Raw genomic sequence first — 57,671 nt, 5'->3', positions numbered from 1 at the left:
AATTTCCCTATTTAGATTGACAATAATCACTTATAACCAAATCCCACTTAAGAAGTTATAACAGAAAACGAAGGACAGTCCAGACTGCAACTTTTGAAAACAGTGAAAAAGGGCGGAAAAAAGAACCGCTATCAGAATTTAATAAAGCTCTTTTAAAAGCTAAAACTTTTAAGAAGTAAAAACAGGTATTTATACGTATTCTATAAGCGTAGTGATTTTACATATATTTGAACAATTGTAACATTCCCTATATGAAACATTTCTACGCTTATAGAATTTTTCTAAACCAAATACCAAATAAACAAGTCCTAATTGAATTTAGATCTAAAAAAGAGTCATTCATTGATTTTTTTATACGAATTCAAGACCAGCAAACGATTAAGTTTAATGATTATGGCGAGCATGTTATAATTTTCGAGAAAAAATTAGGAGAAGATATTTATTTATTGAAACTAGCAAAAAAGCAGCAATTTGATAAACCTACACTAGAGGATGGTAAAATTGAAGATGTAAAAGATGTTAGGTATCCAAACATATATTTTTTAGTACACCTTAACAAACAAATTATACTAATAGAGAAAAACACTACGGTATTTCAAACAATGGATGCTGTAAAAGATAAGTTGGTTAAAGTGCTTACAGAGGAAATGCTACAAGACAGGGTTTACTGTAACTTATCTGAAATTACAGATCATCGCGATTTTTGGGAGCAGATAAATGATCTTGACTCTGTTCAAAAAGTAGAGCTTGAATATGAGCCACCAAACTTTTTTGGCGGAAAAAATGTAGCAGATAAGCTTGTAAAAGATGTCCACGAAGAAACTAACTTTGATAAGTTTAAAATTATTCTTAGAAATAAAAAAGAAGGGTTACGATTTCAATATGAAGACTTTAAGGAACACATTCAAAGAATTTCACAAGGTGCGGGCAATTATATTATTGAGGGACTAAAAGATGGGGCTGATTTTGTTTTTACGAAAAAAACAAAATCTCATATCAAAATAGACGTTCCTGATATTGAAGAAGAGACAGAAGAGTCTTTAGAAACTAGATTTAAAGAAATTGAAGACATAAATGACGATGAAAACATTTAAATTGATCTTTATAATATTGATTACTTTATCGCTTAGCTATTACATAGTCTTAAGTGATGTTGTTTCATATCATTACTTTATCGAAACAAATTTTTTGTTTACATTTTTGGGAGTATTTATTGGATTTGCACTTACTTTATATACTTACCTAACTTCTATGTTTGAAAATATGAAAAAGATCATAAAAACTAAACATGCACAAGACATTTCTATAAGAGATGAAAAGTTAGATTTATTACCTCTATTACACATCGAAATCAAAGAAAATATTATTTTTCTTATATATGCATTAGTATTTGTTGTATTAGCGGCAGTCTTGAACAAACCGATTATGAATATTGATCTTTGCAGATTTAATATTGAGATATTAGACGTAACAAATGCTCTGATGTTAACTGTATTTTTTCTATCAATCCTTGCCTTAATTGATTTAGTTCGAACATCGTTTACAATCTCAGATTTTGTAATTAAAAACTAAGTAATTAGAAATATAAAAATGAAAGTTCCTTTAATCGGGAGCTTTTTTATTACTTATACTTTACAAAGTCAACGACAGTTCTAAAAGCAAGCATTTTTCTACTTAAATTTGAAAGAACTTTAAAATGAACAATTATGATACATATAAAAGCACTTACCTACAGACAGTTTGAAAATAATATGGAAGACACTCAAAATTTTTATGTAAATGATCTACCAAAAAATATAGCAGAGATACTAGATAGCTATTTTCCGATAAATGTGACTGAAATGATAGAGTTTGTACAAGAAATTATTGAATTGAACCTGAATAGAGTAAAAGTACTTCAAATTAAAACTCCACAAAGGAATTTAATTCTTGTTAAGAAAATAAAACAATTAAACCCTGCACAAATAGCACGGCTTCTGTAATAATAGCCCGCAAAAAACTAGAAACAAAATCTAGTGTAAAGTGGGTATACTTACTATAATTATAATAGATGTTTTCGAATTAATGTTTAAATACCATACCTGTACTACCTTCCACCCCAACCCGAAATAAAAAAACATAGCAACGGGCTTTTAAAATAAAAAAAAGATCATTAAAAGAAAGAATACTTCCTTATTCACTCCATCCTAAAAACAAAAAACTGCGCAGATCCTAAAATCCGCGCAGTTTCCTTATAGCTTTATACGTTATGCCCTTTCAGGCAAACAATACATCACTTATAACATCTTATTTTCTCACCACCCTGGCCATTAGGGTCCTGCCCTGTATGCGGACACTTAAAAAATAGATACCGGCCGGCAGCTGTTTCACCTCTATGGTTTCAGCGGCTGCCCTGATGTTATCGTTTTTCCATATCATTTTATTGTACAGATCATAAAGGGCCAATTGCCCTCCAAGAAATTCTTTTGGTATGGTAACGGTTATATTATCCTCAGACGGATTAGGATAGACCAAAAGGCCTGCCCCGTTTTCCCTGGAGCCCGATTCGTCGATGGATAACGAATCATTAAAAGACTGACTATCGTCAGCCACGATGCCATTCAGGAGCTCTTGCTTATGTAAAAGATTTGCCGTTGCCTCTTTATTTACCCCGCTGCCTATAACGACTTCATAACAGCTGCTCAGCGGCGACACCGGACTGGCTTCACAGCCTTTTGTCCGTATCATATAGGAGGTTGTACCAACGGGCAGGTTGCCCAGCGCGAGACTCGTCTCATACGTATTGCCGATCATCTGGAGCGTGGCACAGTTAAATATCTGGTATACGTAATTTCCATACGGATAAACATGCGGCCATCTTAAGGTAACATTTCCTGCCTCTACTGTGGCGTAGATGGCATTTTCGGGGAATTCGTTACTGACACACTTCACAAGGTGCACATAACTGCAGGCGGAGGTTTTTGACAGGTAGGTTGCCCCGCCGCTGCAATAATCCACCGCCACAACTTTGATGCTGTACGACTCGCCAGGCTTTAATTGCTTAGGAGTAAAAATAAATTCGGTCGCTGTTGTTTCGCCCAGTAACTGATTGGTTTCACATCGGTATACCCTGTAGAAATTTGCCTGGGTCACGGGATGCCATTTGTAGGTCACCACACCCGAAAGCTGAGAGTAGCTGTACACCTCAGGGGTTACGCTGGTGATCGCCGAGTTGCAGTCACTCAGCGTTGTGGCATATTTACAGGCTGAAAAAGCGGAAGATACCGTGCTGTTCCTGGCCCTGATTTTATAGCCGTAGCTGGTTGCGGAGCTTAATCCTGAAACAAGGTAAGTGGTTCCGCTCACGATCCCTATTTGCTGGTTACTGCAGGTCTGTATCTCATAACCCGTTGCATTGGCTACGGCATTCCAGGTCAACGACACACCGGAGGCACCGGCTGCAGTAGCGGTGAGTGTTGGTGTTGCGGGCACTACCGGAACCGGCGCGGTGCCCTCATAGGTGATGTGCACCTTTGCGGAGTGTATCTGAACCCCGCCCACCAAAGGGTGGAAGGAAAAGGTAAAGGAATCGCTTCCCGGGGTGAAATAGTTGATGGTCTGGCCGATAAAACCGGTGGCGTTCTTATCGTAGATGGACAGGAAAAAGGTGGTTGCCGAGGTGTTGCCCGTCCCAATACCGTTCTGGAATATGGAAGTCCCGTTCTGGTTGCAGCTGTAAAGGGTCTGCTGGTTTATGAAGCCGCTCCACGCAAGGCTGCTGTTGCAGGAACTGTTGGGCATTTTGATGGACATCCCCGCGTCCACTGCCGTACTTTGGAAGATCTTGCTGATGCTGATCTCCAGGATTATCTTTCTGATTTTGTCGTTGTTAAACCCCGGGTGTTCAAACAGGTACCGGGCGTTTTTGGTATCGGACTGCCCTCCGGTACCGTCACTATAGGAGATTTCATCCCCGAAACTTTCAAAATAGTTGCACGAGCTCAGGCTGCAGTCCTTAAAGGCACCCTGTTTTTTGGAAGCCGTCACCACCACGGTATTGAGCACCTGGCCGTAAAAGGGAAAAACAATAAATAAGAAGAATAAAGTAAAGTTTTTAATCATAATGTCGTTTTGGTTAAAGGTTTATAACAGATGCACCGACACAGTGTATATGTCAGATAATTCGGTAAATATATACTTTTAATTTTGAAATAAAAATTTTACATTTTTGAATATTTTCTGCTATATCCTGCAGCAGATTTTTTAGTAAAAGAGCAGGTTATATCATTTTTTTTTCCTCTTTGCTATTGAATTTTTTTACATATCAATGCATGAAAAACTGGCTGGTAACCAAAGAAGTACACCGAAAACCATAAGGCTTCAGTACTTTCGTGCAACAAATCGCAGAACAACAATTTGCAAAAAAAAAAACAACCCGAAGGCTGTTTTAGCTGGCATGCGATAGTATTCTAAATCGCAGTCTGTCTGTGCATGTCAGGTGGCTCACTAAGCATCAGACCCCCTATTACTGTCACGCCTATATTAATGCCGTACGGCTTTCACTTCTCTATTTCTATTTTTTAAAAAATTACAAATCTTCAATACCAGCATCTTATGTGGTAATGAAATTATATAAATCCATCGCAGAATTCTGTAATCCAAAACGCTGCCGCAGGATTTACTTTTGAACAAGAACAAATATTCAAAAACCCGTATTATGAAATCATCCCAACACGCCGCCTTTCCAACGCTTTGCGTTAACCCGTTCCCTATCACATCCAACACTAATTTCCAACATACAGAAACCCAAATAATTGATTTGGCGGACCTGTATAACAGAAATGCTGATGAACCTGACTTTGACTGCGAATTTTTAGGTGATGCTGTTCTGGAGTAAAAGGCCCGGATGTTTTTCACCTTTGCATGTTTGTTACTTTCCATCATACCCGATGGTCCGGTTCAGGCTGTCTAACTGCTGCATGGTAATACCGTATTTTTTACTGTAACTATTTTTTTTGAATATCATTTTCCAGCCGTATTTTTGCACGCTGTCTTTTTGAATAATAAACAATCTTGCCTTCCTGTCTTCCAGCCTGTTGAAATAGTGCTCCCAATATCTTGGCCTGTCGTGATTAGCAGCAGTTTCGCCCTTTCTGATCTCCTGAAAAATAAAAGGTGTATCGTAATCGCCTTTTTTGTTTTCATCAAAGCCCTGCTGGTACTCATAATAGAAGCCTGAATGATTCATACTGTCATTTTCAGAGAGGATGCTGTATATCGTTTTATCAGAATTGTTTTTGACCCGCAATTCACGATCATCCAGTTTATCACAGGAATAAAAAGTAATTAAAAGAAAAAGAGATAGAAAGATTTTAACTTGTAGCATAGTTTAAATTTTAGATGCTCGTATAATTATATTTACTCCTGCGAACGGCGGTTAGTATATCGGATACTCATTTTTAATTTATTGAAAACCGAAGGATAATCGAAGCAGTACTACTCCCATTGCATTTGCCGTAACCAAAGACCAGTCCGGAACCAGCCTCTTACTATCGCTTTGACTTAAAGCCTGTATGCGGTCAGGTTCTGATCCATATAATATTTGGTCTCCCGTTTTTTATCATACATTAGAAAATAGAGCCTAAGGTCTCTGCTGTCTTTTTTGATGTTTTCAATTTTCCGGTCTGAAGCATAATTAATCTCAATCACATCGCTTTCTGCCGTGGATTTGACAATCCATTTCATATGCTCCAGGTCCAGCACCCCTACTGCCCCCTGATCCGAATACAGTATCTCATACCCGTTGTAGGCAAATTCCTGGGAGGCATTGGCACAATAAATACTGGTGGACGTTTTAGGACTGTAAGTCGTTTTGAATTCGTTGACGAATTTCATCTCCCCGTTGAGGTTAATAAAACCCGAAGTACCATCCTCTTTTAAGAATTTAAACCAGCATTCCGGTGCCGGACTGTACCTATTGAATTCCAGCCTGTCATAAGTAAAGTCAAATCCGGTTAAGGGTTTTCCGTCTTCACCCACAATGCCATATTTTTGCTCCCTGACGGCAATTCCGTAATACCTGCCCTGAAAAAGGAAAGGCTCTTCTGAAAAGGAGGAATACTGCATGTCGTAATTTTTTATTTTTTTATCTTCGGTAAGACTGAACCCGCTGATCTGTGCGGCTTTGTTTTTCCTGTCTGCCTGTGTGTTCCCGCTATCCTGTTCGGGCTGGCTTTCACTATCGAGATGTATATCGGCTTTCTTTGTGGCAGGATTGTACTGAAAGAGGTAAATACCGTTGTAATTCCCTTTTAACTCCGGCTTAAAAAAATCCAGGTCAAAATATTTGGCCTTCACCACTATTTTGCGTGTCTGGGCATCCATTAATCCGGCACGATTATTTTTGTCGTTATAGGGCACCAGCCTTGCCAGCAGATTTTGCGGAATTGCCGAAAAATCTTTTTCCACTATTCTTCGAACATCCGATTCACTCACTTCCTGTGCCTGTAAGAAAGAGGCCGCCAGAATAAAAACAAGTATTAATTTCTTTTTCATTTTGTATGTTTTACTAGTACTTTCAAGCTGCTTATGGTGGTATTCCATCAGTGATCTGCAGACCGGAAACCACAATTCGGCCGCGTGAAAATACAAAATTAAACCGACTATACGTTGCCGTTTCCTGCAGGAACCTACAAAGCGTGCAGCTGCTTGTTCGTACTAATTATCAAAGCGCTTTAAACAGCCGATAAGCTGCTATTTCCGGATCACCAGATGACCCGATGCCGGATCTGCCAGCAGCCGTTCCATTTCGCTTTGGATGATGTCCTGCACGTCCTGTTTGATCTGCAGGTAGTTCCGTTGTATCATCGCATCGTCGAGCTTCCTGACCGGCGGTATGTCCACATAACTTTCCTGTTCGCGCTGCAGCGTCTGATGGTCGTTCACAATCCGGCAGTGGAAGGTCTTGAGCTCCACCGGACAGTCGGGATCATCGGCCACCATCCCAACAAATTCCCCCGAACTCAGTGCGGAAATCCTTGACGGGGGCACTGCAGCCTCGAGCTGCCTGGAGCGGCTGACCGAGGTGTCGCTGCTGTTAATGGACAGGCTTTCGCGGTCCTGCTGAATTTTCCCGAAGCGTTCGGAGAGCTGTTTGGCCGTATCCCCTGTAACCTGTCCGGCGATGATATTGCCGGTGATGTTCATGATCACCTCGGCCTGTTCCCTTCCGTAATCCTTGCGCAATTGGCTGAAGTCCTGGATCCCCAGGCAGGTTGCCACCTTATTGCTCCTGGCCGTGGCAATCAGGCTGTCCATATTGTTAAGGTAAATCGTGGGAAATTCATCAAAGATAAGGCTGGACTTCAGCTTGCCTTTTTTATTGACCAGCTTCACCAGCCGGTTCACATACAGCGACAGAACCGCCCCGTACACCTGGATTTTCTGCGGGTTATTGCCCATGCAGACAATCTTGGGCTCCCGGGGATTGTTGATATCAAGGGTAAAATCATTGCCCGACAGCACATAATACAGCTGTGGGGAGGACAGGCGGGCCATGGCGATCTTGGCCGAGGCAATCTGCCCTTCGAGCTGTTCCATGGCATCATGGAGATAGGCATTGATAAAGGGATTGATCAGTACCTCGATCTGTTTGTCGGTGCGCAGCAGGGTAAAAAGGCTGTCGTAGTCCGCCTGCATCAGTTCAATGACATGCGGCAGGGTACAGAACTCCCCGTCCTTGTATCTTCTCAGGTACCAGATTACGGCCGAGAGGAAGTTGATGGGCGACTCCACGAAAAAATCCCCCTGCCGTTTGATCCACTCCCGGTTGAGTCCCAGCAGGATGGTGCGCGCCGATTCCGAGGCGTCGGTAATGTCTTCCATACCCTGGGGATCCAGTGGATTGCAGCGGTGCATGATGGTATCGAAATTGATGAAATAACATTTGGGCGGCACGGCATACACGTGCTTGTACTTCTCAAAGGTATTGTAGACAATTTTGGACAGGTCATCGTATTTGAAATCATAGACAAACATGCTGAAGCCTTTGGCAATATGCTGGGTGATGACATGGCGGATCACAAAATAGGATTTCCCCGATCCGGGTGTTCCCAGCACGAGCAGCCCGCGGAAGGGATTGATGATATTGATCCAGCTTTTGCGTACCTTGTCCTTAAGATAATAACGCGCCGGAAGGTTGACCGAATAGGCATTCTCCAGCAGCATTTCCTGTTGCGGAAAAGTCTCGTTCTCGCGGTTGAAAATATCTTTGGCCGAGAGCCTGCTGCGAATAATGCGCGAGAGCAGCGTACCCCCGGATAGCACCAGAAGGAAACCACTACAGGCCAGCATTATGTACATCCCGGCACGGTAGCAGAAAGGCATTTGCAAAGACCACGCCGCCCCGCTTAAAAAATAAACCAGCAGACCGGATACCAGATACCCCAAAGCGGTTTTGTACCGCATTTTTTCATCCTTCCTGCCTTTTGCCCCCAAAAGGGAAATTAGTAAAAAACCAAGGGAGAGAAGCTTGGAAATATAAAAATTTCCGAACAGCCCTGTCCCGTACAGCCCCTGCAGTATCCTATCGCCCAGCGCTGCGGTAAACCCCGAAACCTTAAAGGCCCCGTACGTGTAATAATAAAAATGGATCCCCAGCAGCACCAGGCTGACCAGCCTTGTCATATCGAGTATCCTGTGAAGCGCCTGTTCATTCTCCCCTGTCTGCATGCCTTTAAATTTTAAATTCCTTACTGATTTCCTCCCTGTCCTTTTCCTCTTTTTTTCCTGCGTTTCCCTTTCAGTTCCCGTGGCAGATAATCCGGCTGCCATAGGGGCGTGGAAAGCATCTCCCAGACCCCTGCACTACCCGGGCCGAAAACCGCTGCAGTATTTCCCCGGGCATCGGGATCCGGCGTGTTTTGGCAGGCCGTGTGAAAAACGGTCTGCTGTGCCGGGTTAGCAGTTTCCCCGCAGCGTTCCAGGATTCCTTTTGCGCTGTACTTTTTCCCGAGCTCACTGCCGTTAAAGACACAGCGGCTGTTATGGTCCACATAGGTGATGCCGTAAAGGACCTGCTGATCCCCTTTTCTCAGCACCACGTCTATCCCCTGCTTTTTTAGCTGCACAACAAGCCCTGCCGGCGAAGGGCAGCCTTTGATAAAAACCAGGTCCACGGCATTGCGTATTCTCTTTTTTTCAGACAGCTGTGCCGCCGTATGGACGGCAAATCTTTTCTCCAGAAAGGCAAGTGTGGGTTTCCCGGCCACATCACTCGCCTTGACGGGAACCCCGACAGGACGGCCCGAGCGGTCCAGTATACGGTATACCAGTCCCCCGGACTGGAAAATCCTGGAGTTTTCACTGCCCCTGTCCGCCCTGATGTTGTAGAGTCCCAGCACCGCATTGAGCTGCGCCAGGCTGGTATAGGCATACGAATAAACCACAAAGCGCAGCACACCGGCTATGGCTTTTTTGGATTCCGTTTTCCCGTACTCCGCCCGCCCGGCAGTCACCGGCCGGGGAACGGGACGCAAAGCTTCCTTGCTGTCCTGCGCCCTGACCAGTCCGAACTCCTGCTCGATCGCTTTGCGGGCCTTCTCCGACTCCCCGCGCCCGATGTTCTGCATGTCGATCCGCGAGCCGTCTGCGCGTACCTTAACGCTCACCAAATGGATATGGGGATGCCCGGCATCATGGTGCTCGTACACCAGGTACGGCTGCTGTCCGAATCCTATCTTTTCCATATACGTGCGGGCGATTGCCATAAGCTTTTCCACAGGGTAGTGCTCGCAGGGATGAAAGTTCAGCGAGATGTGCACGCTGTTTCTTTTCACATTTGCATTGAGCGCGTTCTGGCGCACCAGACGGTTGAGTTTCATATTGAAATTCATGCTGCCCGCCTCCATAGGGTAATTCCCTTCCCCGATGCACCTTGCGCACCCTTCGCTGACCTTGTTTTCATTGTAAAGCAGGATACGCCGCACTGAATGCCCGGTGCTGATCACCGCAACCATTCCGCGGCTATTTTTTCGATGCACTGCCGTATCTCGGTGGTCTTTTCCAGCAGGTTTTCCCGCTGCGCTTCCGAGCTTATGATCCAGTGCCGCAACTCGGGTACCTCGCGCAGCATATGGAGTTTCCGCACTGCCTGGTTGAAATTCTGGCCCAGGGCATTGAGCTCGGTTCTCAGACTGATCATTTCCAGCATGCATTCATCCAGCGAGGCGTTCCTGTACTGTACTGCAATGGCCTTTGAGAGTACCATGTTACGGACATACTCGCTGAGCTTCCTGCAGTCGGTCCCTTTTAACCTGTTCTCCATTGCGGCATACTCACCGGCAGTGAACCTCACCCCGACGATACGCGTTCTTTTTGTTTTTTGCCTTCCCATCTTCCCTTTCCTTTAGTGGTCCGTTTTCCTTTTCTGTTTTACAAAACACTGCCGCGAGTTCCGAGCACCCGGCAGCCGGATTCGTTTGTTTAACAAACGGACATCTGGCCGACTGCAGGAACGTCGCAGTCTCTCAGCGTCTAATATCCTTTACAGCTCCCTGAGAGGTATTGCTCCCTTAAAATTTCACAGCGCTTTTGCTTTAGCATACGAAAGTAACAAAGACTGTGACAGGCTCCTATCCCCGCTATATTATGCAGCTAAAACAGGACCCGGGGCCCATATCTTTACATTCAAATTAGGTGCTGCCGGAAATTCCTTATACCGGATTACATCATCCTAAGACCGGATTGGCTGATTCCAAGTATAGCAAACAACAGCTGGACAAGTAAAATAACTGATTCACAGCTGTTGCTGCACAACTAAAAGATTTAGTATATTATTATTGTTATATTCGCTTAAAAAAAACGTACTAACCTGCCTAAAGCCAACTAAAAAAGCCCTATTGCCGCCATTTTATGGCTGATATAATTAGTGGACAGATAATAAAAAAAACGAAATGAAAAAAATGAAACTAATAACCATTATACTGTTATTGCACTGCTGTTTAATGAACGCTCAGCTTAGCTTTGAAGACCGAATAGCTATATTTTTTAAGGCCCGGAGCGAAAAAATAAATAAAGAAAATTTAGGTGCTGTTTATGATGCTATTTATGATATGACCCTGGAATTTAAGTCCATAAACAAGGCAAAATATGTAACCGAATCCTTAAAAGGAAATAAGATTTATAATAAAACTTTGCTCTCTACGGCACTAAATGAAAAAGGTCTACTATCTTTTAAGCAAAATGCAACTTTGGAACTTGAAACAGATTCCCTGCAAAATTTTATTGTTTTAAAATCAAGTCTGCCACTCTACAGGGAAGAAGCAGATGCAGTGAATAGCGTGTCCATATCGATTAAAGAGAATAAACTTTTAGAAAAAAACAAAGGTAAGGTTAACATCAATAAAAATCATACCGCCAATTTCGGAACCTTCAGGGATTACACCAAAGTAAATGAAGTTGAAAAAGAACAAACCTATAAAACGATCGAAATCAAAAACAGCATAGGCAGTACAACAGGTCCTTTAACCGGAAGCGTGGTTTACGAGGTAAAAATCTTAACGGCGTATCCAAGTATAAAACTTGGCAAAAGCGATTTCGGAAAATCTTTCTTATTAAATAATAAAAAGATTACATTAATAAATGCGACGAACAATATTATAATTGTTGATGGGATTCAGATGGATGAAAATATTGACATTACAGCCATAAATCTGGATAAAAAAGAAAACGTCATAAAAAGCCCATCCACTGGAAGATATCCAATTTATAAAGACCTGTATGATATCTATACTAAAAATCCAAACCTAACAAAAGAGCAGTTAAAAAAAGAATTACCGTTAGAGAAATTACAAAAAATGAAAGTGAACGGCTGTTATTATGCCATTGTCAATGATTTCCCGTTTAAAAACAATTTTATTTTATTTTCCCGGGTTTACGGAATTTCAAAAGATATTGAAGTAAAAATGTAAACATCCGCCAACAGTGGCGCCAAGCATATGAAAACAGAACGACACCTAAAACTCGCACGACAAACAGCACTCCTTTCATTCCTGCTTGGGACAGCTATTTTTGGATTTTACTTCTTTACTTCCTCCTTTGAAGTACTTTCTATCGTCTATGGTTTTATCACACTGGCAGCTTTAATAAATAGTGTAGTTTTAATTTCAATTTTAGTGAAAGCCAAAAGGGACAAAGAGAACAGAACTACATTATTTAGAACTTGCGCACTTATGCTGCTTAATATTCCTGTACTGTTTTTTTACTGCTGGGCAGCTATAATTTTGCTTGATACAATGAGGATTACTTTCACAAACCCGACGCAAACAACTTTGACAAACATAAATATCGTTGGCTGTGGCGGCGCGTACATTGACCAATTAGAAAGTGGTGAAAGTGAAACGGTTTGGGTTGCCATCACCGGTGATTGTTCAATAAGCATTGACTATTTATCGGGCGGACAAAAGAAAGAAGAAAATGTTGTCAGCTATGTAACAACCACTATGGGACAGAAAATGAAACATACTATTGGCGGACGAAACGAACAACAATTTTGATCACAACATGGTAATCCGAAGAATGGATTTAATGTAATCCAAACCTGCTGTAGTACCAGAACGTTACAAGAAAACCGAAGACAAGCCCGATATAGGAAGAAAGTCATTTTAAACTTACTGCTTCTTACCTCTTTAACACTGACTGCTCAAAACACAAACTGTACAAACAAACGTATTAAGCCGGTTTCGGAACATTCAGCATTAAGCTTAATTAACCGATTGTTCTTTTTTTTATAAATTTAATTCATCCAAAATAAATTTTTAATGAATAATAAAAACAAAAACTGTTACTTTAAAACAAAAATAAAAACTATTAACTCTACTGTTCCAGCGCAATAGTAACTGTAATATTCTATGCTCTTCATTTAGATTTATCCAGCCCAATCATTAATCCAGTTACTCACGGTCTGACACCATTCATCATCATCATTCAAACATGGAATTGCAAGAAATTGTTCTCCTCCCTTAGCTTCAAAATCTTCTTTGGCTCGCATGGCAATTTCTTCCAGTGTTTCCAAACAATCTGAAACGAACGCTGGTGTTACAACTGCTAATTTCCTGATTCCTTTAGCTGGCATTTTATCGATTTCGATGTCTGTATAAGGCTCTAACCATTTATCACCCGCCAAACGCGATTGAAAAGTCAGGCTGTATTTATCTTGAGGAAGTCCCAATAATTTTACAACTTGTCTTGTAGTTTCATAACATTGGTGACGGTAGCAAAAGTCATGCGCCGGCGAAGTTGTGTTACAACAAGATCCGTCGATTTTACAATGCGACTTTGTTACATCTGTTTTGCGGATGTGACGCTCGGGAATTCCATGATATGAAAATAACAAATGATCATAATCAAACCCAACTAAGTGCTTTTGAATTGAATCTGCCAGATTCTTGATGTAATCCGGTTTATTATAAAACGCAGGAACATCGGTAAAAGTCATATTCGGAAATTTCTTTTTACGAATTTCTTCAGCTTTTACTAAAATAGTCAAGGTCGAGGCCATTGCGTATTGTGGATACAAAGGAAAAAGCAGTACTTCTGTAACTCCTTTGTCGTGTAATTCCTGAAGTCCTTTTTCGATAGTCATGCTTCCGTAGCGCATTGCCAGCGACACCGGCACATTTACCAACGGCTGTACTTTTTTCTGCATTCTTTCTGAAAGTACCACAAGTGGTGAACCTTCTTCCCACCAAATTTTTGCGTAAGCGTGCGCTGATTCTTCTGGTCTTTTTCTTAAAATAATACCTCGGACTAATAAAGCTCGCAATAAATACGGGACGTCTATCACGTATTTATCCATTAAAAATTCATCTAAATAAGGTTTCACATCTTTTGGTGTTGGACTATCCGGAGATCCTAAGTTTACTAATAATACGCCTTTCATTATTTTTTTGCTTTGTTTTATTGAATTGATATTAAAATTATCATGCAGATTATAATTCATGGATTACTTCGCCCGTTCACTATTGTCAGGCTCATGGCGAACAAAAACTAAACATTCGTATTAATCGACATCAAATATTTTTTTGGAGTTGTGGCAAATTTTTTCTTGAATCCTGTAATGAAATGGCTTCCTGTACTGTACCCTATTTTCAATCCTACTTCGTTTACATTATAAGCGCCGCTATCCAGTAGCTTTCTGGCGAAATCCATTTTATAATCAAATAGAAAGCCATATACCGTATCGCCATAAATTTGTTTGAAACCCATTTTTAGTTTCTTCAGATTCAAACCAATTTGGTCTGCCAGTTCCTGTAAACCAGGCGGTTCAGCAATATTGGCGATAATAATTTCTTTGGCTTTTTTAATTTTCAAAACATTATCTTCATCAATCAAAAACGGACAATGATGTGCATTTGGATCTTCGTTCCTGTTAAAACACAAACTAAGTAATTCATACCCTTTTCCTTTACAATATAGATTTTTTATAGAGGGATGAAGGTTATAATGAAACAACTGGCTTAAAACAATTGCCATTGATGGACTTATGTAACCCTCGTTATAATAATTTTTGTCCCTGTTATCAGGACTTAAAAAAGCAATATAATCTGCTTCTGCAGAAAACAATGCATGGAATTTCTTAATTGATATAATAACGGAAATCACCCACGAATTTGGTGAAAGCTCTAAATGAAATGGTAGCTCCTTCTGCGGATTGTATAAAAGAAAGGATTTTTCTTCTTGTAGCGCTACATCATAATTACTGTGATTAAATAAAAATTTAGCGTTACCTTTCAGTACGAAATGAAACTGAATGAAAGCAGTGCTCAGTTTACGATGTGTAAAAAGAGTTTCTGGACGGTCATTCTGAAAACGGATAATTGTAAAGTCGTCTTCAACTTTTATTTCCTGCTCCATTTTTGAAATAGCGAATAATTGGTTTTTCAAAATTAAATCTTTTAATGGTTTAATATACTTCTCTTAAAGTTATAAATCTTTCTTTTTTGATCTGTCATTTCAAAACCGCAACAACTAGAATATTTATTTTATTAGAAACTTTGCTTTTAACAAGACTTGGTATCGCGATATTAAAATCACTGGCATTTACAGCAAAATTAGATACAACACTAATTCCAGATGCCGACATTTTTATTCTTGCTGTGGTTGTTATATCCTTTGATTTGCCATGAAGTTCTAACTTTCCTTTTATAGTAAAATCTTTAGCAGAATTGGTAAGACTATTTAAATCGAAATCTTCTATTTTCCCCTTAAATATAGCTTTAGGATATTGATCACTCTCCATATAATTTTCATTGAAATGCTCTTCCATTAAGGCCACTTTAAACTGAAATCCTTTCATTAGGGCTAAAGCTGCAATTTCACCTGTTTTCGGATTTAAGACAAAAGTGACGTTAGTATTCATTGCCTTTACTTCTTCAAAAGAAGCAACAGATGCTTCAAAAGTTATTTTACCTGCTTTACTGATCATTTTTTGTTGCGCCAGACCAATAGCGCAGGCATAAAGCATGGCAACGAGTATAATTTTTTTCATGGTTTTCTTTTATATTATGTTAGTTTAAAAATCCTTTTAATTTTTTTGCTTATTTTAAAACAGCAATAATTTGAACTTTTACTCTATCATCAAGTTTATACTTGATAAGCGATGGAATTGGAATGCCAAAATCACTGGCATTAACAGCAAAATCTGAAATAATGGTAATTCGGGAACCCGTCTTGGTGATTTTTGCGCTCGCATTTATATCTCTTGATTTCCCATGAAGTTCTAAATTTCCTTTTATTACGTAATCCTTATAATCTTCAGTCAAATTATTCGAATCAAACTTTTCTATTTTTCCTCTAAAAATAGCTTTCGGATATTTATCGGTCTCCATGTAATTTTCATTGAAATGTTCTTCCATCAAAGGCATTTCAAACTGGAATCCTTTTATAAGGGCTAAGGATGCAATTTCACCTGTTGCGGGATTTAAAACAAAAGTCACATTGGTATTGGTTCCCAAAACCGGCTGAAAAGACGGGACCGAAGCTTCAAAAGTGATTGTCGATGATTTAGTTACGATTTTTTCCTGCGAAAAAACAAGGAACGAAGCCAATATCATTGGCATTAGTATGATTTTTTTCATGTTTTTTACTATGGATTATTGCTCTGATAATCCATCTTGTTCCCATTTTTTAATAACATCAATTGTGGTTTGAGGCAATCTTGGCCCTCCCTGTGGCATTAACGAACTATTTCCATTTTCCAAAGAAATACGGTTGAGCAGCCCGCGATTTAAGACCGCATTTTTAACCTGATCATAAGTAACCAGGGACATAGGCGCCCCATTTTTGGGAACAGCTGCATGGCAGACAACACAATTATTATCAATAATGGATTTCACATTCTGGTTGTATGTGGCAACACCGGTGATTGGTGGAGTGTCAATTAAAGTACCAGGATTATCATCTGTACAACTTACCAGTAGTAAAGCAAATGATGGAATAAGTAAACGGGTTTTTAAATTCATGGGATTGGTTTTTAGTTTTAGAAAGGCTGAATGATCTTACTATTTAAAGCATTTTAAAATCATATACGGGGAAATAGATGATACAGATTTAGCAACAGTCATATTTGATGATTTAAATCCAATAGGTATTTTTTAACGTAGATAATCCAAATACCAAAAACCAGCCATGAGAAAAAAAATACTTATTGTTATTCCCCTCTTCCTGATAACCGGGATCTCAATTTACCGCTACAGTTACAGAGGCCACAGGAATATCGCATCAGAAACCGCAGATTATACTGTAACGGTTAAAGGACTCGAAAAAGAGTTTACTTTCAATGACAGCCTTGCTACTGTCAAATACCAGGACAAAACAATTGAAGTAACTGCAATAGTAACAGCTGTTGAACCCGCCGGTAAGGGCATCGTTATTGGCGAAAAGATATTTGCAACCTTCAAAGACAGTTTGCCCAAAGACATTGCAATTGGCAAGATGCTAAAAATTAAAGGGCGTTTTTTAGGATATGATGAGCTCTTACAGGAATTTAAAATAGATCAATCTTCCCTTGTACACCAAAACAAATAACAATTAAAATTAACCACATGAAAAAGCTCATTCTATTACTGTTTTTATTTCCACTACTAACCTTTTCGCAGGACGACCTATTATCGGGAGTTGAAGCGCCAATCACAAAAGAAAAGGTCACATCGGCATTTAAGGCCCTGAAGATTGTCAATCTTGAATCGACCAAACTGGCAGCAAAAGGAGATTTGTATTTTGTCGTTGCACACCGGTTCGGTTCTATAAAAGACGGCTTTGAAGGATTCTATGGACTGGACAACGCCAACACCCAAATAAAATTCATATACGGTTTGACGCCGGGGATTAATATAAGCGCCGCCAGAAGTGAATTTGCTTATGACCTTGCAACGAAATATATGGTATTGCCGCAAATAAAAGACGGATTTCCAGTCACTATTGCAGGATTTAACAGCTTGTCTATCAACAACACGTTAAAGGAAAGTCTATATCCTAAACTTGAATTTAAAAACAGGCTCACCTATGTAGCCCAACTTTTAATTTCCAGAAAATTTTCTGAAAAACTATCTTTAGAAATAGTTCCATCCTTTTTCCATGAAAATTTTGTGCTCGACCCCGAACAGACCAATTCACAATATGCCATTGGCTTTGGTGGCAGATACAAGTTTGCAAAACGCTGGTCATTGAATATGGATTATGCGGCACACTTAAACAGGGCCTCAAATTCTATTTATAAAAATCCATTATCCATTGGTTTTGACCTGGAAACCGGCGGACATGTTTTTCAAATGCATTTTACCAGCTCCCAGGCCATTGACGAGGCCGGATATCTTGGAAGAACTACAGGAGACTGGACTAAGGGAGATGTTTTTTTTGGGTTTAATCTGGCGAGAGTTTTCTAAAAAAACCTGTAATTCAGCGCGTTGTTATTTAAAACAAATCTAAACTACTATTTTACCCGTTTAAATAAAACCAAGCCAAAAAAGGGTTCGTATATGATTTAGAAAACCTAAAATCATTTTAAAAATCAGCTTTATGAAAATTAACAAGTTTATTAAAAAAGGCCTTTGGACGGGATTGATCATTTTGGTACTATTTTTTGCCATTTTTCTATTCCACATTATTACCGCTAAGCCTGCTGTTTATGAAAGCCCTAATCTGCAGGTAAGCCGAATCGATTTTAAAAGCAATATAGATTCCGTGCAGGCCAAACAAATATGTTCCGATTTGAGATCTATCAAAGGATTAACCTCTGATTCTATAATCGTAAAAAGAAATGTGGTTGTTTACTTCCACAACAACAAGATCACTAATTCTAAAAAAGTCTTTGACCAGTTGATAGCGATAGGACATTATGATGCCCAGCGTTATATTTTACCAGAAAATTTGGCTGGCAAAGAAGTTTGTCCAGTGAATCAAAATAGTTTGAGCTACAGATTGTCTCAAAAACTAAACCGTTTTTTTAATTAACCTTTAATATTTTTATTATGAAAATTTATTCCAAAATTACACTTAGTGTATTACTCGCAGCTTCTGCAACCCTGGCTTCGTGCAGCAGCAATGATGATGACGCCCCGGTAACTCCTCCTGTAAAGGCATCTATTTACGAAAGATTAGGCGGAACTAAAATGGTTTCAGATCCGGATAACGCTGGCCAAATGATCGAGCAGGGGCGTTTGAGTTTCCGCAAGGTGGTAAATTCAACTATAGGATTAATTGTTGCCGATGTTCAGTCGAATGCCGCGGGGAACCTACAAGCGCATTTTGCCCCGGTATTAGCCGAAACCGGAAGTACCCAGTCTACAAATATTGCTAAACTATCAGACAATCTGACTGATTTCTTTTCGTTTAACACCGGTGGTACAAGTGCCGTAAATACCTATTCTGGCTTGAATATGGTAGCGGCGCATGATCCTGCAAAAAATCCTCGTATGGGAACAAAATCAAGTACTGCGGATTATACAAAATTTGAAGGCTATGTAGGGGCGGCTGCTAATGCAAATGGTGTGGCTTCAAATACAGAGCTTTACACCGATATTGTTGCGGTTTTAGAATCACTTAGAACTCCAATAGTTCAAAAATAATTTCTCTTAAACGCTACCTGCTTTTCAGGTAGCGTTTTATATTTAAATCCTGCTGGCAACTTATATCCAATTATGTCCGAATCCATTATTCTTTAGGATTAAAGGAAGTTTCATCTTGTTTTACAATAACCAACTACTATTTTTTGAACTTTAAGAAAAAGCATAATATGAAAAAACATAACATGTCCAAGAACACCACTTTTTATGCTTTAGGCCTAAGTTATAAAAAAGCAGATGCAACAATTAGAGGGAAGTTTAGTCTGGATACTAAAGCACAATCTGATCTTTTACTGCAGGCAAAAGCAGAAGGAATAGAATCATTAATTATCACTTCTACTTGTAACAGAACTGAAATATATGGTTTTGCCAATCATCCATTTGAATTAATCAAATTGCTTTGCCAAAACAGCAAGGGCTCCGTAGAAGAATTTCATCAGGTCGCTTATATATATAAGAATCAGCAAGCTGTTAACCATATGTTTCGGGTAGGAACAGGTTTAGACAGTCAGATTTTAGGCGATTTTGAAATCATCAGTCAAATTAAAATCGCTTTTAACAACAGCAAACGCGAGGACTTAATCAATACATTCCTGGATCGTTTAATCAACTCGGTTATACAGGCCAGCAAAAAAGTCAAAACAGATACTGAAATTTCATCCGGTGCCACATCTGTTTCATTTGCATCAGTTCAATATATTATCCGAAATGTGGAAGATATTAGAAATAAAAATATCTTATTATTCGGAACAGGGAAAATTGGCAGGAATACGTGCGAAAATTTAGTAAAACATACAAAGAATAGCCATATCACCCTTATAAACAGAACAAAGAACAAGGCCATAGAATTAGCTGGAAAACTAAACGTTATTGTAAAGGATTTTCTGAATTTACAAGAAGAAATAAAGCAGGCAGATGTGTTGATAGTCGCAACAGGTGCCCAAAATCCAACTATAGACAAAACACTGCTTAACAGAAAGAAACCCTTACTGATTTTGGATTTATCGATTCCACGAAATGTAAATCCTGAAGTAGCGCAAATTCCAGGAATAACTTTAATACATCTCGATTATTTGTCACAGGTTACAGATCATACCCTTGAGAGAAGAAAACAACATATTCCTGCTGCAGAAGCTATTATTGAGGATATGAAATCAGAATTCAATACGTGGATAAATGGTCGAAAATATGCGCCAATTATCCATGCGTTAAAAGCTAAACTAAATGATATTGCGGCGAGCGAATTGGATTTTCAGAGAAAGAAAACAGGCAATTTTGATGTCGCTCAGGTTGATTTAATCAGCGCCAGGATTATTCAAAAAATAACAAACCACTTTGCAAGCCACTTGAAAAATGAAAATACTTGCGTGGATGAAAGTATTGACCTTATTGAAAAAGTATTTCAAATTGGACAGCTTTCACCGACACATGCTTCTTCTCAAATTGAGAAAACCTATAAGATCAATCTTTCATAGACGTTATTATTTTTTCAAACAATTTTCGAACTGTATCAGAAATACCCGGATAAGTTGAAAAGGATAATCCCGTCAACAGGGAATTCGAAATCCGAATCTTGGTCGTGAGAAGCTTCAGGAAGAGGAACGCGCAAGGGACGCGTCGCGTCATGGAGCGCCGGCAATACTAAACCTTCCCAGCGAAAATTTTAATGCATTTAGATTTGGTACAGGTAAAATAACTACGTCAAAGCTATCGCCGCACAACTAAAAGATTTAGTATAATATTGTTATATTAGCCTGAAAAAACTTGCTGACCGCACAAAGCAAAGCAAATAAAGGTCTTACTGGTGCCATTGTAAGACTGGAATAATTGGCTGGCGGTATGGATAACGAAAAAGAAATAAAAAGATGAATTTTGAAAATTGGGAATATGGCGTGATTCCAACTGTTTTTATATGTGTTTTATTACCCCTATTTCTTTATTATTCATACTGGCTGTTTATTTCCGGAATCATCGGGTTGCATCGAATGGAAGAAAGCACGAGATGGAAATATTGCATTGGAGAGGTTAAAAATGCAGAAATAAAATACATGTCATTTTCTGAGGATTACCGCTTTAGGTTAAAAAAGACATATAACTATGTTGTAGACGACGTGGAATATGAATCCAATCAAACCTACGCCAGTGATTATCTGTTTGAAAAAGAGTATAAAAGTCTGGATCAATTTCCAAAAAACGATGAAATCTTTTTAAAAAGCAATCAATTCATTCAGACTGAAAAAGAAAAAGAAATCCAAACAGGAAAAAAAATAACCGTCTATTACGATAAAAACAATCCAAAAAGATCCTGCCTGATCAATAAAATCAACAGTCAGGTTTATTTGCCAATATGTATGGGATTATTTTTTGGACTGGTACTAACGATTTTTGCTTTGAAACTAATCGGTAATTTAACGGAATGAAAAAATAATATAACTGGAACTGAAAGTTGAAAAACGAAATCATTATTTAGGAAAGACATTAATCCGGATGAATTTCCCAGAAACTTAAATGATGAGGAAATTGAACTATTATCTGAGCTGGTAATTAAAAATCCAATATCAGATTTATGTAAACAAATCACCAGCAAAGACTTTTAAAACATAATTTTAACATACAGTCCCTAATAGAAAACAGCCTCTATATTCCTATAGAGGCATAGGATTTATTAGTATAAATTTGGTTTGTTTCGATAACTTATTAATACGGGTCAAATCAGCGAAGTTCCACCGTCGACGATAAGAGTTTGTCCTGTCCCAAAATCCTGCTCCATTAAATATATAAAAGTTTTAGCGACGTCTGCCGCTTCGCCAACTCTTTTCACGAGCAGGGCATTTCCAACATTTGTATACATTGCTTGTCTGTCAATATCAGGCATAGCGCTCCAAAGTGCTGTTTTTACCATACCGGGCGATACAATATTCACCCTAATTGGCGCTAATTCCATTGCCAACGCTCTTGTAAAACCTTCCATTGCCGCACAAATGCTTGCACTTAAAGTCCATCCTTTGTTTGGTCGCTCACTTGCAATACCACTTGTTAACGTAATAGAGCCAGTTGTCCTGATATACGGTATAGCATATTTTACGGCAGTAAATGCACCCCAGTAACGAACGTTAAAAAATTTTTGTGCCGTCTCTAAGCTTGCATCAGCAATATTTTCAAGAATTAGGCCTTCCCCCGCTGTAAAGATCAAATGGTCGAACGAGCCGATTTTTTCAAATAATATTTTCAATTGCGATTCATTAGTTGCATCAACGGCGTAGCCCTTGCTTTCATTTGGGAGTTCTTGTAAAGCATTATCTACACGTTGTTGATTGCTGGAGGCAATAATTATATTTGCTCCTTTTAAAGTCGCCAGTTTAGCGGTTGCCAAACCAATGCCGGAAGTACCTCCAATGATAACTACCTTTTTGTTTTTCAATGTTTCCACTTGTTTTGATTTTAATGTTCAAAAACAAAAGTAAATAGTGAATCTTAGAAAGGATTTACCAAATGTTAAAAACGGATTAACTTCTATTTTTTCTTATTCTGCTTAAGGATTGCTGCGTTATTCCAAGATAAGAAGCTATATCACTTAGTGGAATTCTTACCGCAACGGTGGACTGTTGTGCAAAAAATTTACGGTACCTTGCCGTAGCGTCATCGCCCAAGTAAGAATTACGCATTTGAATATTGTCAAATAATGCTCGTTGACAAATTCTGCCCAATAATTCTTTGAAATAATAAATCGCATCATAAAGAAAGAATAATTGGTCTTTTTTAAAAACGATTATCTCCGCTTCACAGGATGCCTGAATACGGTAATTTGATACGATATTTTCATTAAAACTTTTTAAGTTGCTGCAGAATTGTCCTTCCTCCAAAAAGTAATGTACCGCTTCATTTCCTTTGTCGTTAACATTCGCAAGTTTCAAAACTCCTTTGCATATAAAATAAAGTTCCTTAGCCACCTGCCCCTCTTCCAGCACTATTTCACCTTCTTTTATTTTTCGATATTCAACGTTTTGGCAAATAACCTTTCTCTCTTCTACTGATAGTTTTTGGAAAAGTTCAAGTTCATAAAAGAGACGTTCGCAGCTAATTTTTGACATGTCCATATTTTGGATAAAGATAAAAAAATTACAAGTCTAAAGGGGTAAATTTCTCTATTTGAAAGTAATTCAATCTCATATCAATTTGTATGCTACCTTAAAACAAGAAGTTACCATTAAAAAAATTGAGATTTTGTAATTTGTGACTCATTCGTGGCAAAGCACAAATTGCATTTACACTTTTTTCCCACAAAAAAAGTTAAGGTGAATTTTACGGCTGTTTCAACACATACTTTAGTGACAAAATCGTTGCACATCAACTTTTTAATAATTAAAAACTAAGGAAAATTAAGGCCTGCCAAGGCAAAGAAAAATATGCTATGAGAGCATTAACACAAAACAAAACATTTAAAATCAACGCTTTACGCAAAAAAAACTACACTTCGAAATACTATTGTAAAAAAAGGTGTAGATACAAAATAGATGTTCCGTGTTGCATTTTAAATCAACAGTGTTTATATTTCTAAAAAGAAAATCCTCACACAATAATTATACTAACTTAGTATAACAAGAGTTACATTAGTATAACTTACCAGATATGACTGCAACACGACGAACTTATGATCCGCTTTTCAAAGAAAAAGCTATAAAAGGCTATCATCGAGCCCGAAAAGGGCAATCCCATAAACAAGGAATTCGAAATTGGGCAGCTCGACCGTGAGGAGCCTCAGGAAGATGAACGCGCAAGGGATGAAGCAGCTCATTTCTATCAGGGTCAATAAATACCCCATTAATGAACCTTTTAAAACGACAAAAGCACTGTTTGGAACTAAGGATTTAGCGGATAGCCCGACCCCGCTTTTTTGGCGGGACATGCCATAAAAAATCCGGCTTGAATGAACAAACCGGATGTAATGAATTTATGGAAACGAAATTAAAAAATTACATCATCAGCAATGTTTCCACCTTGCTCCGCTGCAAATTTTTCAGCATATTCTTTTTGTTTTCCCTGTTGGTAATTTGAAAACTCCATAATATCATCAGAATTCCAATTTTGATTCTGCTCAGTTAACCATTGCATGGCAACAGACTGAAAATCGGCAAGATTGATTCCGTAGTTATCTAAAATCCATTGTGCGCCGTCCATTCCGTACTCATAAGCTGCTTGTCTTGCTCCGGCCAGTTCTTCGTAGAAATAACGATCTGTTTTTATTTTTTCAAGATTGGCAGCTCCACCTTCTGATACTGCTGCTTGCAGATTCTCTAATTGTGGAATCACGACATTTTCGGCATAATATTGTCCAAACAAAGTACTTACCGTAAAAGAGGTATCTTCTGCCATACGCTGTGGCCAGATGGTATTTAATTCCTGCCAGATTACAGGTTCGATACCCATAGCTGTGCAAACATCAATATAATCTACTCCCGAGCTCATTTTGATACACATTGCAGTATATTCTTTTAAGGATATGCCATGAACAGGCTCCAAAAACGGATTGTCATCAGTGGTTTTTACAAACCCGGATGTTTGTACCCCGCGGTATTTCATGGAATTGGCATTTTCCCATCGAATCATCTGGTCACTGTCGCAGTCGTTCCATTCTTTATACACTTCTCTTCGGTAATTGAAGTAGGTGTTTTGCACGTCTTTTTCGTCCATTTCCTCTCCACTGTCGCGTTCGTCCTGAATCCAGGCTTCTGATCTTTCTGCTACTTCCGCATCAAAATCGTCTACATCATAATGTGTACCATGCAGTGTTTCAGGATCATATTCTGTTTCCTGATACTCATTTTCAAAATCTTCCTCGTTTGAAAGTTGGTTCTGATTGTTCTGATCCTCTGATTGTTCATTGGTTCCCGAACCAAAAAGGTTTTTAAACATTTGTCTGTTTTTTAATTAATAATTTATTTGATTTTCGTACAATTTTTCATGATGCTCCTTTAAATCCGGTGTGATTTTATTCCATTCGTCGTACATGGCGCGTAAATAAACATGGTATAATTTCGGGGCATTTTTGATGACTTCTTTGCGTCTGTTTTCAAGATCATCCATTTGCGACTGCTTTTGTGCAAGGATCTTTTTGTCTTTTTCATGTATTGTACTTAGACTCAGTTCGTGTCTTTCGTGGTACAGTTCTCTTTCCTTATTGTTTTCCGTATGGTATATTTCGAGTAAGTGCGACACTCTTTGTTCTGCCAGATTTCTGGCAAAATTTTGCAGGTTCCGGGCTTGTGAACTCGGTTCAAAAGTGTTTTGGGTTTGGCAATGGGAACAGGCAATATAGGTATCAATAAAGAATATTTTTTCGATGGTGATGCTGCCTGCGCACTGTTTGCAATTAAAACTATTTTTTATTTCATCGTATTCGGCTACTATTTTCTGGTATTCAATTTCAAGATCACGCTCTTGTGTTTTCTCTAATTGGTTTTGCCAGTACTGATACTTTTCTTCAAATTCCTTATTGTATCTGTCTGAGCATTCGGTTCTGAATTTGGACAACAAATCATAATGCGGATGTAATACCGATACTTCGGATTTTAAATTGTCATACAAATCATTGATTTTCTCATCATAAACATCACGCGCTTTTTCTCTGATATTCGAAAGTTGGCCATTTATACCTGCATAAACCCTGTGAAAAGTCCTTTTGTACATGTCTTCATCATTGGCCAGCAGCTCTTTTAATTCCGGAATTGCCGCATTGCATAATTCTTCCATTTTAGCTTCCAGTTTATCCAAAAATAAAAACAATCTTTCTTTTGACTCTTCAAGAGTTGTGAACCATTCAGGCAACGATTCAAACCCCGGATTTTTGTTAAATAATCCAAACATTTTATTTTCTTTTAAAGTGAATTGTCTTCTTTTTTAATATAAACACCATCAGTAAGTTTTACCCTTATAAATTCAAACCCACAGTAGCCACAACTTGTAATTCCGTCATGTTTGGTACGTCCTGCTCCACAATTCGGACAAGATTTGGCATCCATTTTCGCTTCATTTATTTCAGTTTTTCCACCGTAATTTTCCTGTTGTTGCGCTTTTTCTTTAAGCCGTTCCAAAAAGGAAATGATTTTTTTCTCTTCCATTTATAGTAAATTTAGTAATTCGGCTTTTTTTGCTTTAAATTCCTCTTCGTCTATCAAACCTGTATCAAATAAGGTTTTGACTTTTTGAAGCTTAGAAGTTATGTCTTCTTTTACTTCGGGTTTGTTTTGCTGCATCTGGTTCATCATAATTCCCATAGCCAATGCATTTTGGGTAGCATCGTGAACAGTGGTTCCTTTTTCGCTTATGGCATTAGCAGTGTTGAATTTGGTAAACTTATCCATATCTGTCACCATATTCATGCTGGTAATCTTATCATAATGAGCAGTTACCTCTTCAGGAAGTGTTACGCTTGTGATTACAAATTGTGTCAGTTCAATTCCTAATTGAAGAAAATAAGGCTTTAAGTAAGGCTCTATTTTTCGTCCCAGTTGCGTTATATTACCGGCAACGTCCGTTACCGAAATATTTTCATTGGCCAGTACTTCCCCAAATTTTGGCGCTACAAAATCCCTTAATTGTTGCTGCAGTTCAAAAATGGTAAGCTGCACGTAGGTTCCGGCATACTGACGAAAAAATGTAGCCACGTCCACAATTTTCAAATCAAAACTTCCAAACGCCCTTACTCTTACTTGTCCAAATTGTGGATCGTTAAGCAAAATAGGGGCAGGAGTTCCCCATTTGTTATTGATAAACTGGTGTGTGTTGAAAAAATAAATATCGGCCTTAAACGGACTTTCAAATCCGTATTTCCAGCCCTTTAATCTGCTTAAAACAGGAATGTTTTCAGTAGATAAGGTGTGCATTCCCGGTAAAAAGGTATCTGCAAGCTGACCTTGATTCAAAAAAAGCACATGCTGGCTTTCCCGGACTGTTAATTTGGCCCCATTTTTTATTTCTTTATCCTCATCATGAAATTTCCACATCAGTAAATTAGGGTCAGATGTTGTAGCTTCAATGATTTCTATAAATGGTAATTTCATGTTTATTTGTTTTGGTGTAAAATAAGAAAATTAATACATTAAAAAATTTTTTATATGATTTTTTTGTTTTAAAAGACAATTTCCGGTTCTGTCGCATCTACCATGTAAATCCGTAAGAAATCAAAAACCCTAAAATTATGCAGCCAATTTACAGAATGATTTAAACATACTTGTTCCTGGGTTAAGCACTAAAGATAATAGTTATTAAACAGATGCGACAGAACCACCATTTCTAATGTAACCTGAAAAGTGGATAGTTCCTTCCTAAACCGGTATAATTAGTCTAAAATAAATAAAAAGGCTTTAAGCCTGTAAATCCGTTAAGTATTACATAGGAAATACAAAGGAAAGCATTAGATACCGCACTTATTGAACCAACGAACCGAGTTCGGGATTTAATTTATAATGAGTTTTTTATGTATAAATGAATTGGCTTTACAGCTTCGTGTTATTGATCATCGCCCCATTTTTGCATTATATTTTTGTTCCATAAATTCAGGGCAAATTCTTTAAAAACTTTTGGTCCCTTTTGAAAATTTCCGTCAAATGTATATTCGCCACCTATATATTTTTCTTTTCCTTCAGAGGTCTCTAGCAATACTTTATTTTCACCTCTCATAGCATATTTTTCTTTGCCTTCGTACATAATAACTTTCATTTGCAATGGACTTACATCTCCATGACAAGTAGTTTTGTACATAAGCCATACCTCTGCGATTCCATTTTTATTCAAATCCGTAATATTAAAAGTATTTTTAACAAAATAGGCTGCAATTTCAACAGGGCAATCCGAAATATAATCGTAAACTTTCCATGTTTGATTGGCCTTGTTACCTGAGATTATATAATGATATGCAAACAGTTCAGCATCTGAACTGTCTTCACTTTCATGCTTAAATTTAGGATTGATATAATGACCTGTTTCGGTTGTAATTACAATATTATCACCTGACTTATCTTTCCAGCGAACAGCATTTTTAATAATGCCTTCGTATTTTAGCCCGTCAGGGAAATTTGTAGAATCAATTTTATTTACTTTAAAAGAAAGGTTTTTTGCTGTACTTAAAGCTGTAGTTGCATCATCTGAAGTTTTGCTGATTTCCTGTTTACAGGAATAGAAAACAATAGTAAATAAAATAAAAACGGCAATCTTTTTCATATTAGTTTATGGTTTATTTTAGTCTGCAAACTTACTTATTTCTTTTTAATCAGAATTGCTGACTTCTTGTTTGATTATGGGATATTTATGCATTAACAATAAACAAAACATTTTAAATCAACGCTTTACACAAAAAAAACTATACTTCGAAATACCATCGTAAAAAAAAGGTGTAGATACAAAATAGATGTTCCGTGTTGCATTTCAATCAACAGCAGTACAACGATACTGCCGTCAACCAGGTTCATTATCATTAAATCAAAGATTTAATATTATTCCTATATTCCCTAAAAAGCTTATCATTGCACAAAACCAGCTAAAAAAAGTATCATTGGTGCCATTTGTGGGCCCGATAAACAAGTCAGCGGCAAACTTCAAACCAAAAAGAGATCAAAATGGACCACTCTAAAAATATTTTTGCAATTCAATCTCATATAAAGATTATTTCTGTTAACATAGTACTATTGTGTCTAATTGCACTTGTTATGGTGTATGCTTTGGGAAGAAAAAAAGAAATTAGAGAAAGTCAACTATTTTTGTGGAATGACCTAAGAAGTGAATACTTATACTTTGAAATAAAGCTCAATGATTCTGTCCTGTTTAAAAGCCCCAAGAACAGAAATGAAGATTCTTCGCTTTCTCTTAAATTACCAGATGGAACATATGTTTTACAAACCATTATAAATTCTAAGCCTAAAAAACAAAAATTTACTATCAAGGATAATAATGAAAAATATATTTATATAAGTTTCAATGATAAAATTTCTAAATATGTAGAATACTTTTCGATTTATGAAAATATTTTACTCAAACAAAAAACAGCTTCAAAAAAAATTACTCGCGAGCAATTAAGAAATATAATGATCGACATACGGAATACTATTACAATTGAAAACTTAAAATCTTTAGGTTATAATCCCGAAAATGAAAGGCTTCAAATACATATTTTAGATAGACCCTCTCAAATAGATTAAGTCAGACGCTAACAGCCCTTCGGCGAGATTGGGGTTTAGGCTAAATGGAAAGTTGGTTTTGTATTTGGAAAATTTGTGTTTAACCAAAAAATCCCGCATCTTTAATCCCCAAACAGGGCCAAGGGACAAAACGATGTAGCCAATTACTAAAAAATGAAATCACAAAACAGAAACATATTAATTATTCTGATATATTTTTTGAACCTGTTAAATTCATATGCTCAAAAGGACATCAACAAATTATTCTTTAATCTGCCATTAGAATCAGGCAGGGATAGTATTTACTGCTCAATTAAAAAATATGGCTTCATAGAAGAAAGTACAAATAGAACTGTTTCGCAAAACAATAAAGTTATTAAAACATTTTCCGGTTATTTAGATGTAAAAACATTAGGGAACACTTTGGCTGACAGCATAAAAATTCAATTATCAACTGGAAGCAGCTTTATAGAAAATGATAACTATTACCAGAATTTACTCATTGTCTGGACCTACCATCATTTTTCAAATGTTACAACTGCTAAAGAATTCTATCAGGTTAAAAAAAATGAAATAATAAAAATAGTATCTGAGAAACCGTATCATTTCAGAAATTATTTTGATGATGGTACTATAACTGCCGGATACAGTGATACATTTTATGAAGAGAAAGGGGACAGGGAGGTTTCCATCGAGCTTAAAAGGAAAAAAAAAGAGTATATTATTATCTTAGGGTATCAAAGAAATGAAGGAGAAAAAAAACTAAAGGGAGAATTGATACCCAAGAAAGAATTGATATTTAGGGAAATAGACAGTAAAAATTTATTTCAGTCGAGTAATGTGCAGCAAGTTCCTGTTATAGAAAAATGCTCCACTGAAAATGATAAATCAATGGAATGTTTAAAAAGAAGTATCGCAGGCCATATTTCCAATGATATAGACTTCGAAGCTTTCGGTTTGACTGCTGGTGCGCACCGTGTTTTTTTAAAGTTTGTTATAGATAAAAATGCAGAAATTATTAACATTAAAGTATCCCACAAAAACACCAAACTTTGTGAGGAAATAATGAACAGTATAAATGAACTAAATATAACAGAACCAGCAATTAATAAAGGAATAAAAGTTGATTTTTTAGTTGATATTCCATTAACCATTACAATTGAAAATTAACTTATTACAACAGCTACAACTGATTCGGACAATAGTTTTTAATGGAAAGCTGGTTTGTTTTTGAAAAATCCCGCATCTTATTCCCCAAGCTCGCCAAGAGATAGAACCTTACTAGCAAACACCGACAAAAATCCAGAATTCAAGTTTTTAATCAAAAATATGAAATACGAAAATAAACCATTTCCTTTAATAGAAGATATTTTCGAGATAAGTAGTCCGAATGAAAAATATGTTTTTACACCTCTGGTGTCTATTACTTTTAAAAATCATCCTGTTCTGAACAATAATTCATTTCATTTTATTTCAGTCTGGGATACTGGAAGTTATATCGAAGACTATTTCGATGATAATAGGCCTGACCCCAGAGTTATCCGCTTTAAATATAAAAATAATAAATATTCCTATTTATCAAATTTGAATTTTCCATTTATCAGTGAATTAAAAAGAGCTTACCAAATCATTGAAAGTAATTTTATTGAGAATTTAGATTACTACTTAACACCGAAAAGCAATAAGGAATTTGCAGACACATTATCCAAAGGCTGTGAATTAGTGCACTCTGCCAACAAGAATTTTGACAAAGTGGAATCTGGCTATTATTTCGAAAAAATCACAAAGTATCTTTATACCAAAAAGAAATTCGAAAAATTCAACAATATAAATTCAGACTTTACTTATCCTGAAACATTTATCGGATTGACAACAACAAAAGAAGAAGTTATAAAGAAATTTCATTCCGATGGAAAAGATAAAAGCGAAATTATAAAAAACATATTTGCCAGGCCGAATTGGATCCAGGCACCGGAAAAACTAAATTATGAAAATATGATTTTTATTGGGAGTGTTTCTGAAAGTGATTTTACTAACGGGACAGCCGAATTATATTTGTTTTGGGACAAAGAAAACGATTTTGTATATCAAATTTCACAATGGACATAATCTCCAGCAGGTAAGAGCCATTACAACTGATCTGTGCAATTGTCTTATAGGAAAGTTATTGAATAAAAATAAACTGACAGGCTTTTATACTTTGGATTGCAGCTTGGCAATGAGGAGCTTAAAGAAGATGAAATTACCAGAAATGAAACAGGTAATGGATCCGCGGGCAATACTAAATCTTCCCAGCGAAAATTTTAATGACCGGAATTTTAGACCTGTAAAAGACCGTTATCAATTTAACGCGTCTTTATATAGCATCTTGCGATCAATCTGCCGCATGGTGGAGATTTTTGGGCAAGACAAAGGCACTGTCTTGCTTTGGCTTATGGACTCGTACTACCTTTGCTGCTGAAATAAAACAAAAGCATACAGGTCTTTGATAAAAAGTAAAAGGGAAGCAATTGCGGTACGTATGGGTAACAGTAGTAGGGAAAAAGAAGCATGCATCATCGGGCATGAATTCCAAAAGTTGGCCACCTTAACCAACCATGTATTGTCAAGGACAGGGGCTAAGAATATTTAGTGACAGCTATTGCCGCACAGCTACAAAGGTTTGGTATTATTTCTTATATTCGCTTAAAAATCTTACTAATGGCACAAAGTCAACTACTGAAAGCCATATTGATGCCATTTATGGCTTATATAAATTTAGTTACCAGAATCTATCAAACAAATGAAAAAAACACTACTATTAATTTGCATCTTCTCGACAAGTTTGACATTTAGTCAAAAAAAATTATTTGACACATTAAAAGTGGATTCAAATACTAAAATCATTGGTAGATATCCCCAGTATGATAAAAAAAAGACTTACGAAAAATTCAATTTTGTAATTGAAGACTCAATTTCAATTGAAAATTTCAAAAGGAACATAAGTCTTGGTGATGAAGTTAAAAATTCAATCGAAAATCCTTGTTTTAAACTCACTATTGTTAAGAATTATGATGAAATTGGATCTTGGACAATAAATCCCACTCAAAAAAGTGCAATGACGCATGACGGTCATACATATAAATTTGACATATCTCAAATTGCCATGCTAAACGCAACAAATCCCTTTGATTATGTATACGAAATTAAAGAGTTTAAAAGTAAATTGGAATATCAGGAGTATTTAATTGCACAAAAAAAGAATACCGCATTCTTGTTTGATTATGGACCACAATTTAAATACGAGGGAAGCTTTGAGATAGAATTCAAAAAATCGGAAGAGTTTTCTAGTCCCAAAAAAATCAGTGAATATTTAGAACCATTTATTGAAAAAATTGCAAATAAAAATGAATTCAGTGTTTCTTATGAACTGAATGAAAAAAACATGGGAGATCACAATCAATTCACAATGAAAATTCAAGGTTCTAAAAAAATATTTGAGAAGTTGAAACTAAAGAAATTAAAAAACTTGAATTGGCAACCAACAATAGAAGATGCATATTTCTTTTATAGGAAATAGACTTTTGGTAACAAGTACTACAACGGATTTGGCAATTGGCTTAATGGGATATTGGTTTTGTATTTGGGATGATTTGGCAAATCCGAAGAATGGGCTTAATTTAGTCCCAAACCTGCTGTAGTAGCGAGACGTTACTGGAGACTTGTGCCGAAATTACGCAGATAAAAACAATTAGAAAATATACATTTGTTTCCGCAAGAAGTTAACAAAACAGAAGCGTGAAAATTGAAAAGCAAAGTCAATTTTAAAGAGTTTAAAAAATAAGATGCATAACCGAACTGACAAAAAAATATATAATTGATAGATGAAAGTAATATGAAATTAAAAATAATTGAGAAAGTCTTAACAAGCTTTGGAATTTTAAATCTTATTATTTTTTTACTATTTCTGACTTTTGGAAATAATGGAGGTTGGTTTGTGGTTAATTTACCTTATTTCTTTGGAGAATTAATTTTATTCTATTTACCTATAGTTTTTACAATATTATCAATAATACTTTTTGCTTTCGAGTATTATAAAAATAACCATAAAAATTGGTATTACTTTTTTATAATTACAATTTCATATTTACCTGTTGTTCTTTTTGTAATACTTTCAATTCATAGACCAGCACATTAATGAAGTGTGGAAATATAACAAGTTTTGAATAAATTTAAAAGTTGGAATTCACCAACAGAAGCGTGAAAAATTTACGGTTCAATTGTAATTTCGACAAAACAAGCCTCCAGTAACACATGCTATAAGCAATTTGGGGATTTGGCTTAAAAAAAATTGGTTTGTATTTGGAAGATTTGCTTCGCCTGTTCGCTTCGCTCGAGTGGCAAATCCGAAAATAGAGCTTAATTAATCCCAAACTGCTTTTAGTGCGAGAACGTTAGCAGTAATTATAGAAGAAGAGAATCATAATGAAAAGACAACTATTAAACAGATTATTTATAATCACGATATTATTCTTAAGCTTATTAAATGAGTCTTGTAAAAATGTTGATGAACAGAAAAAATCCGCAAAGTCAACTAAAACTGTAGTCTCAAAAGATGATGCCTGTCTTTGTGTTAAGGATGTGCAACATCCTCCACCATTTGAAAATACAATTTTGTCATCTGCAAAACTCGAAATAAGTGAGGAAAAGAGAAAATATCTTGTTACGGTAAATTTAATTGCTGATAAGTTGGTAGATTTTAAGGGAAAAGACCAACAGCTTTATAAAATTGAAACAACAAACAAAAATAGGACAAGAAAACTTTATTTTGCTCTTCCAATAGATTATAACAAATATTGGAATGAATTAAAAATATTCCCTGATAAAGAAAATAAGATTTTAGAAATCGGTTTTAAACAAAAGGAAATTTCAAAAATATTCTATAAAATTTACGGATATAAATATGACAATGAAGATTTCGGAGATGGTCATATTGAGATAAAATCAAATTTTGAAAAGAATGGATATAGAATAATCGACTAATTTAAATAACTACTGCTTACAGCTACAATGACCTTAGCAAACAAATTACCATAGATGGACATAGAAACAGTATTTAAAAAAATTTCAATAAGAGGCAGGTTTGCTTTTGGCGTAAAATGTATTGAGAGCTATGTTTCAGAAAACAAAATAGAAATCGACAGTATTGACAAACTTTTAACCCTGTTATGGGAATTTACGGAGTCTGAAAGTTTAAACCTTTGGGATGAAAAAATTAGTGATTTAAATCCAACGAACATCCTAGGGGTGGAATACGAAAAATTTCCAAACGATTTCCCAACAATAGATGCTGCAGAATATAAAGAATTAAAAAAAAATCTATCAAAATCTATATAAGGATTTAATTAAACTGATTTCAGAAACAATCGAAATAGGAACTTCTAATTTATATGGCGGTACAGGAGAATATAGCTCTCATAGTTTAAAGCCAACAATTGAAGTTTATAAAATAACGGAAAAATTATTATTAAAAATGCCTGATGTGAATAGTTTTATCCAATTTAGATTTTCTGAATTTAATGGTTGGGGAAATAAAATCGTAAAACATAATATTGAATAAAATACGTTTGTTAACAGGTACAAAAATGGATTTGGAAAATTGGCTTAATGGAAAATTGGTTTGTATTTAGGATGATTTACTCCCTGTATTCGCTAAGCTCGTATGGCAAATCCTAAGAACGGGCCTAATTTAGTCCCAACACGAGGGTAGTCCCAAAACGTTAGTGCCTATTGTGCCCTGAAAAAATGAAAAATGAAAACAAAAAATATATTGGAGATGAAAAAAAAATTTGCCCTACGATATATACCTATCCTTAACAATTCAAATTTCGCATTTTGCCATTTAGTGTTTGGTGGGGAAATAATCGGTGACGAGAATGAAACTTGTTATTTGAGTAGCTGGAAAAATTCACTTAAAAAACTTAAAGACAGAATAGAAAATAATTCAAGCTCCTTATATCACGAAGAATTTAATAATCGAAATGACAGAGAACTATTTGAACTAATATGGAAAGCTAATCAACAAGAAGAACATTATAGTACCGAATATAGTTATTTACCAGTTTTAGATAATGAAATTTGGAGCAATTGTCATATTTCAATTGATGAAACAACAGATGCCTATTTGATTGCAATGACAGAAGATAATGGTGAAATAAAATTTCTTTGGGAAGGCTTAAGAGATCCTTGTCCAGTGGATAAAATTGGCGAAATGTTTTCCATAAATATTGATAAGAACTTCGTTGTTGAGACAATTGAAGACTGTTTAATGGAAATCGAAAACAATACTAAAAAATAAAAACAGCCCATAACTACTACAACGGATTTTTGCAATTAAATTATACCCAGGCAAAATCCACAAAGTATTTCTAAAACAATTTCGATGTATTCAACAAAGATATTTCCCGGTTTATGTTTTTTTATAGGCTTGCTGCTTCTTGCAGTTGGCGTTTATATGAAGTTAAATAATTTTCTGTCCACTGGCCAGTCCTACAAAACCCGTTTAGGAACTGGCATGAACGCCGAATCAATTGACAGAAATGGAGCTTTATTTTTTGGAATACTTATTTTAATTGTATCGCTGGTTAGTAATCGAATTATACTTCCCAAAAGAAAGATAGAGACAAAAGACTCGAAGAAGAAAACACCCTAAATAAAATGGCAGCCAGTAAAAAACGGCTTTACCTTCCTAGCCCCGAGAGAAGTGGAAATCTTTTTGTGCCGGGTTTCGGCGCAAAAGATTGAAGCGAATAGCGGGAAGAGCTCCTAAAAAATATCAAAAAAAGAAAAAGCATTATTTTTCGTGAACAACAAAACAAAGATCCTCCAATAACCAAAACAGCTATGGCCGCATCGATCAGCAGCAGTGCAATTTTACTGCCAGCAACCCGGTCATTAAATCAAAAAGATTTAATATTATTCTTATATTCGCTAAAAGCTTACTAATTGCACAAGCCAGCTGAAAATGCCATATTGGTACCATTTTATGGCTGGTATAAATTGGTTACTGGCAATTAATCCACACCTAGAGAATGACTGACAGAATATTAAAAGACATACGATTTTACGAAAGTGAAAAACAAAATATCGCAGGACAAAGTTTACCTAATGAATTGGGTGAAATTTTTATTCCCACAAAAGACACAAACTATATTGGACAGAGAATTGCTCGAAAATTAAACGAGTTAAAATTTACTTATGGAGAATTTGACCATATTTATATCAACTTAACGACTATCTTGAAAGAAGGCGAAATTATAGTTTCAAATAGAAATATTGATAAGCGAATTAAATATATTGACTTTGGTATTAGCTCTGAAAATTTAAACTCACTTTCTGACAGCGAAAAAAATAATTTCATAAAATCAGTAACCTTTAAAGTACTAAAGCAAATAAGTTCAGGTTCAAATTTGGAAGTAGTAAATCAGACAGAAAAACTAATAGCAGAATTTGACACAGAAATTAAAATTCATTTCAAATCAAAAGAAACCACTTCTTTCAAAATCGACATTTATTATCAAATAGAAACGGTAAGCGGTGGAACAAAAGCTGTAATAGAATACAAGGACAAAAAAAATAACATTTGCAGTTCGGTAAATTACAAACTTCAATTCTATGAAGACATCTATACTTTAATGGACACAATTGGTTTGACAGACAGCACAATTATTTTGAAACCCAAAAAATCTTTTACGGCGGACATTAGTAATGAGAGATATGAAACACCAATAACATTGAAAATAACAGACTTTAAGAAATGTAACTGCCACTAACAGCTACTTCCCTAGCCCCGATTGCTTCGCCAGTTCGCTTCGCTCGTGTGCAGTGGAAATCCTTTTGTGCCGGGGTTCGGCACAAAAGATTGAAACGGATAGCGGGAAAAAGCTCCAAAAAAACAATATCAAACCGAAAAAAATACAACCAAAAATTACCACAAGCACCACCGTAATTCCCAAAACCCGATCAAAGCCCCAAAATGCGCAGCCAAAAACACCCAGCCCCTATGACCCGCAGAACCCTTAAAAGGAACCCCAAAGCGGCCCCAAGACATAACGGGCAAGGACATCCAAAAAGACCTAATAGAGAATGCCCCTTCAAAAGGGCCTCAAACGGATATGGATACCCAAAGAGCAATGAGGATGAAAATGATCCCTTTGCGAACATAGCGCCCGAAAAGGACAATCCGGTAAGGAAGGAATTCGAAATTGGAAAACTTGGCAATGAGCAGCTAAAAGAAGATGAAATAACTAGAAATGAGACAGGTCAGAGTACAATGGCAATAGTAAACCTTCCCAGCGAAAATTTTAATGTTTGGATTCATCCAAGCCTTAAGGGAATTCTGCCCACTTGTAAACCAAAAGAAAAAGGCTTTCTTTTCGCTGTTGCAAAAGAAAGGTTCTCCAATAATAGATATAACTATTGGGCGAATCCCGATGTGAAGATCAATGATACTGCAAGCACCTTTGTAAGACATTAAATCAAAAGATTTAATATTATTCTTATATTCGCTAAGTATACTAAAAGCGCAAGGCAACTAAAAAGCAGTCGTATTGTTGCCATTTTATGGTTGGCATAAATCAGTTGGGCGACATTTTACAAAACCAAAGAGAATTCAAGTAACCAAACATAATTAAAGAAATGCACAAAGTATTTTTATCATTCATTCTATTATTCTTTCTTCCTAACCAATCTCAAAACAATATAGCTGTTGATATTGATGGAAATAAATACAATTTAGTTAAAATTGACAAGTATTTAATCTCAAGTGAAAATTTAAATGTAAGTCGTTTCAAAAATGGTGATGTAATACCCGAGGTAAAAACAATGCAGGAATGGCGAAAGTATGGTAAATTAAAAAAACCAGCGTGGTGCTATCACGAGAATAATCAAAAAAACAAGAAAAAAATTGGAAAAATTTATAATGGATTTGCTGTAAATGATCCAAGGGGAATATGTCCTAAAGGATTCCATATTCCCACATCTAAGGAATGGAAGGAAATAATTATTTCTTTAGGAGGTTACGACAATGCCGGCCAGCATTTAAAATCTAAAGAATGGGATGGAGATAATAGTTCTGGATTTAATGCAATTCCGGGCGGATACAGAAGTACTGTGAATGAAATGGATTTTTATCCATTAGACTATTGTGTTTTCTTTTGGAGTACAAAAGTACAGGCAGGTAAAAACAGTAATGATTTCATTGGTTTAATGACAGAAGATAATTCTGTTACGGGTGAAGTTTCTGCACATACAGCAGAAAATGGAATGTATGTTCGATTTATCAAAAACAATTAATAAAAAAACGTCGCCCAACAGCCTACAACGGATTTGGGCAAATGGCTTAATGAAAAGTTGGTTTTGTATTTGGGATGATTTACTTCGTTTGTTCGCTTCGTTCGCGTGGTAAATTCGAAGAATAGGTTTAATATAATCCCAAACCTGCTAGTACCAGAACGTTATATGCTATTATACAACACTACCTTAGTTAAACACAAGAAAACTTTTAAATTATTGTAATATGAAATCCGAAAACAAAATAAGGCTGAAAAGAATATACGGATTCATAATTATTTATGGGCTAATTTGTGGACTTCTCCTTTCCTTCAATTTATGGTTGATAAACTTTATTGGCTATTTGGCTATATATACAAATCTCATTTTTATATTCCTTATTTTCCTGTTTTTTATAACTACTTACAAATTAGTTTTTGGCATTGACATTAAAGTAATGCCGTCATTAATAATAGGATTTCCAGTTTTTCTTATTGGACTAGCTGTTTTTAAATTCTTTTACGATTTTGGTTCAGCAAATTACTATACAGAATTTGGTAAGCAAGAACTTATTAAAGAGTGGTTTGGATATGCCGCAGTAATGACCGCTTTATTAACTTTTATATTCCTGCCTATTTACAATTGGAAAAAAAGAAAGAAAAATTATTTAATTGAATCCGAGCAACAGCAAAACTAATTACGAATAAGCGTGGAAATTAACAGCATAACATGTACTACAACAGATTTGGGCAATTGGTTTAATGGAAAGTTAGTTTTGTATTGGGATGATTTGCTTCGCCTGTTTGCTGTCATTCGGGTGTCAAATCCGAAGGATGGGCTTACTTTAATCAGTTGATTCCTCGAGGCTCCGTCTCAAGGGTAATTTATTCCCTACCCCACTGTAGTACTAAAACCTTATAAGCAATTTAAAGACATTATCTAATGAAAATCATAAAATACTCAGTAATATTTACTTTAATAACATTGGTTTCGTGTAGTAATTCAGTGAAAATAAATGATGAGTTTAAAATTGAATACTTGGAAATGTATTCTTCAATTTCTTTGCACAATGGACACCAAGGGTTTGTTGGTAATGTTACAGAAGCTTATTGGAACAACGATTCTTTAATAGTTTCAGGCGAAACAGGTTGTTTTCTCATTGAGTTAGGAAAAACAAAATATAATGACGAAATGATTAAGATAGAATGTGGAAATTTAAGGCATAAATTAAAAAAAGGTACTATAAGAAAGTTTATAAAAAATTGATTAATGACAATAAAAAAACTGCTTATAACAGCTACTATGAACGATTTAAATAATAATTAATACTACTTAAATATGAGAAGATATTTAATATCTGCATTGAGCACTGCCTTTTTATCATACTCATTGTACTTTATTTTTGCGGTAATATACCATCAGCCAATTGGTGCTAATACTTTGACAGATGGATATTTTTATGGTTTAATGTTGCATGTACCTGCATGGCTGATGGCATTTCTAATAATTGGAGTTTTAAACCAAAGAATTGCGAACTTAAAATATTTAAACCGCATTATTAAGATGACGATGTTATGTATTATCACTTTACTTCTAATTCCAATTTTTGATACTAATTCAAGAGAAAAATTTGACTTTTTAGTCGTAACTTTTTATATACTTGATTTTTTACTGTGCGCTGCGATTTTTGTGAAACTTATAGATCGAGAAAAATCGAAAGCAAAAAATGTGGGTTAATGCAATTACCTGCCACATATAAGTTTTGCTCCATGGTCAATTTTATCCCGAATAATCGAGTCTGCGGAATGGCGATTTTTCGCTTTATGATGGACGATTTTTCCTTAACAATTTAAACTGCCTCTTGTAAATCTCTTTTATGCTGCTGTAGTTCATTAAATATCGGCATATAATTAGTGCCCCATTTTTCCATGTGCGAAATTAATGGTAATAAAGTTTTACCCAGATCAGTCAGGAAATATTCAACTTTAGGAGGCAGTACCGGGTATATGGTTTTTCGTACCACACCATGATCTTCTAATTCTTTTAGCTGAAGATTCAAAACACGTTTGGTAGCATCAGGATGGCATCTGTGTATTTCACTCGGTCTTCTTACACCTTTAGATATAGAATCGATAAGACAGGGTTTCCACTTCCCTCCTATTACTTCAAGTGTTATACTCATTCCGCAGTCAAAATCTTTTGGAATCTTTTTTTCGTACATAGCAGCTATATTTTTATAGGTACAAAAATAAGCATATAAATCAATACGGGCTCTATAACCTTATATGGATAATATTATCCCCATACGAACCTTTTATCCATTATTGCATCACTACAACGGTCAAGATAACTTTGCCGAATAATTTTTAATAATATAAAAAATGGAACTTTCAAACAGAGAAAAAGCTGCTGCAATTCAAAACAGTATCGAAACCGAAACTTTAGGACAAATAGGCTTAATTAATCCTAAATCATACAAACAGCACAATATTAATGTAGCCGACGGTTTTGATGCAATTATGGCCCTGCACGATTTAATGCCGATGGAAAAAGTTTACACCAATGTGGTAAGGGCTTTTCAGGATGGCGATATCGGATTTGTGCATGTCGATTATTATTTATTTGAACCAACGGTCGCTTTTGATATTCACCGATTCGAAAATGGTGTGAGTGTAGAGCATTGGGATAATTTACAGACGAATCCTAAAAAAGTAAACAAGAGCGGAAGAACAATGACAGATGGTAAAACAAAAGCTATTGATCATCATTTGACAGATGCTAACAAAGAGCTAGCTTCATCTTTTGTTTCAGAAGTTTTGGTAGGGAAAAAATTTAATGAAGCTTCAAAATATTTTCACGGCGACATCCTTATTCAGCATAATCCGGATATGGGAGACGGTGTCTCGGAGTTTTTTAGTGTTTTGAAACAATGGGAAAATAATGGCAAAACACAAGTTTACACTGCTGTACATAAAGTTTTGGGAGAAGGAAACTTTGTTTTGGTTTTAAGTGAAGGTTACGTTGGAAAAACACATTCGGCTTTTTATGATTTGTACCGAATTGAAAATAATAAAATCATAGAGCATTGGGATGTTATTGAAGAAATTCCATCTTTAGAGAATCAGAAGAACATAAACGGAAAATTCTAACCGATTCCTTTTAAAAGTCATGAAGCTTTTTGTTAAATATGTCAATACCCTTTTTGTGGTTACAGCAATGACACTGATAATGGCAGTTTGCGTACTCATTTTAAATAATGGATATGAAAAAGAAGGATGGATTTTTACATTTTTTAAATCCTGGCTCATTATGCTGCCCATTGCTTATGTTAGTGCCCTGATCATTATCCCTTTGGCTAATAAACTGACGCTTTATATTTTTAGAGCGTAATTGGGAATTTCTTTTTCATTTTAAGAGGCTGTCCGAAAAGTGATTTCGGGCAGTTTTTTTGTTTTTCAGATTGTTTTTCTTAAATACTAAAATGATTATGCAGCCAGTTTTTTTCTTTTAGTAAAAATTATATGATGAAACAATCGTTTAGGACCAAGTTGTTCTGTTTACTATATTTGAATGTTCATTTAAAATGAAAGAGATATAATAATGAACAAATAAATATAACTTTAATTTTTTTTATATAATTTGTAGATGCCAATCAAAAATAGCATTAAAAGATAATCTTGCTATTCAGGCTGTCTATTTTCATTCTAATTCAGACACAGAGAAATTCAGCTAGAAAAATTTCTGGATAATTTTGCTCGTTTCGAATTACCAAACGGCCAGAAGGGCTGGATTGATTTAACAGGGGAGAGAATATTTGGACAATTAAAATTAATACAGATGAAAACAAACCTTTTTATTCTACTCCTTTTCTTGTAATTATTTAGCTTCTTAAAATTTTCAATTGTTTTTATAATCCAAAGCCTAATGTCTTGCTTTTTTATTGTACCAAATTTCTCTAGAATAATTTACTGCCTTAAACCAATTCAGTTTTTAAAAGTTCTCATCAATCACCAACAGGATATCCAAACCAAATCACTAAAGCCACTAGAAGACAGATAACTACATATAATCAGCCAAAAGGCGCCAATTGAAGACAATTGGCGCCTTTTTTCAATTACGCAATCAGGCAAGGTAACTTTGGATTTTTTACATTTATTTTCTCCCTGCAAAAAGAGACTTTAAAAACTTAAATAAAACGATTAATTAAACTTAGCTCTAAACTCTAAGGGTGTTTCGTTTGTTTTGTTTTTGAACAATTTACTAAAGCTCTGAAGGTGTTCGAATCCCAGCTCATACGCAATTTCACTAATTGACAAACTAGTAGTAGAAAGTTTTTCTTTGGCTTTTTCGATGAGCTTATTGTGAATATGCTGCTGCGTATTCTGACCAGTATGAAGCTTCAGTAAATTGCTTAAATAATCTGAAGAAACATTCATATTATCAGCAACAGTCTGGACAGAAAGAAGATTTCTTTCGTCACGGTTTTTATCATCAAAATAATTATTCAAAAATTCTTCAACTTTTGATAGTATTTGATGACTGCTGATTTTTCTTGTAAGAAATTGGCGATTGTAATATCTGTCGCAATATTTGAGCAGCAATTCTATCTGCGCAATTATTAAATCCTGCGTAAATCTATCAATGTTGATGTGGTATTCTTCTCTTATATTTTCAAAAATATTTACAATGATATTTTCCTCTTTTTCAGAAAGAAATAGTGCTTCATTAATTGAATAATCAAAAAACGTGTAGTTCTTAATATTTTTTGCCAGTGATGAATTCCATAAAAAATCAGGGTGAATTTGCAATAAATACCCCGCGCCTTTATGTAATGAATCAGGATCCTGCTCCAGTCGCAAAACCTGCCCCGGTGCTATAAATGACATTATACCTTCGTCAAAATCGTAAACCTGCTGACCATAATAGAGTTTGGCTCCAATATCGCGTTTTAAAGCAATAGAATAAAAATCCATCACAATGTTTGTCGTTTTTTCATCATCAGGGAATTTTACCTGTGCATAATCGACCAGACTTATTAAAGGATGTTCCGGCTTAGGAAGCCCTCTAAAGCGATGATACTCTGTGATGCTTTTTATTCTAATTACTTCCATAGATACAAATTTACATTTTTTTGACACTCTCAATTCAGATGAATTCTTTTAAAAGTATATTCAAAAAATTATTATACGAATGCCAATTAGATTTTTTATTCCTGTTTGCTCTGCATCAAAAGACCAAACCAGTCTTCTAAATGCCAGGTATGGGTAAGTTTGCCATTTTGCATATAATGAAATTCATGCAGTGCTATTGTTACTTTCTTATTCGTTGGAGGGATTCCCATAATTTCCTTTACATGCGTAAATTGCATTGAGGCTCTTACAGCTGCACGCTCGTGACTGCCAAATATCTCATGAATTACGATTTCTATATCAGGACATAATTCGAACAAAAATTTCATAATTGCCTGCAGTCCTTTTGGGTTATCTTCTTGATGTGGTGCGAGCGGAATATCTTTCCAGTCGGGCATGCAGACTTCGTCTAATACTTCTGGCTTTTTAAGTTTCCATGCTGCATAAAACCTTTCAATGGTATCTATTTCCTGTTTCGAAAGAGCTTTGACTACTCCTTTATCTTCTTTTTCCATTTTATATTCTTCTAATTGTATGTAACATTCAGCTTATCAACTATGATCAACTATTTTTAAGTCTAATTATAGATTTGAACCTCCTGAAATTTCTATTCGCTGAGCATTAATCCACCCGCCGGCATCACTGCATAAAAAGGCTACCACTCCCCCAATGTCCTCGGGTAGTCCAACTCTTCCAAGAGCAGTTTGCGAAGCCAGGTATTGGTTCATTTCTACATTGTCACGTACCGCACCGCCCATAATATCGGTTTCGATAGCACCCGGAGCAATAACATTTACTCTTATGTTTCTTGCACCGAGTTCTTTTGCCTGATATTTTGTCAATGTCTCCATTGCTCCTTTTAGTGCTGCATAAGCTGCAAATCCCGGCGTGGCAAAACGGGTTAGTCCTGAAGAAACATTTACAATTCCTCCGTAAGCTCTTAGTAATGGCAATAATTTTTGTGTAAGAAAAAATGGACCTCTAAGGTGTACATTTTCCATTTCTGTAAATTGAGCTTCATTGATAGCATCAAAATTTGCATAGTGAATAAACCCCGCATTATTAATCAAAAAATCAATACCATCTGAGTGGAAGTAATTGGTTATTTGGTCTCCAAGATCTTTTCTAAACATATCAAAACTAGAAGAATCTGAGACGTCTAGTCTTATAGCGGCCGCCTTTTGTCCGATATCATGAATTTGTTTTACAACATTTTCTGCTGTTTCTTTTTGAGTGTTATAGGTTAAAACTATATCCAATCCGTTTTTGGCAAGATTGATTGCCATATCTTTTCCAAGACCGCGGCTCCCTCCTGTTACTACTGCAATTTTACTTTGCGATGACATAATGATTATTTTTAGTATTATTATGTTGCAAATTTGCGCAGATACAGAAAAGAAAATTTAGCCAAAACCATAATTTAAGTAGCCAAAACTGGTAAAATGGAATTGCCGACAACTTTAGTGGCAAGAACGACATTCAAATAATGATGGTGAGCTTATTCCTTGAAGCATTCCCAACAACCCAGATAAATTTACAAAATTCAGTTTTTAAAAAATCTCGTCAATCCCCGACAGGACATCCAAACCAAATTTATAAAGCCAATGAAAGACAGCCCTTGCCAGTAATAAGCCAATCTCTTCAAATCTTCCATAAATTTTACTGTAATTTGTCCGGCGAGGTCACAAAAAGCCAACAGGCGCCAATTGAAGACAATTGGCACCTTATTTTACTTAAAAAACTTTTAATCAATACATTAGTAGATTTTTTGTTTTCGTTTCCTTTTTATTAGACAAAAAAACAAGAAAATATTTTACGAAAAAATACTTGTTTTTTTGCACCACCTGTAAATTAGAAATACAACAATTGAATTTAATTTTACATTTCTCCAATTTACATTTCTCCAACGCAAAATAGGCCCTGCAGCCCTAGCCCTGATTGCTTCGCCAGTTCGCTCCGCTCGTGTGCAGTGGAAATCCTTTTGTGCCGGGGTTCGGCACAAAAGATTGGAACGGATAGCGGGAAAAAGCTCCAAAAAAAATATTTAAAAAAAAACAAACAGCCCAACCCGCCCCGCAACACTCTCTTTAAAAAAAAAACAACAGCAATAATCTAATTCAAAAAATAAAACGACAAACTCCCATACAACCAAAAATTACCACAAGCACCACCGTAATTCCCAAAACCCGATCAAAGACCCAAAAACCACAGCCAAAAACACCCAACCCCTATGACCCGCAGAACCCTTAAAAGGAACCCCAAAGCGACCCCAAAGACATAACCGGAAAGGACATCGAAAAGGGCCTTATAGAGAATGACCCTTTAAAGGAGTTTGAAAGGGATATTGAGACTAACAAGGGCGATGAGGCTGAAAACGACGCCTTTGAGAACATAGCGCCCGAAAAGGACATTCCGATAAGGAAAAGAATTCGAAATTGGGCGGCTGGGTAATGAGGAGCTTTAAAAAGGTGAAATAACCAGAAATGAGACAGGTCAGATTACAACAGGCAATACTAAACCTTCCCAGAGAAAATTTTAATGTACCCAGATTATCCCGCAGGAAAGGAAACTGAAAATACTACTTAGCAACCTCTTTTTCAATAAGTAATAATTAACAGCTGTATTTCAAAATCAGCCGGGCATTAAAGGGGTTGCAGCTGTCAAATGAATTTCCTCTACCGGATCGGTTTGATCTTCTGCCTGACGCGATTGGTCATTAAACCAAAAAGATTTAATATTATTCTTATATTCGCTAAAAAGCATATAATTGCACAAAGCCAGCTAAAAAAAATCGTATTGGTGCCATTTTATGGCCGATATAAATTAGTTACCAGCAAGCGCCAAGCAAATTCAGAAATCTAACACAATACTGAAATGTTTAATAGACTATTTAAGAAAAAAACAAAACAACTTTCGAAAGTTGAATTCTGGGGAAAGTATGAGTTTTTTGAACTAATTGCTGACTTGCATCTAGCAGAAAAATTATTATCCGAATTTAAGGGAGGATATTGTAGACAGTTTGACTCAGCCGAAGATTTTCACAAAGCTCTAATAGAAGGAATTTTTGACGTTGAGTTTGATAACGTACCAGATTTTACTCAAATATGGAATTGGTTTGCTCCTACTTGTGAATGGGATAGTTTTGCAGGAATCGAAGGATTTGAATTAGGAAACAGAATTTTTATGAGAACTGATTATTGGAAAAAGAATCACGACTTTATTTCTGGAACAAAGATTTCTGTAAATGGAGAATTTGGAGTGATAGTAAAATCAGAACTTGACAAGCCAAATTTATTTGGAACTATACGTTGGGATACAGCTAAAGAATATGATACTGAAGATTGGAATGGAATGTTTGGAACATTTACAAAGATCGGTGGAAAAATAATTGACCAAAATCATGTATTTAAACACATCAACGATGATGGAACTAAAAAAACAATAACAGACTAAAAAACCAGCTGGTAACAGCCGTTTGACGAGATTGGGGTTTTAGGCTGAAATTAAAGATGGTTTTGTATTTGGAAAATTTGTGTTTACCGAAAAGTCCCGCATCCTTATTCCCCAACCTCGCCAAGCGCCAGAACGTTAGCAGATATTTTGAAAACAATCGCATATCAAAAATGAAAATAATAAAATATCTAATACTCGCTTTATTTATTTCTTTTCTATCATGTAGAGAGAAGAACAATAAGGAATCCGAATATAATAAATATGTAAAATTGCTTTGGAAAAATGCAAAATTTGATTGGATGCCATCTTCCTTAATTTCTAATAACAATCAATTATATTTTGCAGATTTAAATAATAATTTTTATTCTGTAAATATAGAAAATGCAAATGTTGATATAAATTTCAAAACTGATTATAATCCGATTCATAAGCCATTGATATTTAAGCAAAATTTATTTTTGACAGAATATGGAAATGATTTAAATTGTTTTGATAAAGGCGGAAAATTAAAATGGAAAATTAATGGCGAAATAAATTTAAGATATGATCTAGCCGGATATAATCAATCAATTTATGGTTCAGTACAAGGAAATGGATTTAGTAAAATAAATAAAACTAATGGAAAAGTAATATGGTTTCTCCCGAAGGATTCTAACATTACACAGACAAATAAACCAGCATTTTTTAAAGAAACAATTTATATAGGTTTTTCAGCCCTAAGAGTTAAACTCCTGGCAATTAACGATGAGAATGCAAAAATAATTTGGGAAAATAAATATAAAAATTTCGAAACTATAAGGCAATATATAACTGAAAAAGGACTTTTAGTTTTACTTGATAAAAATTTCAAAAACGGAAAAGTTTTAATGTTGAATTATGAGAATGGAAATGAAATCTGGTCTAAATCTTTAAATTGTGATTTATTGTATGAACCTTGTCTTGTAAATAAAAATATAATTTTAAGTACTTATGACAACAAAATCATTTCTTTAAATATTGAAAATGGAAAGACAAATTGGATATTAAACTTAAATAAAGACCAAGCAGATACTAATATTATTAATTATAAAGAAAATGTTTATTTTGGAACAATGAATAGAAATGTATATTCTGTAACTATAAATAAAGGAAAGATTAATTTTATTCAACCTTTTAATTATGGAATCATAACACCTATTGTTGAAAAAAACAGAATATATTTCCCGACTGGTGGAAATGAAATTTGGGTACTAAAATAAAAAACATCTGCTAACAGCGTTACACGAGATTTTGGTATTTGGCTGAATTTAAAGATGGTTTTATACTTGGAAAATTTGTGTTTAACCGAAAAACCTCGCATCTTTAATCCCAAACCTCGTGTAGCGCCAGAACGTTAGAATTCCGCATCTTTATTCCCCCCGGCTAATAAAAAAGAAACAATTGTGGAAATTTTAGAATTACACAGATCAAAACCATCATTAAAATTATGAAACGACTTTCGTTACTAGTGGTTTATGTATTGATTTTCCTCATTTCTTGCCATAAGAATGCATCAAATTTTGAATATGACCCGACAGTTCCCTATCCGCTTTTAAATCCAGGAGACTTTTGGCCTGATACGTTTGATCAAAGAGGATTGCAAAACGCCATTATATATCGTGACAGGATATATTGCAATACAATTGATGTTGGAGGAGATGCTAACTTTCTTTATTGTTTGAATCCCAGGAACGGACTTGTTGTCTGGCGCACGCATGTTGGTGCTTTTGCGAGTCAACCTGCATCTTTCCAGGACAGCAGGGTTATTTATTGTTCCTACTTAGGCGATATCGCTACATTTAACAATGATGGAAAAATGATATGGAAAGCTAAATTCGATTATCCTTACGGCGGGCATTCGGTTGACACAACCAATGCTACATTACTGGTGAAGACCGTTTATTGGCAATATGTGTCCACTTATGATATTGAGTCGGGAAAACTAATTTCAAAAACCAAAAATGACTCTTTACAACAACTTATTTATAACGCAAAAGTAAATCATTGTCATATGAAAAATCATCAGTATCGCTTTATAAGATCTAATAAAACCTACACTGTTAAATGCGAACCATTGAAATCCAGTGAAGTTTGTGAATATGAAATTGAAATAACCAAATAACTACCGCTAATAGCCACTAAAGGAGACGTTAAAAAAATGCTGCATTTACAGGCAATGCGTTTAAAAAATTAGGGAAACATAAAGCCGGAATACCGAAAGCTGGAATTTGCCGGCAGAAACAAAAAATGCACTTTATACTTAAAAATAAATACAAACCAACCTCTTAATGAAAATAAAACTACTCTTACCCGTACTTGCATTTTATTGTATTTCGCTGAATTATTGTTTCTCCCAAACTAACAGAAAAGAATTAGAAACAGAAATTAATATGGAGATTGAAAGTAAAATTAAAGATTTAAAAGAAGAAGTCGAATCACAACAAATGAATCCTTTTACAAAAAACATTTATTCTGAATTTGCAATCGATACTTTTAAAATCCAATACCTTAACAGAAGATTAAACGGGACCCTAAAACTTAATACTACAGAAGCACTAGAACTTATCAAAAACAAAACCCGGGAGTACGAAAAATTAGTAGAGAAATATTATGCCCTTTCAAAAAAGCAATGCAATGCAGCTGAAAGGACAGAACTGGTAATAGCGCAAAGTGCCTGGAAAAATTTTAAAATTAAAGAGTTTAATTGGTTCTCAAAAAGATTTGACGGCAGTCCGCTTGATACTAATTATTACGCTGAATATTGCGAAATAATAAGACAGAGGGTTTTAAATTTATATTTTTACTTTACGGATTTAACAGAGCATTAGAAATAAAACCAGAAGTTAACACTTGCTACAAGGGAACTGGACACCTGGCTTAGTTTAAAAACGGTCTGTAATTGCGGGTTTTGCTTCGCCTGTTCGCTTCGCTTCCCTCGTGTGCAAAAGATTGCAACATATAGCAGGAGCAGCTCCTAAAAAAACAATATTAATACAATTGATGATGCTTATCATCCCGCCCGGATCCGGGTAACAATTCCCATCCCGGTTAATTCAGGCCCTGCAGCTCCGCCCAATGGCAGATCAAAAAGTAAAAAAAAATTATTTTTTGTCCCAGCGATAATTATTTTATTTTCCATAAATTTACTTAAAATCAACAGCCGTTATAGCGCATATCCTTTGGGTTAAATAAAGATGTAGCCATGTCAGAAAAAGCAGAAACCAATACCGACAGATGGAGTATTTTTAAACCCTTTTTTACTCCAATAGAGGTTCCTGCCAGGACCATACTGCTGGAAGAAGGCAGCATTTCAAAAACCATGTTCTTCATTGAAAAAGGGTGTCTGAGAACCTGGATCAATAATAACGGGAAAGACATAACCACACAGTTTTTTTTTGAAGGCGGCGGTGTGTCGTCCATTGAAAGCTTTATGACCGGCAAACCCAGTCTGTACGCTATTGAAAGCATTGAGCCCTGTGTTATACAAACCATCACGCAAAAAGATTTCCAGGATACGCTGCGGAATTCACCGGAACTAAAAGATACTATAGTGGAACATTTGTATATGAGGCTTCTAAAAAACCAGCAGGTTTTCTTTTCCTATCTTAAAAATACTCCTCAGCAGCGTTATGAGCAGCTGCTGGCAGAGCATCCCGAAATTATACAACGTATCCCACAGCATTACATCGCTTCCTATTTAGGAATCACTTCTGTATCGCTGAGCAGGATTCGCAACAGACGATAAAACTTTTTTAACAATTGTTATCGATAGTCTGCCCTATGATTTGCCAATTTTGTGCTTGAATCACCATAGAAATTGCAAGGCATATGATACACGTATTTAAAACATCAGTCAAAAACAAAACACAAATTAAAAAATTAAAGCCTGTTCTTGATTCAAACTTCCAGGACATACAGTGGAATTTTGACCTTGAAGATTGTGATAAAATTTTGCGTATTGAAAGTAAAAAAAACATCGGCAAAAAAGTGATCCGTCTTCTCAGGAGATATCATTTTGATTGTAAGGAGCTGGAGTAATCCAGCTTTAATTCATTCCAAGATGATTCAGACCAACTATATTTCTTAACAATTGTTATCGTCCAAATACCCCTTACTGCTGCATCTTTGCCTTGTAAATAATAAACAATTCAAAAATGAAAGTAGTTATTGTGTTCAACCACCCCTATGAAAAAAGTTACTGTAGCGCCATTTTGGAAGCAGTTATTAAAGGTCTTCAAAAAGGGAAGCACCAGGTAGATCTTATGCATCTGGATACTGATAATTTCAATCCGGTAATGTCTAAAGAAGACCTGAAGGCCTTTGTAGCCCATACGCCGGTTGATCCCCAGGTTATAGATTACAACAATCGTTTGAAAAACGCAGATCATTTGATTTTCATTTTTCCCATTTGGTGGGATCTCATGCCCGCCATGACCAAAGGATTTGTCGACAGGGTTCTCGCGCCCGGTATCGTCTATGACCATCATCCCAGGGGTTTTGGGCTTATACCACTATTGAAAAATTTAAAAGGTGTAACTATTATCACCACAATGAATAAACCCAGGATAATGTACTCTTTGCTCATCGGCAATCTGATTCGAAAAGCAATGCTCAGAAGTGTTTTTAAAACTATGGGATATAAGAATTTAAACTGGATCAGTCATAACATGGTCAAATCAGTTACCCAAAAAAAGAGAGTAAAATGGTTAGATGATTTAGAAAAAAGATTTACTGATTTTAGATAACATTAATGCAATAAAAAATATCCCATTCATCCAGCCGAAAACTAAAGCAAAGAAACTTTTTCTTTTCCCCTATGCTCCAATGGCTTGTCGAATTTCATTTTAATCATCCCTTTAACGGACAGCGGGAAGAGCTTCCAAAAAATAATATTATAAAGATGCTAATTCTGTAATATTATGCCGGCAGGCTGTAACCCCGGGTTAAAAGAAAAGTTCATCTTTGACGGCGTAAAGAATGCCATTCCTAAAACAGTTTCAGTACAAAGCCTTAAAAACAACGCAAAGAGCAACATTCCAGCCCTTAGATAACTTAAGTAAACATAAATGGAAGATTATGTTATGGACACCCCGCCTAGCTCGAGGTGTATCATAAGAATATAGACCGATAGTTCATCCGACATACCTGAAAACATCGCCCTGATGCCGGCCATGCAGTAAATCAGTAAGACCCTGCCCCTGAACCCTCTGACTTTAAAGAAAAAAAATCCCACCTACATTACTGCCCCTCTGATCTTGCAGATAATCCATAGCTTTTTTGGGACTTACAGCATACAGGTTTAACACCATATAGGGCTTAACGCTCTATTTTTAAAATGCCGAGGCAACTGTTTTATAGGATTTTATCCTAATTCTATAAATTTATTTTTAAAGTATTACGTATATTACTGCTATAAATTAATAGAACCCTTATGCGAAATATAATTGTAATCGGCGCCTCGGCAGGCGGCATTCCCGCGATCAAAAGCGTGCTTGGGGGATTGGGGGGCCAGATGGACGCCGCGTTTTTTATCGTGCAGCATCTCTCGCGGGATTCCAGCGCGCAGAACATTATCGAAATTTTTCAACGGCACACTTCCCTTGTCTGTGAAGTTGCTTCTGACGGGATGCCGTTCCAGGCCGGGCACCTCTATCTGGCACCACCCGATCATCATCTTATTCTGGAGGAAGAACATATGAGGGTCACCTCGGGGGCCTATGAAAACAAACACCGTCCCTCAGTCGATGCGCTGTTCCGCTCCGCTGCAGTGGCTTACGGCAACAGGGTAATCGGCATTGTCCTTACCGGAACTCTCGAGGACGGCACCTCGGGCATGTCGGCCATCAAGCGCTGCGGGGGCACCTGTATCGTGCAGGACCCATCCCTGGCGCAATTCTACAGCATGCCCCAAAGCGTCCTTAACAATGTACCGGTGGATTATAAGGCCCCACTGGAAGAAATTCCACTGCGGATCCGTGAGGTTTTAAACGCACCGCTTCCTTTAGAGGTAGCCATTCCCGATGAACTGCGCATTGAAGCGGATATTACCAAAAGAATGATGAGCAATATTGATGAGATGAAAAGCATCGCGGAGCGCAGCGATTTTGTCTGTCCGGACTGCGGAGGGGGGCTCTGGGCGGTAAAGAATGACCCGGCCCATCGCTACCGCTGTCACACAGGCCATACCTATACCGCAAAACTATTGGAGAAATTGCAGCGCGAAAAACTCGAAGAGTCGCTCTGGGTCTCCATCAGGATGCTGGAGGAAAGAAGCAATCTCTATAAGGTAATGGCAGGGAGATATTCAAATGCAGGCCATTCAAGCGGCCATCTGCAGCGTATTGAAGACACAGAGCATCATATTAATCGGCTTAAAAAGCTTTTGCAGGACCTCGGCTCGCAGGGCCTGTAGGTCCTGCAAAAGCAACTTACACCAAGCCGGCCAGCTGTGGGATTCTACTGCCGGGGTTAGCTCGTTTTTCGCTGTAATTGTTAAGTACAGTAGATAGGTCCGGCGGATTGCCCCCATACTGCAAAGACCGCTATTTGCCGTTCATTATTCCCAGCAGGAAAAAGGCACTTCCAAGGCTTTAATTTTATAATGAAGGCCCTGAATGTTATAAGAGATATATTTCAGTGTTTTTGGATATTTGTAAGCTAAAGAACTGACACTATGAAAACATTTATACGAAACAACGGGCTCTCAGTTTGTTTTTTTCTTTTATTTCTGGGTGCTATGGCGGGGCAGCTTTTTTTTGGTTTTGAAGAACACAACAAAGAACTTCTGCAAGAAAATGCCAGAGGGATTACCCTGGGGGCCTATTTAAGCTCCGGGCATTTCCTGCAGGCTACTTTTGAGAATTGGGAAAGCGAATTTCTTCAAATGGCACTGCTTGTTATCTGCACCATATTCCTTCAGCAAAAAGGCTCATCAGAATCTAAGGATTTTGATAAAGACGAAGAAGTGGACAGGGAACCTTCATCCAGAAGAAAGAATGCTCCATGGCCCGTGAAAAAAGGAGGATGGATCCTTACTCTTTACAAACATTCACTTACTATTTCTTTACTGCTGCTTTTTATCGTTTCGTTTGTTCTTCATTTTTATGGCAGCCTTAAAGATGAAAACGAGCAGCTTAAAGTGAAAGGTCTTCCTTTGGAGAGCGCTTTTGATTATATCGGGGATTCGGGATTTTGGTTCGAATCGTTCCAAAACTGGCAAAGCGAGTTTCTTTCTGTATTTGCCATTGTCATACTGTCCATTTACCTGCGTCAAATTGGATCTCCGCAATCCAAGCCTGTTGGTGCCCCAAATAGGCAAACCGGAGCATAAAATATATGTTGAATAAAATTAATTGTTATGCCATCAGAGATTATAATACAATGCAGTGAAGCTATAGCGGCAAAGGGCTGGAATATCGCCTTTGCTGAAAGCGCATCAGCGGGAAAGCTAAGCGCTGAATTTTCCCTGACGCCTTTATCGGGAAAAGTTTTACGCGGCGGTATCGTTTGTTACGAAGTTTTTGTCAAGGAACAGATACTTCATGTTCCCCACACTCTTATTGAGCAGTATACGCCCGAATCTGAAGAAGTTACAGAGGTGCTTGCCGAACGGACCGCCTTTATATTCCATTCTGATATAACGGTTGCCCTTACAGGCCTTACCACAGAAGGTGGCAGTGAGACGGCAGAGAAACCGGTTGGAACGATTTTTCTGCATATCCTTACACCAGTGGGAACAATAAAACACAGGGAAGTATTTACAGGTACTCCGGAGGAAATTGTATCGCAGGCAGCAGATAAAACTGCGATGCTTATTATCGAAAAAATAGAATAATATACCAAATCATATAATTATGAATTGTACATTTCAAAAAGGACAAGAAGTTAAACAGGAGTTTGGCGGCCCGGTTATGAAGACAATAGGTTTTGAACCTGAACTCATTGAAAATGTTAGTTCTTACATAAAAATACAAAACGCTATAAGACAGCACCTTACACGATAACACATCGGATCTTACAGCATTCAAACAATTATAATATCTGGAAGTTTTATGCTGTCACCAAAAGCATATCGGGTGCAGCGCAGCTTCTGCCAAAATAAATACCGCCGATTACCTGGCTGCATATTGTCCGTTTAAAATGCAGTTATTTCCTGAAGTCTTACAACAGAGGTTCCCTGGGGCAATTTCCAGGGTGCCTTTGCCAGCTTCATTGCCAGCACCTCTGTTGGCAGGGGTTTGTATTTATTGAGCAGTCCGATGCCATTAAAAAAACCAAGGACTTTCAACATTATCTTCTCGCCGGTTCTGTCTGTTCCCTGGCGCAAAAGAGGCCCGGGCCTGAATATGATATACTGTCCGAAATCAAGTTCGGCAATGGCAGTTTCCAATTCGCCTTTCATTCTGGAATAGAAAATCCTGCTGTTTGGAGAGGCGCCATCTGAGGAGACCAAGACTACTGAGCTCACCCTGTTCTGCCTGGCAATTTTGGCAAAATTGGCGGGAATCTCAAAATCAATCTCCCACTGTTTTTGCTGCGATCCTGCATCTTTTAGCGTTGTGCCCAGACAGGAAAAAAGGACGTCTCCGGTAATAAGCCCACTCAACTCATTGAGATTGGCAAAGTCAATAACATGTTCGGTCAGCTTGGGGTGCGATCTTCCTGTCGACCGTCTTACGAAAATAGTAACAGCGGTATAGTCGTTGTCCTGTATCAGTTCATCGAGCAGGAATTTCCCAGTGGAGCCTGTCGCTCCTATCAATAATGCTTTCATAAGTGCTGTTTTAACTATAAGGCAAGCCCTGTATAGGGATTTCAGTTACCCTAAGATAGCAAAAAAATATTCATTCTCATACTATAGGCTATTACCTAGTTTCGGGTGCGTATCTAAGATAAATGTGAAACAGCCGTGAACAAACAAGTTGCAGGGGTGCCAGCATCAACCGCCTTGGCTACTGTTGTTTTTATAAATGGAAAATTTTATAAGAACCGGCAAAAATTATGTAAATTTAAAAAGACCTTTTTGTTGAAATTTGAAAGAATCAGCTCTTAATAGAGGAGTTATTGCACTTTGCTCCCTTTTGCTGATTCTGCGCTTTGAACTGAATTGCAGCGCATTGCCTAATGACATTATAACATCACTTTTTATAAACCAATTATAATCCTATGCATACAGTAACACCATGGAGTGCCACAGCCCAGGCCGATATCGAAAATAGTGAAATACTATTGGAAAGGAAAATCCTCAACTATACCTATCAATTCTACAACACTGGCGATTCCCTTTGGATTGTTGCCATAATGCCCGAAGGCGGAAAAATAGCCTTTCGCGCCGCATTTGCCATGAACAGCACTTTTGAACTGGCCAATCTTCTTGAGAAGGAAAACACTATGGTTATTGTGCTGAATTCAAGATTGGGAAGCTACGAAGTCCGTGTTGATTTCCCGGACTCCATCTTACATTATACCACCACATTCACGGCCAATATGCCCCTGATGATCCCGTTCTCGCCAAGGGATATCCTGCCCCTTACGCAAACTGGAAGCATAGAGAATACCGCTGGAAAAATTCATATGGAACAATTCGGATCGCGATCCGGACTTTTATTTGCAAGCATTACCAGACCGCAGACCGGATCCTTTTTTTATTTTCAAAATCTGACTTCCCTTTCTGAATATTGTGAGGCTACCAAAACCGAATCCAAAAATACTGTTGGCGGGAGCTGGCCGGAAATTGGATTTCAGCTTCCGGCGACCAGGGAGCAGCCGCTGCCTGCAGGCACAGCTTTCACCATTTCAGATGCCTATGTACTACTTGATAGCGAGTTATTTGAGGAAACCACGACGATTTGCGAGCACTTTTTAAATTATCTGGTGAAGATCTATAAAGTCCTTGAGCAGCCCAGAATCGACTATCACAACTGGCCGGAAATAGCCCAAAAAGTGATTGCGGATTTAACCCACAACAAAGGCGCCTGGACGCAAAAAGACGGAAAGCCCTATTTAAGCGCCTACCTGTGCGACTATGAAACCCCTCCCGAGAGCATGGTGCAGCTCGCCGTACTGGCCCCTTTTAAGGAATATGAAAAATGGAGCGCCGAAAAACAGCCCATCTGCGAGGATTTGATCAGAGGGCTGCCCGCTTTTTACGATCTCAAAATAAACTGCATCAACCGCTGGCTTCCCTCGATGATGGATAAACTTGATAAGTCTGAAGAGCAAAAGAAAGAAATGGTAATGGATTCCTGGTACCTGCATCATCCGCTGATGAATCTGGCAAGGCTCGCTTTAGAGGGAGACAAAACCGCAGAGAAGCTCGTTCTGGATTCTATAGACTATGTAATAAAAGTGGCGCATCATTTTGATTATACATGGCCTGTATTTTATAAGATGCAGACCCTTGAGGTTATCAAGGAAGAAACCGCGCCGGGCGCCGGCGGAGAAAATGATGTTCCGGGTTCTTACGCGCATTTGATGTTACTGGTTTTTAA

The 57,671-nt window shown here is 36.7% G+C and carries 62 protein-coding genes (1 of these 62 running past the window's edge); 38 read left to right on the top strand and 24 right to left on the bottom strand.

Translation table 11 applies throughout. From position 1 onward, the window contains the following. Positions 1 to 251: 251 nt before the first annotated feature. From JOD96_RS08380 to JOD96_RS08370, 3 genes are all read left to right on the top strand, one after another. The gene (locus JOD96_RS08380; protein WP_209563828.1) at positions 252 to 1,094 is read left to right on the top strand and encodes a hypothetical protein; all 843 of its coding nucleotides are present in this window, start codon (positions 252 to 254) and stop codon (positions 1,092 to 1,094) included. Further along, the gene (locus JOD96_RS08375; RefSeq protein ID WP_209563827.1) at positions 1,081 to 1,572 is read left to right on the top strand and encodes a hypothetical protein; all 492 of its coding nucleotides are present in this window, start codon (positions 1,081 to 1,083) and stop codon (positions 1,570 to 1,572) included. Before JOD96_RS08380 ends, JOD96_RS08375 begins: the two co-directional genes overlap by 14 nt. Positions 1,573 to 1,706: 134 nt before the next feature. Continuing rightward, positions 1,707 to 1,982 carry a hypothetical protein gene (locus tag JOD96_RS08370; RefSeq protein WP_209563826.1) on the top strand — a complete coding sequence of 92 codons (276 nt, stop codon included), beginning with the start codon at positions 1,707 to 1,709 and terminating at the stop codon, positions 1,980 to 1,982. Positions 1,983 to 2,286: 304 nt separating this feature from the next. Here the strand turns inward: JOD96_RS08370 and JOD96_RS08365 are convergent, their stop codons facing one another. The 6 genes from JOD96_RS08365 to JOD96_RS08340 all read right to left on the bottom strand — a co-directional run bounded on the left by JOD96_RS08365 (position 2,287) and on the right by JOD96_RS08340 (position 10,372). After that, positions 2,287 to 4,101: a fibronectin type III domain-containing protein gene (locus JOD96_RS08365; protein ID WP_209563825.1), complete on the bottom strand. Its 1,815-nt coding sequence runs from the start codon at positions 4,099 to 4,101 to the stop codon at positions 2,287 to 2,289. An 808-nt stretch (positions 4,102 to 4,909) separates the two neighbouring features. Next, positions 4,910 to 5,365 carry a hypothetical protein gene (locus JOD96_RS08360; protein WP_209563824.1) on the bottom strand — a complete coding sequence of 152 codons (456 nt, stop codon included), beginning with the start codon at positions 5,363 to 5,365 and terminating at the stop codon, positions 4,910 to 4,912. 176 nt (positions 5,366 to 5,541) lie between these two features. Further along, positions 5,542 to 6,534 (bottom strand): hypothetical protein, encoded by a 993-nt coding sequence (locus JOD96_RS08355; RefSeq protein ID WP_209563823.1) that lies wholly within the window; start codon positions 6,532 to 6,534, stop codon positions 5,542 to 5,544. Positions 6,535 to 6,732: 198 nt separating this feature from the next. Beyond that, positions 6,733 to 8,709: a conjugal transfer protein MobC gene (gene mobC / locus JOD96_RS08350; RefSeq protein WP_209563822.1), complete on the bottom strand. Its 1,977-nt coding sequence runs from the start codon at positions 8,707 to 8,709 to the stop codon at positions 6,733 to 6,735. Between the two features lie 20 nt (positions 8,710 to 8,729). Then, on the bottom strand, positions 8,730 to 9,995 hold the full coding sequence (locus tag JOD96_RS08345) for a relaxase/mobilization nuclease domain-containing protein (protein ID WP_209563821.1): 1,266 nt from the start codon (positions 9,993 to 9,995) through the stop codon (positions 8,730 to 8,732). Next, positions 9,983 to 10,372 carry a plasmid mobilization protein gene (locus JOD96_RS08340; protein WP_209563820.1) on the bottom strand — a complete coding sequence of 130 codons (390 nt, stop codon included), beginning with the start codon at positions 10,370 to 10,372 and terminating at the stop codon, positions 9,983 to 9,985. Before JOD96_RS08340 ends, JOD96_RS08345 begins: the two co-directional genes overlap by 13 nt. A 568-nt stretch (positions 10,373 to 10,940) precedes the next feature. On the opposite strand from JOD96_RS08340, the gene JOD96_RS08335 reads away from it, so the two are divergent. Together JOD96_RS08335 and JOD96_RS08330 are read left to right on the top strand one after the other, a co-directional pair. Further along, entirely contained in the window at positions 10,941 to 11,948 is a 1,008-nt protein-coding gene (locus JOD96_RS08335; protein WP_209563819.1) for a hypothetical protein, read from the top strand. A gap of 27 nt (positions 11,949 to 11,975) precedes the next feature. After that, positions 11,976 to 12,533, top strand: a complete 558-nt coding sequence (locus tag JOD96_RS08330) for a hypothetical protein (protein WP_209563818.1) — start codon at positions 11,976 to 11,978, stop codon at positions 12,531 to 12,533. Between the two features lie 371 nt (positions 12,534 to 12,904). Here the strand turns inward: JOD96_RS08330 and hemH are convergent, their stop codons facing one another. The 5 genes from hemH to JOD96_RS08305 form a co-directional block, all read right to left on the bottom strand. Beyond that, complete coding sequence (gene hemH, locus JOD96_RS08325; RefSeq protein WP_209563817.1) at positions 12,905 to 13,918, bottom strand: ferrochelatase; 1,014 nt, start codon at positions 13,916 to 13,918, stop codon at positions 12,905 to 12,907. 107 nt (positions 13,919 to 14,025) lie between these two features. Beyond that, positions 14,026 to 14,892, bottom strand: a complete 867-nt coding sequence (locus JOD96_RS08320; RefSeq protein WP_209563907.1) for a helix-turn-helix transcriptional regulator — start codon at positions 14,890 to 14,892, stop codon at positions 14,026 to 14,028. A 94-nt stretch (positions 14,893 to 14,986) separates the two neighbouring features. Beyond that, positions 14,987 to 15,526, bottom strand: coding sequence for a YceI family protein (locus JOD96_RS08315; RefSeq protein ID WP_209563816.1), 540 nt, complete (start codon positions 15,524 to 15,526; stop codon positions 14,987 to 14,989). Positions 15,527 to 15,575: 49 nt separating this feature from the next. Next, positions 15,576 to 16,115: a YceI family protein gene (locus tag JOD96_RS08310; protein ID WP_209563815.1), complete on the bottom strand. Its 540-nt coding sequence runs from the start codon at positions 16,113 to 16,115 to the stop codon at positions 15,576 to 15,578. A gap of 15 nt (positions 16,116 to 16,130) precedes the next feature. Beyond that, complete coding sequence (locus tag JOD96_RS08305) at positions 16,131 to 16,499, bottom strand: hypothetical protein (protein WP_209563814.1); 369 nt, start codon at positions 16,497 to 16,499, stop codon at positions 16,131 to 16,133. A 166-nt stretch (positions 16,500 to 16,665) separates the two neighbouring features. Here JOD96_RS08305 and JOD96_RS08300 point away from each other — a divergent pair, with 166 nt between their 5' ends. From JOD96_RS08300 to JOD96_RS08275, 6 genes are all read left to right on the top strand, one after another. After that, complete coding sequence (locus tag JOD96_RS08300; RefSeq protein ID WP_209563813.1) at positions 16,666 to 17,064, top strand: OB-fold protein; 399 nt, start codon at positions 16,666 to 16,668, stop codon at positions 17,062 to 17,064. 17 nt (positions 17,065 to 17,081) lie between these two features. Continuing rightward, entirely contained in the window at positions 17,082 to 17,921 is an 840-nt protein-coding gene (locus JOD96_RS08295) for a DUF5777 family beta-barrel protein (RefSeq protein ID WP_209563812.1), read from the top strand. Positions 17,922 to 18,054: 133 nt separating this feature from the next. Then, positions 18,055 to 18,489 (top strand): hypothetical protein, encoded by a 435-nt coding sequence (locus JOD96_RS08290; protein ID WP_209563811.1) that lies wholly within the window; start codon positions 18,055 to 18,057, stop codon positions 18,487 to 18,489. A gap of 17 nt (positions 18,490 to 18,506) precedes the next feature. After that, positions 18,507 to 19,103 (top strand): hypothetical protein, encoded by a 597-nt coding sequence (locus JOD96_RS08285; RefSeq protein WP_209563810.1) that lies wholly within the window; start codon positions 18,507 to 18,509, stop codon positions 19,101 to 19,103. Between the two features lie 167 nt (positions 19,104 to 19,270). Then, entirely contained in the window at positions 19,271 to 20,575 is a 1,305-nt protein-coding gene (gene hemA, locus JOD96_RS08280) for a glutamyl-tRNA reductase (RefSeq protein ID WP_209563809.1), read from the top strand. 390 nt (positions 20,576 to 20,965) lie between these two features. Further along, a complete protein-coding gene (locus JOD96_RS08275; protein WP_209563808.1) occupies positions 20,966 to 21,520 on the top strand; it encodes a DUF3592 domain-containing protein in 555 nt (184 codons plus the stop codon). Positions 21,521 to 21,807: 287 nt separating this feature from the next. Here JOD96_RS08275 and JOD96_RS08270 read toward each other — a convergent pair whose 3' ends face one another. The 7 genes from JOD96_RS08270 to JOD96_RS08240 form a co-directional block, all read right to left on the bottom strand. Next, on the bottom strand, positions 21,808 to 22,530 hold the full coding sequence (locus tag JOD96_RS08270) for an SDR family oxidoreductase (RefSeq protein WP_209563807.1): 723 nt from the start codon (positions 22,528 to 22,530) through the stop codon (positions 21,808 to 21,810). A gap of 76 nt (positions 22,531 to 22,606) precedes the next feature. Continuing rightward, a complete protein-coding gene (locus tag JOD96_RS08265) occupies positions 22,607 to 23,191 on the bottom strand; it encodes a Crp/Fnr family transcriptional regulator (protein ID WP_209563806.1) in 585 nt (194 codons plus the stop codon). An 874-nt stretch (positions 23,192 to 24,065) separates the two neighbouring features. Beyond that, positions 24,066 to 25,013: a DUF6620 family protein gene (locus JOD96_RS08260; protein ID WP_209563805.1), complete on the bottom strand. Its 948-nt coding sequence runs from the start codon at positions 25,011 to 25,013 to the stop codon at positions 24,066 to 24,068. A gap of 15 nt (positions 25,014 to 25,028) precedes the next feature. Then, entirely contained in the window at positions 25,029 to 25,964 is a 936-nt protein-coding gene (locus JOD96_RS08255; protein WP_209563804.1) for a hypothetical protein, read from the bottom strand. Between the two features lie 11 nt (positions 25,965 to 25,975). Further along, positions 25,976 to 26,218, bottom strand: coding sequence for a hypothetical protein (locus JOD96_RS08250; RefSeq protein WP_209563803.1), 243 nt, complete (start codon positions 26,216 to 26,218; stop codon positions 25,976 to 25,978). Next, positions 26,219 to 27,160 carry an SPFH domain-containing protein gene (locus tag JOD96_RS08245; RefSeq protein WP_209563802.1) on the bottom strand — a complete coding sequence of 314 codons (942 nt, stop codon included), beginning with the start codon at positions 27,158 to 27,160 and terminating at the stop codon, positions 26,219 to 26,221. It abuts the gene before it with no gap. 448 nt (positions 27,161 to 27,608) lie between these two features. Next, complete coding sequence (locus tag JOD96_RS08240) at positions 27,609 to 28,319, bottom strand: M949_RS01915 family surface polysaccharide biosynthesis protein (protein WP_209563801.1); 711 nt, start codon at positions 28,317 to 28,319, stop codon at positions 27,609 to 27,611. A 395-nt stretch (positions 28,320 to 28,714) separates the two neighbouring features. Here JOD96_RS08240 and JOD96_RS08235 point away from each other — a divergent pair, with 395 nt between their 5' ends. The 14 genes from JOD96_RS08235 (at position 28,715) to JOD96_RS08170 (ending at position 40,318) form a co-directional block, all read left to right on the top strand. Then, on the top strand, positions 28,715 to 29,293 hold the full coding sequence (locus JOD96_RS08235) for a hypothetical protein (RefSeq protein ID WP_209563800.1): 579 nt from the start codon (positions 28,715 to 28,717) through the stop codon (positions 29,291 to 29,293). Between the two features lie 153 nt (positions 29,294 to 29,446). Beyond that, complete coding sequence (locus JOD96_RS08230; RefSeq protein WP_209563799.1) at positions 29,447 to 30,442, top strand: hypothetical protein; 996 nt, start codon at positions 29,447 to 29,449, stop codon at positions 30,440 to 30,442. Between the two features lie 159 nt (positions 30,443 to 30,601). After that, on the top strand, positions 30,602 to 31,381 hold the full coding sequence (locus JOD96_RS08225) for a hypothetical protein (RefSeq protein ID WP_209563798.1): 780 nt from the start codon (positions 30,602 to 30,604) through the stop codon (positions 31,379 to 31,381). Positions 31,382 to 32,054: 673 nt separating this feature from the next. Next, the gene (locus JOD96_RS08220) at positions 32,055 to 32,831 is read left to right on the top strand and encodes a hypothetical protein (protein WP_209563797.1); all 777 of its coding nucleotides are present in this window, start codon (positions 32,055 to 32,057) and stop codon (positions 32,829 to 32,831) included. A 297-nt stretch (positions 32,832 to 33,128) separates the two neighbouring features. Beyond that, a complete protein-coding gene (locus JOD96_RS08215; protein ID WP_209563796.1) occupies positions 33,129 to 33,449 on the top strand; it encodes a hypothetical protein in 321 nt (106 codons plus the stop codon). A gap of 287 nt (positions 33,450 to 33,736) precedes the next feature. After that, positions 33,737 to 34,294 carry a hypothetical protein gene (locus JOD96_RS08210; protein ID WP_209563795.1) on the top strand — a complete coding sequence of 186 codons (558 nt, stop codon included), beginning with the start codon at positions 33,737 to 33,739 and terminating at the stop codon, positions 34,292 to 34,294. Between the two features lie 54 nt (positions 34,295 to 34,348). Next, positions 34,349 to 34,648 carry a hypothetical protein gene (locus JOD96_RS08205; RefSeq protein WP_209563794.1) on the top strand — a complete coding sequence of 100 codons (300 nt, stop codon included), beginning with the start codon at positions 34,349 to 34,351 and terminating at the stop codon, positions 34,646 to 34,648. Between the two features lie 415 nt (positions 34,649 to 35,063). Beyond that, entirely contained in the window at positions 35,064 to 35,609 is a 546-nt protein-coding gene (locus tag JOD96_RS08200; protein ID WP_209563793.1) for an Imm42 family immunity protein, read from the top strand. A gap of 733 nt (positions 35,610 to 36,342) precedes the next feature. Continuing rightward, positions 36,343 to 37,083 (top strand): hypothetical protein, encoded by a 741-nt coding sequence (locus JOD96_RS08195; protein WP_209563792.1) that lies wholly within the window; start codon positions 36,343 to 36,345, stop codon positions 37,081 to 37,083. A 230-nt stretch (positions 37,084 to 37,313) separates the two neighbouring features. Beyond that, the gene (locus JOD96_RS08190; RefSeq protein WP_209563791.1) at positions 37,314 to 37,787 is read left to right on the top strand and encodes a hypothetical protein; all 474 of its coding nucleotides are present in this window, start codon (positions 37,314 to 37,316) and stop codon (positions 37,785 to 37,787) included. A 161-nt stretch (positions 37,788 to 37,948) separates the two neighbouring features. Next, positions 37,949 to 38,605 (top strand): fibrobacter succinogenes major paralogous domain-containing protein, encoded by a 657-nt coding sequence (locus JOD96_RS08185; RefSeq protein WP_209563790.1) that lies wholly within the window; start codon positions 37,949 to 37,951, stop codon positions 38,603 to 38,605. Positions 38,606 to 39,038: 433 nt separating this feature from the next. After that, the gene (locus JOD96_RS08180) at positions 39,039 to 39,278 is read left to right on the top strand and encodes a hypothetical protein (RefSeq protein WP_209563789.1); all 240 of its coding nucleotides are present in this window, start codon (positions 39,039 to 39,041) and stop codon (positions 39,276 to 39,278) included. Positions 39,279 to 39,523: 245 nt separating this feature from the next. Continuing rightward, the gene (locus tag JOD96_RS08175; RefSeq protein ID WP_209563788.1) at positions 39,524 to 39,847 is read left to right on the top strand and encodes a hypothetical protein; all 324 of its coding nucleotides are present in this window, start codon (positions 39,524 to 39,526) and stop codon (positions 39,845 to 39,847) included. 72 nt (positions 39,848 to 39,919) lie between these two features. Beyond that, positions 39,920 to 40,318: a hypothetical protein gene (locus JOD96_RS08170; protein WP_209563787.1), complete on the top strand. Its 399-nt coding sequence runs from the start codon at positions 39,920 to 39,922 to the stop codon at positions 40,316 to 40,318. A gap of 112 nt (positions 40,319 to 40,430) precedes the next feature. On the opposite strand, the gene JOD96_RS08165 is transcribed toward JOD96_RS08170, so the two are convergent. Next, positions 40,431 to 40,802: a winged helix-turn-helix transcriptional regulator gene (locus tag JOD96_RS08165; protein ID WP_209563786.1), complete on the bottom strand. Its 372-nt coding sequence runs from the start codon at positions 40,800 to 40,802 to the stop codon at positions 40,431 to 40,433. A gap of 160 nt (positions 40,803 to 40,962) precedes the next feature. Between JOD96_RS08165 and JOD96_RS08160 the strand changes: the two genes are divergently transcribed. Then, on the top strand, positions 40,963 to 41,730 hold the full coding sequence (locus JOD96_RS08160) for a hypothetical protein (protein WP_209563785.1): 768 nt from the start codon (positions 40,963 to 40,965) through the stop codon (positions 41,728 to 41,730). Between the two features lie 19 nt (positions 41,731 to 41,749). Then, positions 41,750 to 41,971: a DUF2798 domain-containing protein gene (locus tag JOD96_RS08155; RefSeq protein ID WP_209563784.1), complete on the top strand. Its 222-nt coding sequence runs from the start codon at positions 41,750 to 41,752 to the stop codon at positions 41,969 to 41,971. Positions 41,972 to 42,780: 809 nt separating this feature from the next. On the opposite strand, the gene JOD96_RS08150 is transcribed toward JOD96_RS08155, so the two are convergent. The 3 genes from JOD96_RS08150 to JOD96_RS08140 all read right to left on the bottom strand — a co-directional run bounded on the left by JOD96_RS08150 (position 42,781) and on the right by JOD96_RS08140 (position 45,056). Then, positions 42,781 to 43,692: a helix-turn-helix domain-containing protein gene (locus tag JOD96_RS08150; RefSeq protein WP_209563783.1), complete on the bottom strand. Its 912-nt coding sequence runs from the start codon at positions 43,690 to 43,692 to the stop codon at positions 42,781 to 42,783. A gap of 95 nt (positions 43,693 to 43,787) precedes the next feature. Beyond that, positions 43,788 to 44,225: an ester cyclase gene (locus JOD96_RS08145; RefSeq protein WP_209563782.1), complete on the bottom strand. Its 438-nt coding sequence runs from the start codon at positions 44,223 to 44,225 to the stop codon at positions 43,788 to 43,790. A gap of 66 nt (positions 44,226 to 44,291) precedes the next feature. Then, positions 44,292 to 45,056 carry an SDR family NAD(P)-dependent oxidoreductase gene (locus JOD96_RS08140; RefSeq protein WP_209563781.1) on the bottom strand — a complete coding sequence of 255 codons (765 nt, stop codon included), beginning with the start codon at positions 45,054 to 45,056 and terminating at the stop codon, positions 44,292 to 44,294. 1,528 nt (positions 45,057 to 46,584) lie between these two features. Here JOD96_RS08140 and JOD96_RS08135 point away from each other — a divergent pair. The 4 genes from JOD96_RS08135 to JOD96_RS08120 all read left to right on the top strand — a co-directional run bounded on the left by JOD96_RS08135 (position 46,585) and on the right by JOD96_RS08120 (position 50,009). After that, on the top strand, positions 46,585 to 47,163 hold the full coding sequence (locus JOD96_RS08135; protein ID WP_209563780.1) for a hypothetical protein: 579 nt from the start codon (positions 46,585 to 46,587) through the stop codon (positions 47,161 to 47,163). 170 nt (positions 47,164 to 47,333) lie between these two features. Beyond that, positions 47,334 to 48,401, top strand: a complete 1,068-nt coding sequence (locus JOD96_RS08130; protein WP_209563779.1) for a PQQ-binding-like beta-propeller repeat protein — start codon at positions 47,334 to 47,336, stop codon at positions 48,399 to 48,401. Positions 48,402 to 48,628: 227 nt separating this feature from the next. Then, complete coding sequence (locus JOD96_RS08125) at positions 48,629 to 49,303, top strand: PQQ-like beta-propeller repeat protein (RefSeq protein ID WP_209563778.1); 675 nt, start codon at positions 48,629 to 48,631, stop codon at positions 49,301 to 49,303. A 166-nt stretch (positions 49,304 to 49,469) separates the two neighbouring features. After that, positions 49,470 to 50,009, top strand: coding sequence for a hypothetical protein (locus tag JOD96_RS08120; protein ID WP_209563777.1), 540 nt, complete (start codon positions 49,470 to 49,472; stop codon positions 50,007 to 50,009). A 182-nt stretch (positions 50,010 to 50,191) separates the two neighbouring features. Here the strand turns inward: JOD96_RS08120 and JOD96_RS22525 are convergent, their stop codons facing one another. Continuing rightward, on the bottom strand, positions 50,192 to 50,320 hold the full coding sequence (locus JOD96_RS22525; RefSeq protein WP_262898516.1) for a hypothetical protein: 129 nt from the start codon (positions 50,318 to 50,320) through the stop codon (positions 50,192 to 50,194). A 63-nt stretch (positions 50,321 to 50,383) separates the two neighbouring features. Here JOD96_RS22525 and JOD96_RS08115 point away from each other — a divergent pair, with 63 nt between their 5' ends. From JOD96_RS08115 to JOD96_RS08090, 6 genes are all read left to right on the top strand, one after another. Further along, a complete protein-coding gene (locus JOD96_RS08115; protein WP_209563776.1) occupies positions 50,384 to 50,926 on the top strand; it encodes a Crp/Fnr family transcriptional regulator in 543 nt (180 codons plus the stop codon). 409 nt (positions 50,927 to 51,335) lie between these two features. Continuing rightward, a complete protein-coding gene (locus JOD96_RS08110; protein ID WP_209563775.1) occupies positions 51,336 to 51,926 on the top strand; it encodes an NAD(P)H-dependent oxidoreductase in 591 nt (196 codons plus the stop codon). 686 nt (positions 51,927 to 52,612) lie between these two features. Next, the gene (locus tag JOD96_RS08105) at positions 52,613 to 53,593 is read left to right on the top strand and encodes a chemotaxis protein CheB (protein ID WP_209563774.1); all 981 of its coding nucleotides are present in this window, start codon (positions 52,613 to 52,615) and stop codon (positions 53,591 to 53,593) included. 261 nt (positions 53,594 to 53,854) lie between these two features. After that, a complete protein-coding gene (locus JOD96_RS08100; protein WP_209563773.1) occupies positions 53,855 to 54,511 on the top strand; it encodes a DUF6766 family protein in 657 nt (218 codons plus the stop codon). Between the two features lie 27 nt (positions 54,512 to 54,538). Continuing rightward, positions 54,539 to 55,015 (top strand): CinA family protein, encoded by a 477-nt coding sequence (locus JOD96_RS08095; protein ID WP_209563772.1) that lies wholly within the window; start codon positions 54,539 to 54,541, stop codon positions 55,013 to 55,015. Positions 55,016 to 55,034: 19 nt separating this feature from the next. Then, a complete protein-coding gene (locus JOD96_RS08090; RefSeq protein ID WP_209563771.1) occupies positions 55,035 to 55,184 on the top strand; it encodes a hypothetical protein in 150 nt (49 codons plus the stop codon). Between the two features lie 131 nt (positions 55,185 to 55,315). Here JOD96_RS08090 and JOD96_RS08085 read toward each other — a convergent pair whose 3' ends face one another. Beyond that, positions 55,316 to 55,954, bottom strand: a complete 639-nt coding sequence (locus tag JOD96_RS08085; RefSeq protein ID WP_209563770.1) for an NAD(P)H-binding protein — start codon at positions 55,952 to 55,954, stop codon at positions 55,316 to 55,318. A 392-nt stretch (positions 55,955 to 56,346) separates the two neighbouring features. Here JOD96_RS08085 and JOD96_RS08080 point away from each other — a divergent pair, with 392 nt between their 5' ends. Then, positions 56,347 to 57,671 carry the 5' portion of a hypothetical protein gene (locus JOD96_RS08080; protein WP_209563769.1) on the top strand. 850 nt of this gene lie beyond the right edge of the window, so 1,325 of the gene's 2,175 nt are visible here — the first part of the coding sequence; its start codon is at positions 56,347 to 56,349; its stop codon lies beyond the right edge, outside the window.

This window comes from Flavobacterium sp. 1355, assembly GCF_017833415.1.
Classification (GTDB): Bacteria; Bacteroidota; Bacteroidia; order Flavobacteriales; family Flavobacteriaceae; genus Flavobacterium.
This window is presented reverse-complemented; position numbering and strand designations above follow the sequence as displayed.

Coding starts and splice junctions, on each gene's coding strand:
- JOD96_RS08375 (WP_209563827.1), top strand. CDS start 1,081: ATGAAAACATTTAAATTGATCTTTATAATATTGATTACTTTATCGCTT.
- JOD96_RS08210 (WP_209563795.1), top strand. CDS start 33,737: ATGAAAAGACAACTATTAAACAGATTATTTATAATCACGATATTATTC.
- JOD96_RS08105 (WP_209563774.1), top strand. CDS start 52,613: ATGCGAAATATAATTGTAATCGGCGCCTCGGCAGGCGGCATTCCCGCG.
- JOD96_RS08115 (WP_209563776.1), top strand. CDS start 50,384: ATGTCAGAAAAAGCAGAAACCAATACCGACAGATGGAGTATTTTTAAA.
- JOD96_RS08265 (WP_209563806.1), bottom strand. CDS start 23,191: ATGTCAAAAATTAGCTGCGAACGTCTCTTTTATGAACTTGAACTTTTC.
- JOD96_RS08140 (WP_209563781.1), bottom strand. CDS start 45,056: ATGTCATCGCAAAGTAAAATTGCAGTAGTAACAGGAGGGAGCCGCGGT.
- JOD96_RS08370 (WP_209563826.1), top strand. CDS start 1,707: ATGATACATATAAAAGCACTTACCTACAGACAGTTTGAAAATAATATG.
- JOD96_RS08315 (WP_209563816.1), bottom strand. CDS start 15,526: ATGAAAAAAATTATACTCGTTGCCATGCTTTATGCCTGCGCTATTGGT.
- JOD96_RS08090 (WP_209563771.1), top strand. CDS start 55,035: ATGAATTGTACATTTCAAAAAGGACAAGAAGTTAAACAGGAGTTTGGC.
- JOD96_RS08360 (WP_209563824.1), bottom strand. CDS start 5,365: ATGCTACAAGTTAAAATCTTTCTATCTCTTTTTCTTTTAATTACTTTT.
- JOD96_RS08305 (WP_209563814.1), bottom strand. CDS start 16,499: ATGAATTTAAAAACCCGTTTACTTATTCCATCATTTGCTTTACTACTG.
- JOD96_RS08255 (WP_209563804.1), bottom strand. CDS start 25,964: ATGTTTGGATTATTTAACAAAAATCCGGGGTTTGAATCGTTGCCTGAA.
- JOD96_RS08100 (WP_209563773.1), top strand. CDS start 53,855: ATGAAAACATTTATACGAAACAACGGGCTCTCAGTTTGTTTTTTTCTT.
- JOD96_RS08335 (WP_209563819.1), top strand. CDS start 10,941: ATGAAACTAATAACCATTATACTGTTATTGCACTGCTGTTTAATGAAC.
- JOD96_RS08200 (WP_209563793.1), top strand. CDS start 35,064: ATGAAAACAAAAAATATATTGGAGATGAAAAAAAAATTTGCCCTACGA.
- JOD96_RS08290 (WP_209563811.1), top strand. CDS start 18,055: ATGAAAATTAACAAGTTTATTAAAAAAGGCCTTTGGACGGGATTGATC.
- mobC (WP_209563822.1), bottom strand. CDS start 8,709: ATGCAGACAGGGGAGAATGAACAGGCGCTTCACAGGATACTCGATATG.
- JOD96_RS08330 (WP_209563818.1), top strand. CDS start 11,976: ATGAAAACAGAACGACACCTAAAACTCGCACGACAAACAGCACTCCTT.
- JOD96_RS08125 (WP_209563778.1), top strand. CDS start 48,629: ATGAAACGACTTTCGTTACTAGTGGTTTATGTATTGATTTTCCTCATT.
- JOD96_RS08120 (WP_209563777.1), top strand. CDS start 49,470: ATGAAAATAAAACTACTCTTACCCGTACTTGCATTTTATTGTATTTCG.
- JOD96_RS08225 (WP_209563798.1), top strand. CDS start 30,602: ATGAAATACGAAAATAAACCATTTCCTTTAATAGAAGATATTTTCGAG.
- JOD96_RS08180 (WP_209563789.1), top strand. CDS start 39,039: ATGCCGTCATTAATAATAGGATTTCCAGTTTTTCTTATTGGACTAGCT.
- JOD96_RS08190 (WP_209563791.1), top strand. CDS start 37,314: ATGACCCGCAGAACCCTTAAAAGGAACCCCAAAGCGGCCCCAAGACAT.
- JOD96_RS08235 (WP_209563800.1), top strand. CDS start 28,715: ATGGACCACTCTAAAAATATTTTTGCAATTCAATCTCATATAAAGATT.
- JOD96_RS08340 (WP_209563820.1), bottom strand. CDS start 10,372: ATGGGAAGGCAAAAAACAAAAAGAACGCGTATCGTCGGGGTGAGGTTC.
- JOD96_RS08085 (WP_209563770.1), bottom strand. CDS start 55,954: ATGAAAGCATTATTGATAGGAGCGACAGGCTCCACTGGGAAATTCCTG.
- JOD96_RS08145 (WP_209563782.1), bottom strand. CDS start 44,225: ATGGAAAAAGAAGATAAAGGAGTAGTCAAAGCTCTTTCGAAACAGGAA.
- JOD96_RS08195 (WP_209563792.1), top strand. CDS start 36,343: ATGACTGACAGAATATTAAAAGACATACGATTTTACGAAAGTGAAAAA.
- JOD96_RS08320 (WP_209563907.1), bottom strand. CDS start 14,892: ATGGAGCAGGAAATAAAAGTTGAAGACGACTTTACAATTATCCGTTTT.
- JOD96_RS08095 (WP_209563772.1), top strand. CDS start 54,539: ATGCCATCAGAGATTATAATACAATGCAGTGAAGCTATAGCGGCAAAG.
- JOD96_RS08155 (WP_209563784.1), top strand. CDS start 41,750: ATGAAGCTTTTTGTTAAATATGTCAATACCCTTTTTGTGGTTACAGCA.
- JOD96_RS08110 (WP_209563775.1), top strand. CDS start 51,336: ATGAAAGTAGTTATTGTGTTCAACCACCCCTATGAAAAAAGTTACTGT.
- JOD96_RS08185 (WP_209563790.1), top strand. CDS start 37,949: ATGCACAAAGTATTTTTATCATTCATTCTATTATTCTTTCTTCCTAAC.
- JOD96_RS08245 (WP_209563802.1), bottom strand. CDS start 27,160: ATGAAATTACCATTTATAGAAATCATTGAAGCTACAACATCTGACCCT.
- JOD96_RS08295 (WP_209563812.1), top strand. CDS start 17,082: ATGAAAAAGCTCATTCTATTACTGTTTTTATTTCCACTACTAACCTTT.
- JOD96_RS08160 (WP_209563785.1), top strand. CDS start 40,963: ATGGAACTTTCAAACAGAGAAAAAGCTGCTGCAATTCAAAACAGTATC.
- JOD96_RS08275 (WP_209563808.1), top strand. CDS start 20,966: ATGAATTTTGAAAATTGGGAATATGGCGTGATTCCAACTGTTTTTATA.
- JOD96_RS08230 (WP_209563799.1), top strand. CDS start 29,447: ATGAAATCACAAAACAGAAACATATTAATTATTCTGATATATTTTTTG.
- JOD96_RS08175 (WP_209563788.1), top strand. CDS start 39,524: ATGAAAATCATAAAATACTCAGTAATATTTACTTTAATAACATTGGTT.
- JOD96_RS08135 (WP_209563780.1), top strand. CDS start 46,585: ATGTTTAATAGACTATTTAAGAAAAAAACAAAACAACTTTCGAAAGTT.
- JOD96_RS08380 (WP_209563828.1), top strand. CDS start 252: ATGAAACATTTCTACGCTTATAGAATTTTTCTAAACCAAATACCAAAT.
- JOD96_RS08150 (WP_209563783.1), bottom strand. CDS start 43,692: ATGGAAGTAATTAGAATAAAAAGCATCACAGAGTATCATCGCTTTAGA.
- JOD96_RS08310 (WP_209563815.1), bottom strand. CDS start 16,115: ATGAAAAAAATCATACTAATGCCAATGATATTGGCTTCGTTCCTTGTT.
- JOD96_RS08130 (WP_209563779.1), top strand. CDS start 47,334: ATGAAAATAATAAAATATCTAATACTCGCTTTATTTATTTCTTTTCTA.
- JOD96_RS08345 (WP_209563821.1), bottom strand. CDS start 9,995: ATGGTTGCGGTGATCAGCACCGGGCATTCAGTGCGGCGTATCCTGCTT.
- JOD96_RS08355 (WP_209563823.1), bottom strand. CDS start 6,534: ATGAAAAAGAAATTAATACTTGTTTTTATTCTGGCGGCCTCTTTCTTA.
- JOD96_RS08240 (WP_209563801.1), bottom strand. CDS start 28,319: ATGAAAAAGATTGCCGTTTTTATTTTATTTACTATTGTTTTCTATTCC.
- JOD96_RS08285 (WP_209563810.1), top strand. CDS start 18,507: ATGAAAATTTATTCCAAAATTACACTTAGTGTATTACTCGCAGCTTCT.
- JOD96_RS08250 (WP_209563803.1), bottom strand. CDS start 26,218: ATGGAAGAGAAAAAAATCATTTCCTTTTTGGAACGGCTTAAAGAAAAA.
- hemH (WP_209563817.1), bottom strand. CDS start 13,918: ATGAAAGGCGTATTATTAGTAAACTTAGGATCTCCGGATAGTCCAACA.
- JOD96_RS08300 (WP_209563813.1), top strand. CDS start 16,666: ATGAGAAAAAAAATACTTATTGTTATTCCCCTCTTCCTGATAACCGGG.
- JOD96_RS08205 (WP_209563794.1), top strand. CDS start 34,349: ATGGACATAGAAACAGTATTTAAAAAAATTTCAATAAGAGGCAGGTTT.
- JOD96_RS08165 (WP_209563786.1), bottom strand. CDS start 40,802: ATGTACGAAAAAAAGATTCCAAAAGATTTTGACTGCGGAATGAGTATA.
- JOD96_RS08220 (WP_209563797.1), top strand. CDS start 32,055: ATGAAAAAAACACTACTATTAATTTGCATCTTCTCGACAAGTTTGACA.
- hemA (WP_209563809.1), top strand. CDS start 19,271: ATGAAAAAACATAACATGTCCAAGAACACCACTTTTTATGCTTTAGGC.
- JOD96_RS08365 (WP_209563825.1), bottom strand. CDS start 4,101: ATGATTAAAAACTTTACTTTATTCTTCTTATTTATTGTTTTTCCCTTT.
- JOD96_RS08170 (WP_209563787.1), top strand. CDS start 39,920: ATGAGAAGATATTTAATATCTGCATTGAGCACTGCCTTTTTATCATAC.
- JOD96_RS08260 (WP_209563805.1), bottom strand. CDS start 25,013: ATGTTTAAAAACCTTTTTGGTTCGGGAACCAATGAACAATCAGAGGAT.
- JOD96_RS22525 (WP_262898516.1), bottom strand. CDS start 50,320: ATGGAAAATAAAATAATTATCGCTGGGACAAAAAATAATTTTTTTTTA.